The sequence below is a fragment of the Pontibacter aquaedesilientis genome, from assembly GCF_014773225.1.
Lineage (GTDB): Bacteria > Bacteroidota > Bacteroidia > Cytophagales > Hymenobacteraceae > Pontibacter > Pontibacter aquaedesilientis.
On the sequence record NZ_JACXAJ010000011.1, the window covers coordinates 57,672 to 115,342 of the forward strand.

43 protein-coding genes and 2 tRNA genes (1 of these 45 only partly in view) are annotated in these 57,671 nt (G+C 46.8%); 20 read left to right on the forward strand and 25 right to left on the reverse strand.

Annotated elements, in window-relative coordinates; all coding sequences use genetic code 11:
* The 3 genes in view from H9Q13_RS16735 to H9Q13_RS16745 are tightly spaced (at most 2 nt apart) and all read left to right on the forward strand, a layout consistent with a single transcriptional unit that may run on beyond the window.
* Nucleotides 1-116: the final stretch of an Hsp70 family protein gene (locus H9Q13_RS16735; RefSeq protein WP_191184962.1), read on the forward strand. Its footprint begins 2,314 nt before the window's first position; only the last 116 of its 2,430 coding nucleotides appear in the window; its start codon lies off the left edge, out of view; it ends in the stop codon at nucleotides 114-116.
* Nucleotides 117-118: 2 nt separating this feature from the next.
* Nucleotides 119-1,321, forward strand: coding sequence for a 3'-5' exonuclease (locus H9Q13_RS16740; RefSeq protein WP_191184963.1), 1,203 nt, complete (start codon nucleotides 119-121; stop codon nucleotides 1,319-1,321).
* Nucleotides 1,322-1,323: 2 nt separating this feature from the next.
* On the forward strand, nucleotides 1,324-2,829 hold the full coding sequence (locus H9Q13_RS16745; protein WP_191184964.1) for a hypothetical protein: 1,506 nt from the start codon (nucleotides 1,324-1,326) through the stop codon (nucleotides 2,827-2,829).
* Nucleotides 2,830-3,115: 286 nt separating this feature from the next.
* Here the strand turns inward: H9Q13_RS16745 and H9Q13_RS16750 are convergent, their stop codons facing one another.
* The 7 genes from H9Q13_RS16750 to H9Q13_RS16780 all read right to left on the reverse strand — a co-directional run bounded on the left by H9Q13_RS16750 (nucleotide 3,116) and on the right by H9Q13_RS16780 (nucleotide 18,157).
* On the reverse strand, nucleotides 3,116-6,421 hold the full coding sequence (locus H9Q13_RS16750) for a type I restriction endonuclease subunit R (RefSeq protein ID WP_191184965.1): 3,306 nt from the start codon (nucleotides 6,419-6,421) through the stop codon (nucleotides 3,116-3,118).
* A 1-nt stretch (nucleotide 6,422) separates the two neighbouring features.
* Nucleotides 6,423-10,253, reverse strand: a complete 3,831-nt coding sequence (locus H9Q13_RS16755) for an AAA family ATPase (protein ID WP_191184966.1) — start codon at nucleotides 10,251-10,253, stop codon at nucleotides 6,423-6,425.
* A gap of 15 nt (nucleotides 10,254-10,268) precedes the next feature.
* Nucleotides 10,269-11,540, reverse strand: coding sequence for a restriction endonuclease subunit S (locus H9Q13_RS16760; protein WP_191184967.1), 1,272 nt, complete (start codon nucleotides 11,538-11,540; stop codon nucleotides 10,269-10,271).
* Complete coding sequence (locus H9Q13_RS16765) at nucleotides 11,540-13,654, reverse strand: type I restriction-modification system subunit M (protein ID WP_191184968.1); 2,115 nt, start codon at nucleotides 13,652-13,654, stop codon at nucleotides 11,540-11,542. The genes H9Q13_RS16760 and H9Q13_RS16765 overlap by 1 nt, the downstream gene beginning before the upstream one ends.
* Before the next feature lie 397 nt (nucleotides 13,655-14,051).
* On the reverse strand, nucleotides 14,052-14,630 hold the full coding sequence (locus tag H9Q13_RS16770; protein WP_191184969.1) for a hypothetical protein: 579 nt from the start codon (nucleotides 14,628-14,630) through the stop codon (nucleotides 14,052-14,054).
* Between the two features lie 87 nt (nucleotides 14,631-14,717).
* On the reverse strand, nucleotides 14,718-16,979 hold the full coding sequence (locus H9Q13_RS16775) for a ThiF family adenylyltransferase (RefSeq protein ID WP_191184970.1): 2,262 nt from the start codon (nucleotides 16,977-16,979) through the stop codon (nucleotides 14,718-14,720).
* Between the two features lie 8 nt (nucleotides 16,980-16,987).
* A complete protein-coding gene (locus H9Q13_RS16780; RefSeq protein WP_191184971.1) occupies nucleotides 16,988-18,157 on the reverse strand; it encodes a cobyric acid synthase CobQ in 1,170 nt (389 codons plus the stop codon).
* Between the two features lie 149 nt (nucleotides 18,158-18,306).
* On the opposite strand from H9Q13_RS16780, the gene H9Q13_RS16785 reads away from it, so the two are divergent.
* Together H9Q13_RS16785 and H9Q13_RS16790 are read left to right on the forward strand one after the other, a co-directional pair.
* The gene (locus H9Q13_RS16785) at nucleotides 18,307-18,645 is read left to right on the forward strand and encodes a helix-turn-helix domain-containing protein (RefSeq protein ID WP_191184972.1); all 339 of its coding nucleotides are present in this window, start codon (nucleotides 18,307-18,309) and stop codon (nucleotides 18,643-18,645) included.
* Nucleotides 18,645-19,508 (forward strand): ImmA/IrrE family metallo-endopeptidase, encoded by an 864-nt coding sequence (locus tag H9Q13_RS16790; RefSeq protein ID WP_191184973.1) that lies wholly within the window; start codon nucleotides 18,645-18,647, stop codon nucleotides 19,506-19,508. Before H9Q13_RS16785 ends, H9Q13_RS16790 begins: the two co-directional genes overlap by 1 nt.
* A gap of 240 nt (nucleotides 19,509-19,748) precedes the next feature.
* On the opposite strand, the gene H9Q13_RS16795 is transcribed toward H9Q13_RS16790, so the two are convergent.
* Nucleotides 19,749-19,822: transfer RNA gene (locus tag H9Q13_RS16795), tRNA-Ile, on the reverse strand.
* Nucleotides 19,823-19,912: 90 nt separating this feature from the next.
* Between H9Q13_RS16795 and H9Q13_RS16800 the strand changes: the two genes are divergently transcribed.
* A complete protein-coding gene (locus tag H9Q13_RS16800; protein ID WP_191184974.1) occupies nucleotides 19,913-20,545 on the forward strand; it encodes an HAD family hydrolase in 633 nt (210 codons plus the stop codon).
* Nucleotides 20,532-21,818 carry a site-2 protease family protein gene (locus H9Q13_RS16805; protein ID WP_191184975.1) on the forward strand — a complete coding sequence of 429 codons (1,287 nt, stop codon included), beginning with the start codon at nucleotides 20,532-20,534 and terminating at the stop codon, nucleotides 21,816-21,818. Before H9Q13_RS16800 ends, H9Q13_RS16805 begins: the two co-directional genes overlap by 14 nt.
* Before the next feature lie 303 nt (nucleotides 21,819-22,121).
* Here H9Q13_RS16805 and H9Q13_RS16810 read toward each other — a convergent pair whose 3' ends face one another.
* The 4 genes from H9Q13_RS16810 to H9Q13_RS16825 form a co-directional block, all read right to left on the reverse strand.
* A complete protein-coding gene (locus H9Q13_RS16810) occupies nucleotides 22,122-22,424 on the reverse strand; it encodes a rhodanese-like domain-containing protein (RefSeq protein ID WP_191184976.1) in 303 nt (100 codons plus the stop codon).
* Nucleotides 22,421-24,235: a T9SS type A sorting domain-containing protein gene (locus tag H9Q13_RS16815; protein WP_191184977.1), complete on the reverse strand. Its 1,815-nt coding sequence runs from the start codon at nucleotides 24,233-24,235 to the stop codon at nucleotides 22,421-22,423. Before H9Q13_RS16815 ends, H9Q13_RS16810 begins: the two co-directional genes overlap by 4 nt.
* A 54-nt stretch (nucleotides 24,236-24,289) precedes the next feature.
* Nucleotides 24,290-25,066, reverse strand: a complete 777-nt coding sequence (locus H9Q13_RS16820) for a PASTA domain-containing protein (RefSeq protein ID WP_191184978.1) — start codon at nucleotides 25,064-25,066, stop codon at nucleotides 24,290-24,292.
* A 255-nt stretch (nucleotides 25,067-25,321) separates the two neighbouring features.
* Nucleotides 25,322-28,024, reverse strand: a complete 2,703-nt coding sequence (locus tag H9Q13_RS16825; RefSeq protein WP_191184979.1) for a D-alanine--D-alanine ligase family protein — start codon at nucleotides 28,022-28,024, stop codon at nucleotides 25,322-25,324.
* Between the two features lie 709 nt (nucleotides 28,025-28,733).
* Here H9Q13_RS16825 and H9Q13_RS16830 point away from each other — a divergent pair.
* The 4 genes from H9Q13_RS16830 to H9Q13_RS16845 all read left to right on the forward strand — a co-directional run bounded on the left by H9Q13_RS16830 (nucleotide 28,734) and on the right by H9Q13_RS16845 (nucleotide 31,728).
* Entirely contained in the window at nucleotides 28,734-29,933 is a 1,200-nt protein-coding gene (locus H9Q13_RS16830; RefSeq protein ID WP_191184980.1) for a phosphoglycerate kinase, read from the forward strand.
* Between the two features lie 179 nt (nucleotides 29,934-30,112).
* Nucleotides 30,113-30,334, forward strand: coding sequence for a VF530 family protein (locus tag H9Q13_RS16835; protein ID WP_191184981.1), 222 nt, complete (start codon nucleotides 30,113-30,115; stop codon nucleotides 30,332-30,334).
* 21 nt (nucleotides 30,335-30,355) lie between these two features.
* Nucleotides 30,356-30,742: an SRPBCC domain-containing protein gene (locus H9Q13_RS16840; RefSeq protein WP_191184982.1), complete on the forward strand. Its 387-nt coding sequence runs from the start codon at nucleotides 30,356-30,358 to the stop codon at nucleotides 30,740-30,742.
* Nucleotides 30,743-30,744: 2 nt separating this feature from the next.
* Entirely contained in the window at nucleotides 30,745-31,728 is a 984-nt protein-coding gene (locus H9Q13_RS16845; protein WP_191184983.1) for an ABC transporter ATP-binding protein, read from the forward strand.
* 51 nt (nucleotides 31,729-31,779) lie between these two features.
* Here H9Q13_RS16845 and H9Q13_RS16850 read toward each other — a convergent pair whose 3' ends face one another.
* Entirely contained in the window at nucleotides 31,780-32,304 is a 525-nt protein-coding gene (locus tag H9Q13_RS16850) for a DinB family protein (RefSeq protein ID WP_191184984.1), read from the reverse strand.
* A 183-nt stretch (nucleotides 32,305-32,487) separates the two neighbouring features.
* Between H9Q13_RS16850 and H9Q13_RS16855 the strand changes: the two genes are divergently transcribed.
* Nucleotides 32,488-32,775: a DUF1330 domain-containing protein gene (locus H9Q13_RS16855; protein ID WP_191184985.1), complete on the forward strand. Its 288-nt coding sequence runs from the start codon at nucleotides 32,488-32,490 to the stop codon at nucleotides 32,773-32,775.
* A gap of 84 nt (nucleotides 32,776-32,859) precedes the next feature.
* On the opposite strand, the gene H9Q13_RS16860 is transcribed toward H9Q13_RS16855, so the two are convergent.
* Nucleotides 32,860-33,492 (reverse strand): YdcF family protein, encoded by a 633-nt coding sequence (locus H9Q13_RS16860; protein ID WP_191184986.1) that lies wholly within the window; start codon nucleotides 33,490-33,492, stop codon nucleotides 32,860-32,862.
* A 113-nt stretch (nucleotides 33,493-33,605) separates the two neighbouring features.
* Between H9Q13_RS16860 and H9Q13_RS16865 the strand changes: the two genes are divergently transcribed.
* The 3 genes from H9Q13_RS16865 (at nucleotide 33,606) to H9Q13_RS16875 (ending at nucleotide 35,189) form a co-directional block, all read left to right on the forward strand.
* Nucleotides 33,606-33,983, forward strand: a complete 378-nt coding sequence (locus H9Q13_RS16865) for a nuclear transport factor 2 family protein (protein ID WP_191184987.1) — start codon at nucleotides 33,606-33,608, stop codon at nucleotides 33,981-33,983.
* A 37-nt stretch (nucleotides 33,984-34,020) separates the two neighbouring features.
* On the forward strand, nucleotides 34,021-34,650 hold the full coding sequence (locus H9Q13_RS16870) for an HAD family hydrolase (RefSeq protein ID WP_191184988.1): 630 nt from the start codon (nucleotides 34,021-34,023) through the stop codon (nucleotides 34,648-34,650).
* Between the two features lie 74 nt (nucleotides 34,651-34,724).
* Entirely contained in the window at nucleotides 34,725-35,189 is a 465-nt protein-coding gene (locus H9Q13_RS16875) for a GNAT family N-acetyltransferase (protein ID WP_191184989.1), read from the forward strand.
* A gap of 109 nt (nucleotides 35,190-35,298) precedes the next feature.
* On the opposite strand, the gene H9Q13_RS16880 is transcribed toward H9Q13_RS16875, so the two are convergent.
* From H9Q13_RS16880 to H9Q13_RS16910, 7 genes are all read right to left on the reverse strand, one after another.
* Nucleotides 35,299-36,366 carry a class I SAM-dependent methyltransferase gene (locus H9Q13_RS16880; RefSeq protein ID WP_191184990.1) on the reverse strand — a complete coding sequence of 356 codons (1,068 nt, stop codon included), beginning with the start codon at nucleotides 36,364-36,366 and terminating at the stop codon, nucleotides 35,299-35,301.
* 88 nt (nucleotides 36,367-36,454) lie between these two features.
* Nucleotides 36,455-37,345 (reverse strand): AraC family transcriptional regulator, encoded by an 891-nt coding sequence (locus H9Q13_RS16885; RefSeq protein WP_224744360.1) that lies wholly within the window; start codon nucleotides 37,343-37,345, stop codon nucleotides 36,455-36,457.
* Nucleotides 37,346-37,833: 488 nt separating this feature from the next.
* Nucleotides 37,834-38,826 carry a 2-hydroxyacid dehydrogenase gene (locus H9Q13_RS16890; RefSeq protein ID WP_191184992.1) on the reverse strand — a complete coding sequence of 331 codons (993 nt, stop codon included), beginning with the start codon at nucleotides 38,824-38,826 and terminating at the stop codon, nucleotides 37,834-37,836.
* 63 nt (nucleotides 38,827-38,889) lie between these two features.
* Nucleotides 38,890-40,803 (reverse strand): RecQ family ATP-dependent DNA helicase, encoded by a 1,914-nt coding sequence (locus H9Q13_RS16895; RefSeq protein WP_191184993.1) that lies wholly within the window; start codon nucleotides 40,801-40,803, stop codon nucleotides 38,890-38,892.
* A 183-nt stretch (nucleotides 40,804-40,986) separates the two neighbouring features.
* Nucleotides 40,987-41,772, reverse strand: a complete 786-nt coding sequence (locus H9Q13_RS16900) for a hypothetical protein (RefSeq protein WP_191184994.1) — start codon at nucleotides 41,770-41,772, stop codon at nucleotides 40,987-40,989.
* 323 nt (nucleotides 41,773-42,095) lie between these two features.
* Entirely contained in the window at nucleotides 42,096-42,761 is a 666-nt protein-coding gene (locus H9Q13_RS16905; RefSeq protein ID WP_191184995.1) for an ABC transporter ATP-binding protein, read from the reverse strand.
* A 108-nt stretch (nucleotides 42,762-42,869) separates the two neighbouring features.
* On the reverse strand, nucleotides 42,870-43,910 hold the full coding sequence (locus H9Q13_RS16910) for an AI-2E family transporter (RefSeq protein WP_191184996.1): 1,041 nt from the start codon (nucleotides 43,908-43,910) through the stop codon (nucleotides 42,870-42,872).
* A gap of 278 nt (nucleotides 43,911-44,188) precedes the next feature.
* Between H9Q13_RS16910 and sucC the strand changes: the two genes are divergently transcribed.
* Nucleotides 44,189-45,391 (forward strand): ADP-forming succinate--CoA ligase subunit beta, encoded by a 1,203-nt coding sequence (gene sucC, locus H9Q13_RS16915; protein WP_191184997.1) that lies wholly within the window; start codon nucleotides 44,189-44,191, stop codon nucleotides 45,389-45,391.
* A gap of 127 nt (nucleotides 45,392-45,518) precedes the next feature.
* On the opposite strand, the gene H9Q13_RS16920 is transcribed toward sucC, so the two are convergent.
* A complete protein-coding gene (locus H9Q13_RS16920) occupies nucleotides 45,519-45,935 on the reverse strand; it encodes an organic hydroperoxide resistance protein (protein ID WP_191184998.1) in 417 nt (138 codons plus the stop codon).
* Between the two features lie 193 nt (nucleotides 45,936-46,128).
* Between H9Q13_RS16920 and H9Q13_RS16925 the strand changes: the two genes are divergently transcribed.
* The 4 genes from H9Q13_RS16925 (at nucleotide 46,129) to merA (ending at nucleotide 48,904) form a co-directional block, all read left to right on the forward strand.
* Nucleotides 46,129-46,202, forward strand: a tRNA-Arg gene (locus H9Q13_RS16925).
* 323 nt (nucleotides 46,203-46,525) lie between these two features.
* Nucleotides 46,526-46,897 carry an ArsR/SmtB family transcription factor gene (locus H9Q13_RS16930; protein ID WP_191184999.1) on the forward strand — a complete coding sequence of 124 codons (372 nt, stop codon included), beginning with the start codon at nucleotides 46,526-46,528 and terminating at the stop codon, nucleotides 46,895-46,897.
* Nucleotides 46,894-47,496 (forward strand): mercuric transport protein MerTP, encoded by a 603-nt coding sequence (gene merTP, locus H9Q13_RS18090; protein ID WP_224744361.1) that lies wholly within the window; start codon nucleotides 46,894-46,896, stop codon nucleotides 47,494-47,496. The genes H9Q13_RS16930 and merTP overlap by 4 nt, the downstream gene beginning before the upstream one ends.
* Nucleotide 47,497: 1 nt before the next feature.
* Nucleotides 47,498-48,904: a mercury(II) reductase gene (gene merA / locus H9Q13_RS16935; RefSeq protein ID WP_224744362.1), complete on the forward strand. Its 1,407-nt coding sequence runs from the start codon at nucleotides 47,498-47,500 to the stop codon at nucleotides 48,902-48,904.
* A gap of 278 nt (nucleotides 48,905-49,182) precedes the next feature.
* Here merA and H9Q13_RS16940 read toward each other — a convergent pair whose 3' ends face one another.
* Genes H9Q13_RS16940 through H9Q13_RS16950 form a run of 3 tightly spaced genes read right to left on the reverse strand, consistent with a single transcriptional unit; the run spans nucleotide 49,183 to nucleotide 57,006 of the window.
* On the reverse strand, nucleotides 49,183-50,361 hold the full coding sequence (locus H9Q13_RS16940) for an OmpA family protein (RefSeq protein WP_191185000.1): 1,179 nt from the start codon (nucleotides 50,359-50,361) through the stop codon (nucleotides 49,183-49,185).
* Between the two features lie 10 nt (nucleotides 50,362-50,371).
* Nucleotides 50,372-51,367 carry a PorP/SprF family type IX secretion system membrane protein gene (locus H9Q13_RS16945; protein WP_191185001.1) on the reverse strand — a complete coding sequence of 332 codons (996 nt, stop codon included), beginning with the start codon at nucleotides 51,365-51,367 and terminating at the stop codon, nucleotides 50,372-50,374.
* A 5-nt stretch (nucleotides 51,368-51,372) separates the two neighbouring features.
* Nucleotides 51,373-57,006: an HYR domain-containing protein gene (locus H9Q13_RS16950; RefSeq protein ID WP_191185002.1), complete on the reverse strand. Its 5,634-nt coding sequence runs from the start codon at nucleotides 57,004-57,006 to the stop codon at nucleotides 51,373-51,375.
* Nucleotides 57,007-57,671: the final 665 nt, after the last annotated feature.

Below are 57,671 nucleotides of genomic sequence, written 5' to 3' on the forward strand. Positions count from 1 at the left end.
ATGACATGGCGATGATAATAAGAGAAAGTCAGCCGAAACATAAAGCTGCTGGCTTATGGAATGAAAAGAATCTAACAAAGATTAAGAGCAACGAGGGCTTAATTAAAATTCAATAGCTATGGCATGGATGATCAGTGAGGAAAGGCTGGACCCGAATCAGAAGGAAATTTTTAACAGCAGAATAGACAAAAACCTCTGGATAAAAGGCTTTGCAGGCAGCGGAAAATCTGTTCTGCTAATTCACAAGCTCAGAAGAATTATTAAAAGTAATCCAAACGTTGAGACCTGTGTAGTTGTATTCACATGGTCAATGATTGATATGTTTAAAACAGGGATGAAGGAGCTTGAAATGCCATCGAGCATACCTGTGATAACATACTTTAAATTTAAAAGCGAGGGTTCTTTTAGAACTTATGACTATATATTTTGCGACGAAGTACAGGATTTGCCGGAAAGCATCCTTAACCTAATGAAAAGCAAATTAAAACCTAACGGAAAGATTGTAGTTGCAGGTGACTCAAACCAATCCATTTATGAGATGGCTCCAGGCATACAGGAACCTACTGTAAATCCTAAACAGATTGGGGTGATAATAAATGCTGAAGAGGTCAGCTTGAATTACGTCCACAGGGTAACACGCACAATTATCAATGCAATCCAAAAGCTGCTCCCCTCAACAAACATCTGGAGTGCTAACAGAGAGTTTACTCCCCCTGACAGATCCATTGCATTATGCATGGCTGATTTTGAGGAGCATGAAACAGAATATATCTATAAGGAAGCACTGAAAGGTCCTGACTCTTCCGGCAGGGACAGAAAAGAAACAAGTGTAATTCTTCTACCAACCCACAGGGATATCATCAAATTTATACAGCTACTATTAAGGCAGCTGAATGCCCCTGAATGGGTTGAGAAAAAAGACGGCTATGGGAAGAACCCTGATTACATTGACATGAATAAACATCTAAGATCAAACAGGATCAGGATTCAGTATATTGGAAACGGGAATGGTAGCTTGGAGGACGCAGAAGATAACAAGGACATTATCCTGATGACATATCACAGCTCAAAAGGTCTTGACTTCGATAATGTATTTTTGCCCTTCCTGTCTTGGGATCTTTTCATCTCAAATTACAGAGCTGATGTGTTGTTGATGGTTGCTATGACAAGAAGCAAAAAGAACTTGTATATATCCTACACTGGAAACCCCCACCATCTGATAGAGAAGTTTATTTCAGATAAAAATATTGTTACTGATATACCAATAACTAAACCAACTACTTCCACATTTCACACAGAAGAAATTGATCTTGGCTTTTAATCATGAAAGACATTTACGCCCCCTTTACCAGTGAGCAGTTTGACCAGGTTTTCAGATTTGGTTATATTTATATACCTGCCTTTTTGACCGTAGAAGCAACAGAAAACAATGAAGAACTTCAACGCAGTCTGGCCAGAGTTTTTACGTCGTACCTTCCTTTTGTGTATGATGAAAATTATTTGATTATTAAGTCTAATTCACTTTTTAAAAGTGATGAAAAGTCTTACCTGATCAGGGTAACTGATATTGAAGCCGTATTTCCTATTTCAGAAGAATGTGAAAAAGCGGTTACACTGAAGAAGTCTGCCAAGATTAAATTCTCTCCACCAATATTTTCCAAAAGTACATATACCCAAATAAATAACTCATTCTTTAGTTCTGAGGCAAAGCGAGGAACAGAATGCTTGGCTGCAGTTTTTTCAAGTGAATTTGATCGGGGGACGTCATACGCTTTTGGTTTAGATGAGGTATTAGATGCTTCCTTGAAGCTCAGAAACAATGTAAGAATAAATACCTTACCTGAAGGTACCCCTCTGGTTGACTATGTATTTCTGTATATGTACCAGGCATATTATCCGTTAACTACCTTAGGCTATTTTTACAGGACAGCTGAAATCCTTACTAGGAAAGCACTGACAGACATGGGAGTTTCCTATAATGAAGCCTTACTGGAAAAGACGGACATATATCAGTTGCTTAATGAAACGAACTACACCAGATCCGCTATTAACCTGAAAGATATAGTTGAGCTGATTGAGAATGATACCAGGTCGGTTAAGTTTGTTAACAATTTAACAAAGGATGGCCTGCGTTTTTACATTACAATTCCAATGTTTCTCAAAGTAATTGATGAGTTCAATGAACGAAATCAACAGTTAGCTAACACCTCCATGCAGGATATGATCAGATCCTACAAAGACAGATATCCTAAGGAATGCGAATTACTTATAACTTGGCTTGGTGCTTACTTGGGATATGGAAACTGCTATGACTTCTGCTATGAGAAATCTAACCTTAAATTTTTTAAAGGGTATGTGGCAACTGATACAGAGAAAGACAAAGGCCTTATCAGCTCGGATAATTATTCTGTTGAGGATTTTCCCGAGAATATAGATGAAACTCCAACAGTAACCAGTCACGATGTGGAAGAAGTTACAGAGGTAAGGAGTACAGATACTGTAGTTTCTCAGATGGTAAAACAAGATGGGGAAGAAGCCATGGATTTGGAAGCAGCTACAAAACCTATACCTTTAATTGGTAGCGAAAAGCCCAGTGAGGAACCAGGTCAGTTTATAGAACAGTCATTCCTAAAGAATAATAATAGATTAAAAACAACTGAGATTATCTCTATGCTTCAGTCACAAGGATATAACAACCTCAATGGACAGAAAGTCAATAAAAATAACTTGAGAGCTTTCCTAAAGCAAATGAAAATGTTCAATAAAAAAGGGACTGGAGAAAATGAATACTACGAAATGAAAACCGGAGCTCCCTTATTCACAAATTAACTACTCTAAAATCCAGACATGAGCAGACTTTGTCAACATTTTTGTTTCTTGTAACAGAGTACATCGATTATAATTAATACTGACGCGAATTTAAGTAATAAATAAAAATCTAAACAGGCCCTGATTAATAGTTATCAGGGCCTGTTTTGTTTGATGCCAGAAAAACTGTTACGTCTGATAATCAATCACAAAACATAAGTGTCAATCGTGCCCTGATAGGAGCCTAAATAGTAGGTCAACACTACAACTCATTCGTAAAATTAAATAGTATTAAGTGCACAAATTATTAAGCTGCAAAACCATACCCCTGCTCCGCTTGCTCATACAAGTGCTGAAACACAACATCAGTCTTCTGCATAAACACTGTTCTGTCATAAGAAGTAGGCAAGTGCTCGTTTAGAATCTCTTGAATCTTATGCCTTACCGCTTCCTGCGTCTTCTTCTCTTTGTGCCACTCTTGGATTAGAATCTTGTTTTTAGCATCAAACAGTACCTGTAAGAGATCTTGTGCTGCCAGCTTTACCTGCTTTTCCTCCTCTTTTGTGAGCTTTCTGTCCTTGCTCAAAAGGTCAAAAACCTGAAGCTGCTCCTCCGTCATCCCTTCTTTGGCGGCACGGCTTTGTTCTTCACTCAAGTCCTCCGCCTGCTTGACCAGTTCTTCGTAAGCTTCTTCTATGGAAAGGCTGCCTGAGTTATAGTCATCTATCACTCTCTGGAACCGTTCTAGGAAGTGACCTCTCATCTTGTTTTGCCCCATCATCTGCTTCAGCTTGATTTCCAGTAGTTCACGCAGGTCAGCGAACTGAATATGCTTGTATTGTTTCTCCGGGAACTGCTCCCGCAGTTTTGCGAAGTTCAGTTTACTAAGGTCAATCAGGCTGGCCGTCTTCATGATCACCCGCTCATGCGCAACCTGCAGATCACCCTGCCCTACAATACTGGTATCCAGCAGTTCCTCTATCCTTCTCTTGGCGCGCTCAATTTCTTCATCCTGATCTACCTGACGGTCTACCACCTTCCGCAGATACTCAAACACATCACGTGCTTTCTTGGCCTCTGGGATTTCATATATCTCAGGCTTGGCCGAATCATAAAGCGTGGATATGGTGTTATCGTACAAGTTAAGCTGCTTTCTGTACTCATCCTTTTCAAGAATGATGTTAGCATACTCGTTGAATAGCTCCACTTCACGGAAGCCCTTCTCTCCAATGGCTAAAATGGCGTCAATGTCCGCTCCTAAACTTTTGCAATACTCTTTAGCCTCAGCGATAGCCTGATTCAATATCTCCAGGAGCTCTTCAAATTCTTGCACTGGAAACTCCTCTTGGATTTCTTCTTTGTTCCTGCCCTTTGAGCCTTCCGCGTAGTCTGCTAATGCTTTCTTAAGGTTCCTGAACACGCCGAAGTAATCAATCACCAATCCGTTCTTCTTCCCCTCAATCACACGGTTGGCTCTGGCAATGGTCTGCATCAGGGTATGGTTTTGAAGCGGCTTATCCAGATACAGCGTGGATACTGATGGAGCGTCGAAACCCGTCATCCACATAGCGGTTACAAACACAATGCGATAGGTGTTATTCGGATCTTTGAAGAAATCTTCAATGTTCTGCCCATCTTCATTGGGGTAATCCATCAGTCTGCGATGCGGACGGATATCTAAGTTCTCTTTTTTAAACGCCTCCTCTTCTTCCCGCTCACTTCCCTCCTGGCTTACCACAGCCGCCATCCGCGTCTCTTTCATGAAAGCAATGGCCCGCTCATACCTCGCTTTTTTAGCAATGTCCGTTTCCAGCTTCGCTTTCTTATGGAGTTCCTTTAATTCCTCCTTTAGATAGAACTGCACCTTTTCATACATTCTGACAGCTGTGAACTTGTCAATAGAAATCACCATGGCCTTCATGGGCTTTCTGGCTCCGTTTTCATCTACTGCATCCAGGCGGTATGGGAAATGCTGCACGATATGCTTGGCAATCTCATTCAGGCGGTCGTCACGGCGAACTACGTGCAACAGGGTAGAATACTCTTTATCCAGTTTTTTTCTTTGCTCTTCGCTCAGGTTCTCATCCTCCAAGATCTGAGCGGCCTCACCTACCAGATTCTCATTCACCTGCTCTACACGCGGTACGCTCTTCTTGTAGAACATGGGTACGGTTGCACCATCTTCTATACTTTGCGCAAAATTGTACTCTGATACGTAAGGTCCAAACCAATCCCTCGTCAGCTCATTTTGCAGCAGTGGGGTACCCGTAAAAGCTATGTACTGGGCTCTAGGCAAGCCAATACGCATATTCTCAGCCAAGCCTTTGTATTGCGTACGGTGGGCTTCGTCTACAATCACAATCCAGTTGTCACGGTCTGCCAGCTTAGGAAAGGTCTTGCCCTTTTCTATACCAAACTTATGGATGAGGGTGAATAAATAAGTCCTGTTTGACTGCAGGTATTCCTGTAGCTTCTCTCGGGTAGCGGGACGGTAATAGTTCTGTTTCTGGTCTTTGGTCAGTACGATTGTCTCAGTTTCTACAAAGTTCCTGTAGATTTGCCCATCCAAATCCTTACGGTCTGTGATAATGAGAAATGACCAGTTTCCGTCTAGCTTGTAGTTGATTTTCCTTGAAAAGAAAATCATGGAGTATGATTTACCAGAGCCTTGCGTATGCCAGAACACCCCTAGCTTTCCATCCCTCTTTCCTCCTGTATTAGCAAGTGTGAGGGCATTTACTGCATTGTTCACCCCCAAAAACTGGTGGTTCTTCGCCAATATCTTGACCTTGTTCTTATGATACAGAACAAAATTCTCAAAGTAGTCAAGCAGATTTACTTTGTTGCACAGACCTTCCCCGAATAATTTCAGGCTAAGTCTTTTGTTCTCTTCTTCACTGATTGCCTCTACCTCGTCAAGGGTTAGCTGCTCCTGATCAATTGCTGTATCTTTCAGCTTTACCCAGGTGAAAAAGTGCTCCCAAGGTGCATTAAAGCTTCCTACCCTAGTTTCTATTCCGTTGGATACACATACAAGGAGATTATACCAGAAGAGCTGTGGTATATCCCGCTTGTAATCCTTAAGATTTTTGTCATAGCCTACTTTTGCCTTTTCGGTGGCATTCTTTAGCTCAATCATTACCAGCGGAAGCCCATTCACATACAACAACAGGTCTGGCCTGCGCGTGATGGTGTCTGTCTGGAGGTATTCTATGCTCAGTTGTGATACAACTAAAAATTCGTTGTCTGGACTCTTAGGGTTACTGAAGTCTATCACTTTCGCGTATCCGTTCTGCTCTTTACCTTCCTGATTGGTGTAGGTAACAGGAACACCCTTCCTGATGAGTTCATATACTTCCTTGTTCGCCATAAGAGGCGTAAGGCTTGCCCGGCTCCTGGTAAGTTCATCAGCAGCGTAGTTTAAACAGCTTCCAGGAAGATCAGGGTTAAGATGCGTTAAAGCACTTATCAGCCTATCGCGCAGCACAACATCTTTCAGACTATCTCTGCCAATTTTTTCATGTTTCCAGGCATTAATGTGCTGGTACCCTAGAGCCATTTCGAAGAACTGGATATCCGCTTCTTCTATATGGGATTCGTTAAGGAAAGCCATGTTATCTTAAATAATAATGATGAGATGAATAGGTTTGATATTTATCTTCTGTTCTTAAGGCATTACTCAGCATGTTTTCGACTATCACTCTTACTTTAGCTTCATTTATACCTCTTGTCTCATCTGTAGTAAGCAGATTATCAATTCCAGCCTCTTTATACTTTTCCCTTTTATATCTCCATTTACGTTCATAATACTTGCTGCCCAGTAAGCCTAAATGCTCCCAATAGAAAGTATGTCCGGAAGGTGTGTTTATGGTAAAGTCAGTCTTCATCTTCAACTGTTGCCCATTTATGAGTGGTGCTTTTTCATAGAAAAATTCAAACCCTTCTACATCCTCCCTAAACTGTTTTAGGACGTTATAGATAATATACTCTACCCTGGACTTGACAAACACGCCCTTCTCAGGCTCCAGCGAAAAGTCCCAGAATGGAAGACTAAACAAACTTGTCTTTCTAACAGCAGAGTAAGATCTCGTTCTTATGCGCTCAAATAATGTATCTTCAAAATTTTCAGTCGGTTTACCCTGAACAAATATTGTTAGGGTTTCTTTAGAGCGAGTAAGCGCAGTATATAGGAGCTCTTTGGATAATAAAGACAAGCGTTCGGGTATAACTACAAAAACGTGATCAAAGCCACTACCTTGTGACTTGTGTACTGTAATACAATAAGCTAGCTCCAACTCTTCCTGTTTTAGAAGCCCATCATAGAAACTTACAGCCTCACTACCTCTTTCTGGAAAGTAAATCCCTTTTTCTTCTACAAGGCCTAATGAACCGTTAGACAATGCCAGCTCTTTGCCCGCGTATCTATTACAGATTTGTATAACCTTATCAGTTCTTTTAAAGGCAAGTTTGTTATTTTGAACAAATGATTCTCCACTCCTCAGGTCCTGCTGAAAGAAAGTATTGATCTTACCTGACCCAGCCACTCCCGTACGATAGGGACTAAGAATCTGAAAACCATCAACTTTCCTCTCACCATTTATGCCTAAGAGGCGGTTAAGGACTGAGTTAGCTGGCTCAGAGTCTCCTTCCTTTTTCCTTAACTGCTCTAAACGATTGAGCATTTGTTTTTTTAGCTTCTCCTCACTTGTCCAGTAACATACTTGAAAGCTTCCTTCTTTTGAAACCTCTCCCCCAAGTGCTACTTTTTGCTCGATCTCTATAGGCAGTTGGTTATAGTCTGAGAAAATCTTACTAAACTCAATTATTTCTGTTTCTAAAGTTTGCCTACAGTTTACTTCAAGTTCAATCAGGTGATCAGCAAACTCCTTTTCCTGATTGAGATAGTCTCTTAAATCTGCGAATACTTTACCAAAACCTATTGGAGGAAGCTGATTTGGGTCTCCTACCAAAATTAGCCTCTTGAAGGAAGGTTTGTTGAAATTAAGAGTCTTTAGTAAATCCCTAAATTTGAGGAGATCTACCATTGACATCTCATCTATAATTATGTTGTTATAGTCTTCTCTACTGCTTGGAGATTTTCGGTGTCTGTGTATGTACTTGTCTATCGTTAGAGCTTGTACTCCCTTGAATTTGTCATCCGTACTCAGACGTAGTGCTGCTTTTCCTGTTGGTGCCAGAACTAAGCACTTCTCATTCTTGCTTTGCAGGTAGCTGATGATCTTTAGGAGCTCATGTGATTTACCAGATCCTGGCGATCCTGTTAACACGTACAGGCGCTTGGAAAGTATATTCTTATAAAGCCTTTGACGTTCATCCCTGAAAAGTTCTTCTTCGAATTCCTGTATATCACCTTTTAGTATACTGCAAGAACCCTCGATATAATCAGCTAGATTTGGGAAATCCTCTTCTATAGGTTCAAGCTTTAAAAGGTGCTTAACATCGTTGGATATCTTCTGTTCAGCTTGGTAAAGCTCCTTCAAATAAAAGTATTTGGTATCATTTTGCTCTACTACCTCCAGCTTCTCTGAGAGAACAGATTCATAGTTGTCAGATATGCGTAACAGGAAATCAAGAGGCAAATGGTAATCTTCTTCTATTCTGTAGAACAGCGGGTAACTTTTTAGCGCCTGTTCAATAGTTTTAGCGTCATCAAAACAATGCCCTTTTGACTCAAGGGCCTTAAGGTGGTGTATAACTAATGCTCTTACCCTTCTGGCATCTGTATTCTCGAATCTTTGCTGTATGGCTACCCTATCGAGGAATTGTGTATTGGGAAAGTATGCTATATCAATTTTGAAGAGCTCAATCGGAAAATCTAACTGTTCTCCTGTATTTGGGTCTAGAGCTTCTACACTTTCATCAGGTTCATACTCTTCAAATAACAAGTACGGATTCTGACAAATCTCTCTGATATCACGCAGAGGCTGGTCATTTCCTAATCGTCCAAGCTTTATCTTCTCAAACTGCCTTGGAGTTAGGTTGAGCATTGCCAACTGCAGGAATTGATCAATGTCAATCCCAAGGCTCTGTTTGATTGCTCTATGTAGCTCATCTAATAAGCCAGCGTACCTTCTGTACTCCGTATTTGCATATGGTGCATTTAGTAGCTCACCTATAGCAGCGACATAATCATCTCCTTCTGCCTTAAGATCCTCTATAAGCGGATCAAAATTAATCTTGTTACTAAGGTGCGGGAGCAGCACTTTGGTTAGGGAATTAAGACCAGGCAAGTAACCCCGCTTGTCCCAAACCATGCTCAGGAAGAAGTCTATCTTCTTTAAATCTTTATCAACATCACCTGGAGGCACTACTCCTTCATTTCTGATATCAAGAAGTTTCTGCCTGATCTTAGATAGTAGGTAAATGCAAGCATCATGGTCTACGTCCATAGCCACATACTTGAAGTTATGGATCAGTTCAGGTTCAGATATAGATACTTTCAAGCGATCTAAGCGCGAGTAGTCCTTTGTTTTTTCAGCTTCTTCTAGGTATTCGTGATAAGGCAGCCTTACGCATTGCTTAGGCCAGTCAAGCGTATAACGTAATGCCCAGTTGATGCGTGGAAAGTTTTTATTTCTGGGAAACTTATGTTTTTGTTTTTTCTCGAAAATATATTCTTGACCATTAAAGCGTGTATTAGCTGCTTTTTCTTTTAACAGCCCAACCCCCACTACAAGGTACTCTTGGTCTTCTCCTGAGACTGGATTATCATAGTTCGCATATAAGAAAACAAGTGATTCTTCTGCTTTTAACTTATTCTGGAAATGAGGTATGCGAACATCTTCTAAATTTCTTGGGTATGCCCCTTCTCTATTCTCTTCTTTTAGGTCTCTGGTAAAAGAAACTGCAAAAGGCCATGAAAAAACTGAATTTGGAGGCAATTCCTCTCTGATTGGCGTTAGAGCTGGCTCAGCAGGGTTGTCATGTGATATAACTAGCTCCTGATCTCCAAATGCATTTATAGACCAAAAACAAGGAGGTGTGTAGCTTTCCTCCTGTTGTATTACTTGAATCGTCTGTCCAGCATAGCCACTTTCCAGCTCAGCATTTTTGCGCTTCCGGATACGCTCCGAGAGCAATGAATGATAACCGTTACAGTATATGTTGTTAATAGGATCATTACATATCTTGCCATTCCACTTGTTGTCGTGCCAGGCAACCCGGACTGTTAAATGCTTTGTTGGTTGAGAATCTTTGATCTCATCATATCCTCCATCAAACTCCTGCTTGTCCTGATCTGCATCAATCTTATCTACTACAGCTTTGGCAGCCTTCACTTGTTTCCAAGAAGGGCGCCTATCAAACATGGCGTTTATCCATTTTATATCACTATAAGGAAAACTATTATTTTTTGCGTACTCCTTATATTCATCCCAATCAATGGTTTCCTTCCATTGAAGGTATTCATCAGGTGACATTTCCATGCTTGATACTTTTGTTTAAATAGCTAATTGAAGTTGTTGTTCCTTTTGCTTCAGTAGATGCTCTACAGAGAGCTTTCCGCTGATGAGCCTTGGAAGAAGAAGGTCGCGGGTTTGTTTTAGATTATTGTTCTTCTTTACCAATACCTGAATCTCTGTGATGATAGGATTTACTAATTCAGAAAAAGAAGTAAGTGTGGCACGATCAGGATACAGCACCTGAAGCCGTGCTAAATCAGTTCTGTTTAATTCGGTTTGTCCTGTTGAACCTAAAGCCATATTTTCTATTAATTTTTGGCCTAAATTCATATTTATTCCAAGGAATTCAGCATCAGTTGCAGAAACAGGACGTACAATAGTTACATGAGAATCAACTGAAAAATTTGTTAACTGCTCCCAAACTTGTGCCACCCGACCCAGTGTCCCTTCTCCTGTTGAGTTAACTACAATGTCTCCTAATCTCAGAAGGCGATCTTTCGGAATCCTTTTAGACTGACACCTAGATAGACTGTAGTCAATTTTATTATCCCTGATACACCTCTGGTTTAGTACATAAGAATTTCCTTCATCATCATATGCTGGGGAAATGCCTCTATTAACCATTGAAGTTACATTGCCCAAGTTTGTCTTCTGCCACCCTTCAGGCACACCATCAACTACAGGTGTATTTTCATAGCCAGGGAAGCGAAGGCGCACAAACCACTCCTTATAAATTTCCTCCGTCATCTGCTCAAGTAATGAAATTCGCTGGTTGTTGTTTTCTAATAGCTCATCGTAGGCAGAAAGTATAGAGGCTATCTTATCTTGAATAAATCTTGGTACATCAGGAATTTCAATTTTGGAGATGATTTCTTGATTAAGAGAGCCCATTGTTGCCCCAAAGGAGCCAAGATTAATCATCCATTGCTGGTGCTCAAGTGTTCTGAAGAAGAATGATATAAAAGTTGGATTATATTCATCTGTTAAGAATCTGAGACGAATACAATCAGAGCCTTGTATCCATCCAGTTTCATTTTCTCCAATTAATGAGTGCCTTTCTACAGCTCCTTTTCTACCGAAGACTATGTCATCCTTTTTTAAAAGATGAGACTTTAGCTGAGCAGCCTTTTCATCATCGAGGTACTCCAACTGTTCTTTGCGAACATCACCAAAGCCTATATTTCTTACATTGATAACAGGTATACCTTCCTCAACATATTCTGAAGCTTTCAACTGTGTTCCGAATGGACCTGTTTGAGAATGGGCTTTACCTCCTCTAATCAGTTCTCCGACCTTTATTCTCTTCAGCATTATAATAGGGCAGCTAAATTTTGCTCAATAGAAAGCTCTAATTGATGAGCCTGATTTGTCAGCTTTTTAAAAGCCAGGAGTTTATAACTAAGTAACTCTTTAAATTCTTTGGCAGAAAGACTATCATCACCAGCCTCTACACCCACATACCTTCCAGCATTCAAGGAGTAATCCTGCTCCACCACATATTCTTCTCGTGATGCTATCTTACAAAGTCCTGTCACATCTACATACTTTGCATCTGGAAAGCGCTCTTGTAGCCATGCCATACTATCAAGCCAATAGCTTGCTTGTTCTAAGGCAACTTTGAGCTTCAGCTGTTTCTTGTCCAGATACTTATCAATTTTATTTAGCTCCAGATCATTCCACCCTTTGTCACTTTTAAGCTTTAGTAGAGAATCAGCCTGCTTCCACAGCTCAAACACACTCTCCTTCTCCTTATTTAGCCCAGATTGCAATTCCTGATAAGCACTAAGTACAGTTTTAAATTCAGTAGCAAACTGTAACTGTGAAGCATTTTCTTTGGCAGATGCAGCAAGTGTTTGTAATGGTTGGAGATTCGGCATTTCCAGCCCATCTTTCAGCTGAAGGGTTTGTAATTGCTCTGGTAATATAGCCGCTTGAAGCTTTTTAAGTTGTTCAGGCTTATACTTGTCTTTGCTCTGCTGATAGTAACTCTTTAGATTAGCTAAGGCTTTATTTAGAGCTGCATTGTATTTCTCTACTCTTTCGGTAATAGCAGATAATGCTGTTTGTGCCTCCTTGATGTAGTGAGAGATCAGCTCCAGATAGCGGTCGGTTTCGCCCCTGTACAAGCGTACAATAGCAGAAAGATTCTGTACCTGTTCTTCTGTCCAATCGCGGTGTGCGCGGTCTATCTGGCGGTACAGGTTACGGCCATCTAGGAACAGTATCTTGTCTTTACGGTCGGTGTTTACTTTGCCCTTATCAAAGAACCAGATGGTAGCAGGAAGGGTAACTGTATAAAACATATTAGACGGCATCGTCACCATACAATCTACTATGCCGCTATCTACTATATTCTTCCTGATCTCATACTCTGAATTGCGTGCATCAGACGCAGAATTGGCCATCACAAACCCAGCACGTCCTTTATCATTCAGCGAACTTGCAAACAGCGATACCCAGAGGTAGTTCGCATCGGTTATTTTATCGTCTTTTTTTCCCTTGTTTGTCGGCAGGCCATAGGCCGTAAAGCGAGGGTCATTTTTAACAGTAGCTTCCTTTACTGTCTTCACGTTGAATGGCGGGTTAGCCATTACATAATCAAACTTACCCTTACTGTTGTAGGGATCACTTTCGTAGGAGTTCGTTTCTGTAATCTCCCCCCGAAGGTTGTTCACCAGCAAGTTCATCTTAGCAAGTCGTACAGTTTCACCCATGTACTCTTGCCCACATACATAAATATCGTTCAGGTCGTGGTTAGCTTTCTTCACAAACTTTGCTGATTGTACAAACATACCCCCCGAACCACAGGCAGGATCGTAAATCTTACCACTATAAGGCTCAATCACCTCTACAATGAAGCGTACAACCGAAGTAGGCGTAAAGAATTCTCCCCCCTTCTGGCCATCGCTCAAGGCGAAATTACCCAGGAAGTATTCGTAAATCTTCCCAAATACATCACCACTAGCGTCTTTAGGTATGTCAGAGAAAGCTTTTAACAGTTGAGGAAGAATATCATCCTTCTTCTTTTCAATATCGAAAAAAGCATCTTTTGGCAGCACTCCCTGGAACTTCGCATCCTGATAACTCTCAATCGCCACCATTGCTTCTTTGATGGCTTCAGCTGCTTTCTTGTCTCCAGGTAGGTTGAGCAGGTACTCATATCTGGCATGCTCCGGCAAATAGAACCCACACTTCTCTAAGGCTATTTTATCCAAGTCACGCTCCATGCGTGTACCTCTGTGTTTTTCATACTCCTGCAGAATTTCAGCCTCTACATGGCTATATTTGTTATCAGCAAAGCGTAAGAAGATGAGACCTAACACTGGCACTGCATAATCTGACGCCTTAATCCCTCCATAAGCACGCAGCGAATTGGCTGCATCCCACAAATCATCTTCTAGTTTCTTTAGTTGTTCGTTAGTCATCGTAAACTTTGCTAAGCACACTTAGCACTGTATTATGTAAGGTTTTTATTTGAGTCTCTAAAATACTAATGTTATCACTAACATTGAAATATTTCAAATTTTATATATCAATTCAATGATATTACACTAGAAACACAGTACATCTTTGCTTGTGGGAAATAATGTTCTAAATGCATATAATTTAAAACAAATATTGGCTAGTCGTTATAATGATATTCATAATACTATAACCTGTAAAATAAAATCCATTAAAAAAGCCCAGGTTATTATTTCCTGAGCTTTCCATTAAGAAAATACAATATGCTAGATTAGTCATTGCCAAAAGCCTCTGACAATTCTATAATCACGGATTTTATAAATAAATGGCGCTTTTGAGAAGTTATACAGTCCTAATTAATCAAGAATTCTTAATTTTCAAATAAACGCTTAACACTTCTCTTGTGTAATAATAGTTTCTTTGCTTACAGCGTAACCAAACTATAAATAAAATCGGGATTAGTACCGCATAGTATCTCCAATCCAAATAATTCCTACTAATCAAAACAATAGCACCGAACAAAACTGTAGTTAAAATTACTCGGGCAAAGGCATAAGCAGTATTGAAATCTTCTACACGAGGATCTTTCTGAGCGTTCGCGTACTGCATTGCTATTGAGAAAAGTTCATCATGGCAAGCGTTTGGTTTGGCTTCAGCGAGAAGCAACTCTTTAGTCTTTTCGCAGTGATAGAACTTAACTTTCCAAATCCCCTTGCCCTCTAATAACCTAAAGGAAGGTTTTCCTCCCCACGTGAAAAAATAGAAGTCTTCCAGCCAGCTTGACAATGTATTCATCACGTTTCCCAGTAAGAACGCAATAGCAGTATATGGTATAACCATATCTTTGTCAAATGGCGTTCCTCCAAGTTTTAATGCCAATAGTAAAATTAGAAAGCCAGGGATAAGCGATGATAGAATATCGTATGCTTTGAAGTTCATTAACTTGAAGGTTTAAGGTTGATTATATTTTATAAAGCTTTATCATATTAATGCCTAAATTCCTCTGTTGAAAAGCCTTGAAAAGGATCATAAGAAAACAAACGGTAGAATCTTATCATTAGTAACAATTATAGCACAGGTCGGTATGGGCTCTTTCCTGTTTAAAATAACCAGTTCACGTATCGTAGCCTTATCTCTACAACTTAATCCTTCCAAATCCATTGGATGAGTGTGCCACTCACCGATATAGCCAACAACGCCTCCTGTGGATTCTTTGATCTCGTTAATGTACTCTGGTAGCCCCTTCACTCCTCTTATAAAACCAGTGCGGGTTCCTGTACTACCTTGCGGCTCCTCAATTATATCAAAAACATGGATTGTTTTTGTTTTATAGTTTGCCATCCCCACTAAAACACCCCCTGTCTCTATCTTACCATTTTGATTACATAAGTTCAGAAGCCGTTCAGAGCTCCCCGCTGCCATTCTTATTTCCCAACCACTTCCCTCTGCGCAAAAGTAGCTTTCGAAGGGAGGAACGAGGATGCTTTTGCTTTGTAACTTCGGTATTCCCCCCATTTCCACTTGGCTTAAATAGATAAGCCCCTTGTTACCTATCGAAGGATTGCTTTGTTCTTGGTGAAGTAACCTGGAGAACACAGACGAATGCAAGGATATTATATCGTCTGGCATTACTGTAGTCGTAGAGCTGCAACCTAACCCAATGTCAATTGTGCTGTACACTCTTTGTGAATCGCGCCTTCTCCATGACTTAAGCGCATCATTGGCTATAGCAGAATAATACGCCATGTTTATTAAGTCATCGATACGCGGATTTCTTTCCTCACCTTCGATGTATAGCAGCCCAAGCCTTCCGTCATCTGCAACCTCGCAACGACTAACTTTAAGCGTAGCTGGTAATACCTTCCTTGAAAGCCAATTCTGTACAAGCAGACTTGCTGAACTATCTACCAGCCACTCATAGTCTTCGAATACATTATCCGAAACATCTTCAACTGACATAGCATAAGCACGGAAGCCTTTAGTACTATCAGTTTCAAACATATCTGATATCTGTTTGATGGTAGCATCTGCCTTATTCAAACCTACCTTATCATGGTATAATGCTTGACGGGCAAGGTTGTGTTGCAAGAACTTGTCTTCATCCACTACACCTATATGCATCTTTCCGCCTCTTGCATCATGTATAATAATCTTTGACCCCAAGGAGCCTGCGCCAACGTAAAGCGTTTTTGCAGATCTTGTTTCACCTGAGAGTTTGGCAGCCAAATTAGAACTGAAAGGCTCTATGTGAGATAGGTTCAGTACTGCAGCATCTTCTGGCATGGCTTGGCCTTTTCCTTCTGGAGCTAAAACAGAGAAGTTGATGAACTCATACTGCCCACCGTATCCAACCATTTTCTTCGGTCTTTTAACGGCATGTATAATAGGAATCCCTCTCCTCTTTTGTAATCCATAATTTTTATAAATTGCCAACACTCCATCAATATCTATTCCTCGGACGTTAAAGTATATCTTAAGCTCACCGTAATTTTTAGGAAGGCTAGTGCAATACTCTTCTTCAACCTCATCATCCTGTCTCCATACCAAGATAGATAGAAGCAGTGACACCTCTCTCCCATTTATGCTTTTATGCAGCTCATCAATAACTTTCATGAAATTGGCTAGTTGGATAAAAGGAACGGATGACAAAGTCTTATAAGTTAATGACCCATATTTTTCTTCATCATCACTTAGTATATTTGAGAAAAGCAGAGCCATCCCATGCCCAGGGTGGAACCTCTGATCATTGCTTACTACTTCATGTAGTAAATCATATTTGTAAACATGGTACCCGTGATAGCCTTCCAAACGTATAGGGTCAAATTCCTCACCGTCACCTGAGAGACGACCGGTTGCAGCTTTAAATAGCCACTGTTCACCGACGGCCAATAAATCCCACATTCTAGCCCCTGCAAACCATTCATTTGGGTTGTTCCTTACAATACAAAATTTGCCTGCCTCCTCTGATGTCCTGGACACATACAAATGCGCAAGGTGCTTCTTTGGGAAATCCTTGCGGTCGCTTAGGATCAAAGGTATCTGATCAGGGTATCTCCTGAGAGATATCTTTATAAGTACAGGTTCCTCACTGCGTATGTCAATTCCGCCTACTGTTCCCAAAGGGGGAAGAGATACCTTATAAGTAACAGGTATAGCAATATGATATTCATCATATGCTAAAACCACTACATTCTCCAAATCAAAGAAGTCACGGATCTCACCTAAGCCAATTTTAATAGCTTCGGAGAGTTCGTCACTATATCGTTGCAATGAATCACTATGCAGCATACCCATTTTTAACCCTGTTTCACAACTGATGACGCCGCACCAGCTCCGCCAGCAGATCCAATCGCACTACCCACCTTATTCGTTGGGGAAAGAGTTGGGCCTCCACTGGTTATGGTAAACTCAATCGGTTTAGGCTCAGACTCCTTTGGGTAAACGGCCGTATTCAGCAGATCCGAAGCTTTGTCTAATTTTTTTAAATACTCCTCCTTCGCCTCATAGTGTGGAGGGTTTGGCTTCTCATCTATTATCTTTTTACAGGAGGCAATAACCTTCCCACCAGTTCGCTTGTAATCCAAAATTTCCAAAGAGGTCTCTTTAGGAATAGGGTTTTCAGCTTGTGGTCGGTCATTGAAAAAGGACCATGAGCAATGGTGTGGAGCAAGGAAAATATCCCAATCCAAGGCCTGTTCTTTCTCATCATTCTTATATCGCTTGGTTTTCTCTAAGATAATTTCCCATGAATAGTGGTCAGAATCCCCTCCGAACATCGCAAGACATGCATATTTGGTGTCGTATGAGGCAATCTTGAACCTTGCTTGAAAGACAATACTTGTCGAGTTCTTGTCTTTCTCAGCAGAGGCTAAGTGTTCTTTGAACGGGGCATGTATGAACACAGAGAAAGTTGACTGTTTCTTTCCATTGAAAACCTCCACCACCTTGCCAGGGGTGGCGCGCAGATGGTCTATGTCTTTATAATCTTTGTTACCATCATAACCGATTATCTTTATCCTGTTACCCGGCTTATCTCTATCTGCGTCCTTATTACGATGCAGAGCAATCCTTCTCTCAGCTTCTTTTTGGTACGCGTCCTCATCATCATTAGTGTGCTCTTCCGCGATCATTGGTGAAAACCACATCTCGTCGATTAGAATCCGATTCTCCCTCCTATCACCAATGCTATACTTAGCTGGGTCACCTTGGTAAAAATTATTCTTAAAACCTCGACAGTGGTCACAGTCGCCGTGTGTCAAGATGAATACATCCACATAGGGATTTGCGTCTCTTTTCTTGACGGAGGAAAGCAAGTCCTTTTTTACGTCATAAACCTTCGGGTCCGTGCTGTCGATTGAACTTTGTCTGATGTTACAGTCAACCAAAATAGAAGTGCCGTCTTGAAGGAGAATTAATGACATGTCACCGTTGTCTACTGGATAATACTTGATCTTAGAGTCCGCCATAGAAATATCTAAATATAAGTTTTAACAAAGGTATGGACAAAAATCTAAATATATCAAGCAAAATTAAAAATATTTATATCCTTTTAAGCAATTCTTGATATCTTTAGATAAGATATGTATCTTTGCAGTCGTAACACATAAGGTTTGTAATGAAAACATTGGGAAAAACCTTAAAAGAGGCAAGGGAGCAAAACTCTCTTAAGCTGCGTCAAGTGGAAGACGCTACTGGTATTTCGAATGCATATCTGAGTCAACTTGAAAATGACAAGATTAAAAACCCATCTGCCAATATCCTATACAAACTGTCCTCCCTATACAACCTGGAATTAAACAGCTTAATGGCTGCATCTGGTGCAATCAAGAAAAAGGAAGACGATACGGTTAGCCTACTGAATTCTGTAGCTTTCTCCGCTGAGAGCCTGTCCAAAGAGGAAGAAGAGGCATTAATAGAGTATCTTAAATTCCTCCGGTTCAGTAAGAAGAAATAATGCTGGAAGAGCATACCAGAAGGGATATCGAAAAGGTTGCTGAGGAGATACTATCCGGTAGCAAGTGCCTTGGTGTTTTCCCTACCCCAGTTGATAAAATCATTTCCTTCTCCGAGTTGTCGGTCAACAATGATTTAAGCCTTTCAAGAATACACTCTAATTATATTAAGCAAGCGGATGACAAGTTGTTTAGTGCATTAGCTAAGATAAGGGGCATACTTGACCGAGAGGAAAAAGTCATTTATCTGGATCTGGACTTATCTGATTCTAAACGCAACTTTGTAAAACTGCATGAAGTCGGGCATGAAGTACTACCATGGCAGAAAAATTTACATGAGTTCATGGATGACGACGTTAGCCTGAGCGAACAGACGAACGAGGAATTCGAAGCTGAGGCAAATTTCTTTGCATCTGCTACACTATTCCAGCTCGACCGCTTTGAGGCAGAAATGAGTAAGATCGGGTTTGGCATGAAGGCACCCATGGCATTGGCAAAGAAGTTTGGTGCCTCTGTACATGCTTCGCTTAGACGGTTTGTTGAATCAAACAAGAAACGTTGTGGGTTGATAGTCCTAGAGAATGTGTCACCCCAAGGCTCAATAGTAAGGTGCTCCCTTCGAGACATATTCCTTTCCTCAACATTCAGGTCTGAATTTGGAGAAATACACGTACCGCAGGAACTGGGATACAAATGGGCTTTTGTTAAAGATTACTATTTTCAGAAGAAATACCATGAGCGGGGCAGCATCGAAATTATTTCATTAGAGGGGGAATCTATTGACTGTGCTTATCATTTTTTTAATAACTCCTTCAATGCATTCGTCTTATTTTTTCCACGAGGAGAGAATAGATCGAAAATTTAAATTTCTGTATACCACCACCTAGCGGGTTCTTTCATATATTTAGTCTCGTTCCCATCTATAATTTGCAAGTCAACTTCTATTAAAATCCTTATATGGATCAAGGTGTCGGAAATTGAAATTTCCTGATCTATTGAGATTTTGTAATCTCAGCCTTTTAAACTTACAGGAATCTGTGTGCAAATTGTGTGCAAATAAAAAAGCACCTACTTCGAATAAACGATGTAAGTGCTTGATTTTCTGTGGGCCCACCTGGAATCGAACCAGGCACCTACTGATTATGAGTCAGTTGCTCTAACCGAATGAGCTATAGGCCCGTTCCCTTAAAAGAATGTGCTTCCTTTGATTTGGGAGTGCAATTCTACATATTTGTACTGACAATTTCAAATACAACACAAAAAAATTTCGTGGAGCTGACAAACGTAAAAAACATCATCTTCGACCTCGGCGGGGTCATCATCAACATCGATTATCAAAAAAGCATACATGAGCTGGAGCAGTACTGTCCCAAAGGTCGCTCCATCGAATACAGCCAAAAAGCACAGTCTCAGTTATTTGACCTCTTCGAAACCGGCAACGCCAGCCCAGAGGACTTTAGGAGAGAACTGCGTGCCACCTACCATCTGGACGCTACCGACGATCAAATAGACAATGCCTGGAACGCCATGCTGCTTGATATTCCGGCCGAAAGAATTGAGCTGCTACGCGAGCTAGGCAAGAAATATCGTATTTTCCTGCTGAGCAACACCAATGCTATCCACCTCAAGCGCTTCAACGAGATGGTGGAGCATAGCTTTACTATCCCGAGCCTCGACTCGCTTTTTGAACGCACTTACTACTCGCACCTAATCGGGCAGCGCAAACCTGATGCCATTGTGTTTGAGCAGATACTTGAGCAAAACGGACTGAAGCGTGAAGAGACGCTCTTTATCGACGACAGCATACAGCACATCGAGAGCGCCGACAAATTAGGCTTGCGAACGCTGTTCCTGAAGCCCCCGCTTACCATTAACCAAGTGTTTGGGGATGAGGTTGCCTAAGCAGCAGCACAGGTATAGCCTGCACCTGCTGCTTTTCCTGCTCACGCTTGTTACCACAACCATCGCGGGGGCAGAATGGCGCTTTGGAAAACTGTTTTTTTGGGGTGCAGAAGGGTTCTCCTGGATGGGTACATTTACATGGGCCGAACTGGCTGCCGGGCTGTACTTCTCGCTGCCCTTCCTGGGTGTGCTCACGGTGCATGAATTCGGGCATTATTTCACGGCGAAGCATTACCGGACCGATGTCACGCTGCCCTACTATATCCCGCTGTGGTTCGGCATCACGTCCACCATCGGTACCATGGGGGCTTTCATCCGGATTAAAAGCCGCATTTTCTCCAGGCAGCAGTTCTTCGATATAGGTATAGCGGGGCCGCTGGCTGGTTTTGTAGTGGCTATACCTTTGCTGTTCTATGGCTTCACGCACCTGCCGGAGCCGGAGTATGTTTTTTCGATTCACCCGGAGTACGAGCAATTCGGGTTGGATTACGCGCAGCATGTCTACCAGGGTGAGGGGAACTTCTCCTTGGGCAAGAATTTGCTGTTTGTGCTGTTTGAAAGGTATGTGGCGGACCCGGCACTGGTGCCCAATGCTTATGAAGTGATCCATTACCCGCTGTTGTTTGCCGGTTACCTGGCGCTGTTCTTCACAGCCCTCAACCTGCTGCCCATTGGTCAACTAGACGGTGGGCACGTGCTGTACGGCCTGATTGGGTATAAACGTTTCAATCAACTGTCGCCCATCTTCTTTAGCCTGTTCATTGTCTATGCCGGTCTGGGAGTTATCTCGCCGCACAACGAACCACTCTGGACCGACGAATTGCTGGTGGTGCTGGCGCCTTTTGTGTTCTTCGCTTTCCGGGGGATTCTGCATGACAACCGCCGGGGCCTGATGGCGGCGCTGGGTATGCTGCTGTTGCAATACAGCCTGGCCGAGACTTTTCCGGAGTGGGCAGGCTATATCTGGGTATGGCCGCTGTATGTGCTATACCTGTTCTTTGTACTGGAGCCAGCCGCGCCCAAACTGCGCTATACCTTATACCTGGTGTTGGTGGTAATGACCACGCAAGTACTGATCTCCTTTGTTTTCCCTGATGCAGACGGCTATACCGGTTGGCTACTGTTCGGCTTATTGCTATCCAGGTTGATGGGCATTTTCCACCCCTCCTGCCCCAATGAGGCCCCGCTCACACCGGGCCGCAAGGTGCTGGGTATACTGGCATTTGTTATCTTCTTGCTTTGCTTCAGCCCTAGTCCTTTTGTGATTGAATAGCTGGTTTCAGGGAAGTTAAAATTGTTTGAATCTTAATTTAGGACCCCTATCCCAAGAATTTTCAGGATTTAAAAATTGACAGGATTCTCGCATTAGTCGGCTCCAACTTCGCTTAGCTTTTCTTCCGAACTTGATTCGGGAGAAAAAAGTGAGTGCCCGCCGCACAGGCAAAGTTATAAAACAATGCACGCGCTTGACCTAAGATTGGTACTATGAAAAAAGGGGCCTGAGGCCCCTCTAAAGTAGACGCGAGCGATGACATCCCGAACTAAGTACAGGATCTTCGTCTCGCAACAATATATTCTATCCGTTATACGCTGTAATTCCTCCCAACAAATTACGAACCTGGCTAAAACCCTGTTGCTGCAGGAAAGCCTTGGCGGAGGCGGAGCGCATACCTGACCGGCAATGCACGATCACTTCCTGATCCTTGTACTGCTCAATGTCATCCAGTCGCTCCGGAAGCACGCCCAGGGGAATGTTCTGGGCACCGGCGATACTGGTTTCCTGGTGTTCCCAATCTTCGCGCACGTCAATGATAACGGGTGTATCCCCTTTGGCTAGGCGCTCTTTTAGTTCTTCTGCGGTAATATCTGCTGTGATCATGGTTTTATTAGGAATAGTTTGGTGGTAAAAATATGCTTGTCTGTTGTTATACGAATTGTGTATAGTCCGGGAGCCAGCTGCGGCAGCTGTACTGGAACCTGGCCCATGGATGCCTTTTGACGGAAAATTTCCCTTCCGGTTATATCGAACATCGAAAAATGCAGGTACTCCCCTTTAAAGTAAAGTACGCCTCTGGATGGATTAGGGTATACCTGCACCCGCTCCGCTTCCGGTATCTCTTCAATGCCCAATGCCTGGCCACTCATGACAGGGCGCAGCATTACGGCTCCTTCCAGAGAGGTGTCTTCTTGCCAGCCCGTTACATTGCTGAACAGAAAACGGCGGCCACTGGCTGAGTGGTTACGGTCGAAACCCACGTTGAGGAAAGTGGTGCCCGGCTGACTCCAACCGATGTAAAAGCTGCCATCCACCGCCACCGGTTCCGACAGCTGCACTTCATAAAATGTATTGAGCCCTTCGGTATATTGAACCTGAAACGATTGCTCATGCAAGGTGCGACCTGGTATACCGTTTTCGTCTGCCCAGATTTTAAAGGTAACCGATGTGTTTCGGAGTGTGCTCCCTACTAACGGAAAATGTACCCTAAAAGCCCGTACCTGGTCTGGCAGGCTCAGGTCGAAGCGCTGCGCTACCTGCGTCGCGCTGCTGGACGACACATAGCTGAAACCTCCTTCTGCCGTACCATCGTCATAAGCAAAGTAGTCGGCAAACTGGGTGCTGCGGAGTGTGCTGTCGTTGGCCCGTTGCAAGGCATTTGGCTCTTTGGTGTCGAGGAGGAAGCCATGCTGCAGCACAAAGCCCTCGTTGCTAAGATTGAGGTTGCTGATGCGGGGCGAGCCTTTGATCTCGAACTGGCGCACCTGGCCGGGCAATAGACCCTGTTCTCTCAGAAAAGTGTCGGCGACGACCGCTCCTGCTCGCTTTACAAACCCACGCCAGGCAATCGCACCTGGCATAGTGCCCAGGTTGTTCACAGAGGCCGTCACTTCCTTGCTCAGGTATAGCGTAGGGTTGGCCAGAAACTGGCGGGCGGGCATAGCGGTATAACCGTTGAGTAAAGGCGAAACACTTCGGCTGATGCCAATGTCACGGGTCGTGTTTTGTCCTTTGCGGCGGTTGCGGTCCATTTCCACATAGTCCAGATTCCAGACATCTAACAAGCCATTGCGGGAACCCTCGCTCCTGAAACGGAACTGAAAATTGTCATGAAAGAAACGCTGTTCCCGCAGGGCCACAAACACCTGCGCAAAGTCCGTTGCATTGCCTAGCCCAGCCTGCTGCCATACCGGACGCCAAACACCTGTATTGTCCTTAAACTCAAGCTGCAGAAAACGGCTGTTGTTGCTGGTGCGGTCCGGCACATCGCCCAACCCACCTGACTGCCAGTAAAAACTCAGGTATACCGAGTCGGCAGGGCTCAGCCCCTGCAACTTTATTGGTTGCGAAGTCAGCGTATCGGCCGGACCGGCGCTGCTGGAGCCATAAGCTTGCCCATTTGCATTCAGTCCGTCGAAAGATGCTGCCTGCCGGGTAATGGGGCGTAAGGCAAAGCGGCTGCTCACGTATACCCCGCCATTGATCCAGCGGGCCGGGTCTGGGGTAATGGAAGTGGCAGAAAAATCGTCGAAGAAAGGGAGCGTGAGTGGCGTTTGCTGCAGTCGGAGTTGCTGCTTAACAGGGGCCTGAAACTGGCGCTGCAAATCTTGCTGCAGGGGCATGAGCATGACCTGGGCCATCGCTACCATACTGCAACAGAAACATACTACCGTAAGCGCCAGCTTTTTGCTCATACACATTGGTTATATATAAATCGCCTGCCACAAAGCGTGACAGGCGATTCAGGATCAGTCTATACCTTGCACAGGCTCCTCGCCTGCCACCCATAAGTCTACCAGTTCACCCATTCGGATCTTGGCTCCTACCTCAGCGATCGGGCGCTGTCTGATGATCGTGCCATCGGACTTGCCGCTTCCCTGCACGTAAATGATGTTGCCAATCTGAAGCCCCTGCCCTACCAGCAGTACCGAGGCTTCGTCCAGCGGCATGTTCACAACGCTCGGCACTTCAAATTCAGTGTTGCCCAATCCGTCGCCCACATGCAGGTCTACCACGGCGCCTTTCGGCACCAGGTCGCCTGGTTTCACTTCCTTGCCGTTCACAAACTGCTTGAGCACGGCGCCATGCTGCAGGTCCGGCACATTCGTGATTTTTCCCTTACGCAGGTTGTAGCTTTTCAGAATCAACTCCGCATTTTTCACCGAACCGTCAATCAGCTTGGGCATCTTGATCATCGGCGGGTTTTTCATGTTGATGCTGATGTAGATCTTTCTGTTTTCCTTCACCTTTGCACCCGCTGCCGGGTCTTGGGTGAGTATTTCGAAAGGCTTGCGCTCCGGGTTATAGCTGGAATCGTTCACAAAATAGCGCAGGTTCTGCTCTTCCAGGTACTCCTCCGCATCAGGCAACTGCATACCGGTAATTTTCGGCACCGAAATGGTTTCACCGTGGTTAGTGGTCTCGGGCAGGTATAGGTAAAAGAAGCCAAAGACCAGCAGGCCCACAATCACGCCCATTAGAGCCAGGTGTATCAGCACACCCACAAAAGAATTCGATTTTAACATTTAATTAATTGTTTGCCCCAGGGCTTTTGTTAATTGTTGATTACTGTCTGAATCTATACATAAGGCCCCTACCCCAAGGATGTACAGGATTTCATAATTTTCAGGATTGATTAAATATATAATCGTTCAATAATCTAGTAAATCCTTTAATCCTGAAAATCCTGATTCAGACAAATAGTTTGTGCATTATGTAGGATAAGCTCCAACGAAAAAAATGAACCTCTCTAACTCCTAAACTCTCAAACTTTCTAACTCCTAAACTCCCAAACTTTTCTCGTTTCGCTCCATGCCGAATGTCAGGATGCGGTCGATGAACTCGTAAGGCTTGTAACCGTTGATGGCGGTCTGGTGGAAGATACAGGTTGCCGGGGTCATGCCTGGCAGGGAATTCACCTCAATGATGATGGTCTCCACCTCGTCGTTCTCCAGCACACGCACAAAGGCATCGATACGGGCATAGCCTTCTATCTGCAGGATCTGGGCCACACGCTTCAAGTCCTCCTTCACTTTGTCAGAGATTTTCTGGCGGCGTTCCGGGTCAGTAGCATAACGTGCCGGCGTGATATTCTGACCTTCCCCAGCCAGGAATTTTTCTTCCAGCGACAATACCTCGCCTTCGGCCAGCGCCTCCGATGCCTCAAACACCTCGTACTCCACGGTACCGTCCGGGTTATACCTTGTCAGCAAACCACCTGTGATTTCCAGGAAGTGCTTCGCGCCGTTTTTGCTGATGAGCGTTTCTACCAGGAAGCCCTGCTTATTCGGAAACTCCTCTTTAAAGCCAAGCGACAAAGTAGCTGCACAGCCTGAGTCCAGCTCCTCCATCTCCCGGAAAATAAGGGTGGTGAAGGCGTCCAGTTCCGCGCGGTTCTTGATCTTCTTCACAGCCGAACTGCAGCCATCGTCAGCCGGTTTGGCAATGAATGGGTATTTGAACTCGTACTCTATACCTTGGTAAAAAGCCTCTTTGTCATTCAACCAGTCTTCTTTCCAAGCCATTCGGTGCTGCGCTACTGGCACGCCATGCTTAGCGAGAATTTCGTTGGTTTCGTATTTGTTGATCGTGATCTGCGAAGAACTGATGCCGGAGCCATTGTAAGGTATAGCCAGCTTCTCCAACTCCTGCTGTAGAGCGCCATCCTCACCCGGACGGCCATGCAGTGCGATAAATACGGCATCGACCATGTTCTGCAGTTGACTGTAGGTGATATGCTGCGGCTCGTCCAGGCTTTTGCCGGTATACTTGCGTGTAATGCTTTCGGCCTCGCTGATGATTTCCTGCAAAACCGGGTGCGGCTTACCTCCGTGCTCAAAATGCTGGATCTTTTCCTTGATGTCGTCGGCATTGTCCTTCAGCATGATGTTGATTGGAATACTGTACAGACGGTGCTCCTCATTGCTTCCTGTCAGGAAGATGGGCAGCGGTTCGTACTTGGTGGAGGAAGACAGCTTCTCGTAAATGTTTCGTCCGCTTTCCACCGAAATGTGTCTCTCAGAAGAATACCCCCCCATGATCACCCCTACCCGGATCTTGTCGTGGCGGTGAGCATTCTCTTCCTTGATGGCATTATCGAGCTTGCTTAACAGCCTGGTCAGTGTCACGGTGTCCTTACCGGACTTGAGGCGCTCGGCCACCGAGGTGCGAATAATGTAAGTCAGGAACTGCGAAGGGTTCAAGCCGATCTCAGCCGCCTGGTGGAAGAAGAACGAAGACGGCAGCATGCCCGAAGTCGTGTTCGGGTCGTTCAGGAAGATATTGCCTTCTGCTGTAATAAAGCCGTCCAGGCGGGCGTATACGTTAAAGCCTAAGTTTACAAACAGCTTGCTGCAGGCTTTGCGAATTTCCTGAATCTGCTCACTTGGCAGGTCGATCGGTGTGATTTTGCGGGCCAGACCCGGCAGGTATTTCGAACGATAGTCAAACACCTCGCTCCCTTTCACGATTTCCGTCGGCGGTAAGGCGATGGGCGCACCGGCTTCGTCCTGCACCACGATGCAGGAGAACTCGCGCCCTTTAATAAAGGCTTCTACCAGCACCTGCTGCTCATGCTCTACGCTTGTCAGTGTGATGGTGTCGGTGTCAGTGGTCTCAAAGGTATGGTTGATGTGGTTCAGCAGCTCTTCCGGGTGATACAGGATCTTTCCATCCTCAAGCACCACCGGCATGCCGATGCCCTCGCGTATGTCTACCAACTGCTTCATGCTGGCTACCTGCTTCTCTTCACCCAGTGCCTGCCATGCTGCTTTGTAAATATTCTTGGTAAAGAAACTTCGGTCCATGCCCTGCTCAAACAGGTCGTAGTTATGCTCCTTCACAATCGAGACACCAATAGAAGAACCCTGATGCGGTGCCTTGAGCACAAGCGGCAAACCCAGGTCCGCTACCAGCGACTCGAACAACTGCTGTCGGTTCTCCTGCTTTTTCCAGTCGCCGTACTGTACCTTGCGGTAATCTGGTGTTGGGAAGCCGTGCTGCTTCAACATTTCCTTTTGGGCAGCCTTGTCTATACCTATAGCCGACGGCAAAATGCCGGAACCGGAGTACGGAATGTGGTACCATTCTAGCAAACCCTGAATGCTGCCGTCCTCGCCGTAAGGTCCGTGCAGGGCCAAAAAAGCAAAGTCGAAGTGATTGCGGAACTCATGCGGCATTAGGCGCTTTCCGGCTTTGGCAATAATGCGGTCCTGCTCCTCGATGCTCAGCTCGCCCAGTGACTCCAGGTATATCTGCAGCCCATGCTCGCTCTCTGGCAAGGCCTCAACCGGCGGATAGAAGTCACGGATAGTGCCTTTGTAGATATATTGCCAATCCAGCAAAATGAAATTGCCGAGGCTATCGGCAAATACTGGAACGGCTTCAAAAAGTGCTTTGTCAAGATTATCGTACACGGTGCGGCCGCCTGCGAAGGATATTTCGCGCTCACGGGATGGCCCACCAAAAATTATTCCTACTCTCATGGTATGCAAAGGTAACAAATACGCGCTGTATTTTAAGGGGCAAAAGATACAGCATGCTTTTGGAAATACATAGTAAAATCGGGATTTATGATGTCCGGCACAGGTATAACGGCGGGGATGAGTCGGAAATTCAATGTTTAACCAAGGGAGGGATTGTTTTCGTGCGCTATCGGCGGTAGGATTTATGGTGCGATTCGAATATCCCGGACTTGATTTGGGGTCTACTATCTTTTCATACCGCAAGTTTGGCGGCAGCGCAACTTGTGGTTGTATATGATAGCCAGTTTGTAACTGGCGTAGCGGCGGCTTTGCAGGTATAGCAAGCTCACTTGTTTCATGGCTTCGCCTTTGCGGTGGGTACTCCCTTTGTGTCTTGACACAAAAATCGAGGGCCCCTACCCCCGGGAGGTTAAGTCTTCGCTAAACGCTACCAAGATCCTTCCAGGATGACAAAAAGAGTAAAACTTAATAGCCCTATCCCTTTGGAGAAGCAGTGGGAATGACAATCGTGCACCGCTCCTTCCCCTGTTTCGGGGGTAGGGGCCCTCTACAAAAGGGGAAGGCAGGGATATCCTGTTAATCCTTAAATCCTGAAAATCATGATTCAGACAAATACCCTTTTCACTATATTTGTACACCCATTTACGCATACCGGAAACAAAAAACCCGGAAAAACGAAAAACGAGTAAGACTAACGAAAAACAACTTCATGAGAACAGTAGACGCGTATAACTTTACCGGCAAAAAGGCCCTGGTTCGGGTTGACTTCAACGTGCCCCTGGATGCTGATTACCGAATTACCGACGACACCCGCATCAGAGCGGCCGTTCCGACTATCCGAAAAATTCTGGATGACGGTGGCGCTGTGATTCTGATGTCGCACCTGGGCCGTCCGAAGGCTGGGCCGGAGGAGAAATACTCGCTGCGCCATCTGGTAGACCGTCTCTCCCATGAGTTTAACACTACCGTGAAATTTGCCAGCGACTGCGTAGGCCCGGAGGCCGCTCAGTTGGCGCACGACCTGCAGCCAGGCGAAATCCTGCTGCTGGAGAACCTGCGCTTCCATAAAGCCGAGGAGAAGGGGGACGCTGATTTTGCCAAAGAACTGGCTAGCCTGGGCGATGTGTATGTGAACGACGCTTTTGGTACGGCGCACCGCGAACATGCGTCTACGGCAGTTATCGCACGGTATTTCCCGAACGACAAGGTAATGGGCTACGTGATGCATGCGGAGCTCGACAACGCACGTCGCGTGCTCGACAGAGCCGAGCGTCCTTATACCGCCATTATGGGGGGTGCCAAAATCTCCGACAAAATCCTGATCATCGAAAAGCTGATGGACCGCGTGGACAACCTGCTGATCGGCGGGGGCATGAGCTATACCTTCGTCAAGGCGGACGGTGGACAGATCGGTTCGTCGCTGGTGGAAGAAGATAAAGTAGAACTGGCTGCCCGCCTGATTGCTATGGCCAAGGAAAAAGGCGTGAACCTGATGATCCCGGTAGACTCGATCATTGCCGATGAGTTCAGCAACGACGCCAACGTAGACACCGCCCTGAGCCACCACATCAAACCGATGTGGATGGGCCTTGACATTGGACCGAACGCCCGTGAGCAGTACGCTGATGTGATCCGCAATTCCAAAACCATACTCTGGAACGGCCCAATGGGTGTGTTTGAGATGTCAAACTTCTCGGTAGGCACCGAAGCCATTGCCGATGCTGTGGTAGATGCCACACGTCGGGGCGCCTACTCCCTGATTGGGGGCGGCGACTCTGCCGCTGCCGTGAATAAGTTCGGGTATGCTGACCGCGTATCTTACGTATCGACAGGTGGCGGTGCGCTGCTGGAGTACATGGAAGGCAAGACACTGCCTGGTGTGGCCGCCATTGAACGAGACGATTACTAAGAAAATAAATGGTCCGCTTTTTTGATTCGGGCTATTAAAATTAAAATCCCCTGCTGCTTTTTGTGGCGGGGGATTTTTTTTAAATGTGCAGCACAATCAATAATTCAGGTAAATTTGCAGCAGGCGGAAGGCTGGTGTTGTGAATCACACACCTTCAGTTGGCCAGAAAACAAATGCGTATGGAAGAACAGAAGAATAACCCCCTCCACGGAAAGACATTAGAACGGATATTAGTGCAGTTGGTAGACTACTATGGCTGGGAGGAACTGGGCTACAAGATCAACATCAACAGTTTCAACAGCAACCCAAGCATCAACTCCAGCCTTAAGTTCCTGCGTAAAACCCCTTGGGCCAGACAGAAGGTAGAAGAGTTGTACATCAGAACTTTTGCCGGAAAATAGTAGCCCCTCACCAAACCAGACATGAAAGACTACAAGAAATATTACATCGTACCGGCTGCCCCGGAGGAGGTATACACCGCCCTGACCAACCCAAACACCATCCAGCTCTGGTCAGGCGACCCGGCCGAGATGTCGACGGAACCCGGTTCAGAGTTTTCGCTTTTCGAGGGGAACATCGTCGGCAAGAACCTGGAATTTGAGGAAGGAAAAATGATCGTGCAGGAATGGTATTTCGGTGACCAAACTGAGAAATCTATTGTAACAATTAAGCTGCACCCACACAAACACGGCACCTCCGCCGAGCTGCGTCACCTCAACATTCCGGACGAAGCTTACGAGGATATTGTGGAAGGCTGGAATGAGGCTTACTTCGGTGCTCTGATTGAGTTTTACGAGGACGAATTTTAGTTTTGAGTTTTTTAGAAGTATCCGGAATCAGTGTGCACGAAGACGGGCATACCGTTTTGCATAATATCAGCTTCCGGCAAGGGGAGTATGAGAAAATTGCGATAGCCGGGGAAACCGGCTCTGGCAAAAGCACCTTGCTGCAAACCATTGCCGGCTTGGTGCAGCCCAGTGCCGGGCAAGTAACATTCGAAGATCAGCGCGTGATTGGCCCGCACGACAAGTTGGTGCCGGGCCATGCAGGTATAGCCTATCTGTCGCAGCAGTACGAGTTGCCTCCATTTCTGCGGGTAGAGCAGGTCTTGCGCTACGCCAACGCCCTGCAAGGCGACCAGGCCGAAACGCTGTACGAGGTATGTCGCATCAGTCACTTGCTTCAGCGCAAAACCAACCAACTCTCGGGAGGTGAGCGTCAGCGTATCGCTTTGGCCCGTCTGCTCAGCACCTGGCCTGACCTGCTGCTGCTCGACGAGCCCTACTCCAACCTAGACAAGGGGCACAAAGAAATGCTCAAAGAAGTGATCCATGATATCACGGAGCGGCTGGCCATCACCTGCATTCTCATCTCCCATGATCCGCACGACACCCTCTCCTGGGCCGATCGCATCATCGTGCTCAAAGGTGGCCAAATCGTACAGCAGGGAACGCCCGAGCAGGTATACCGCCAACCCGTCGACGAATATACGGCTGCGCTTTTCGGCAGCTATAACCTGATACCAGCAGCTGCGGCTGATAGCTTCACGGCTATACCTGGCATTTCACCCCAAAGCCGAGATCTGCTCATCCGGCCGGAAAGCTTCCGACTTACAACGGCTGAAGCCACTGCTGTGACAGCCACCGTGAGCAAAGTAACATTCTTTGGCGGTTTCTACGAGCTGGAGGCACAACTTCCCGGGAGAGCCGTTACCCTCAAGACGAGTCAGCAACCTCCTGCAGTAGGTAGCCAGGTATACCTGACGGTAGCACCTGAGGATGTTTGGTACCTGTAAGCGTTTTAATTTCCCTTGCTGGTCGGGTACAATTCAACAAGGAGAAGTTTATCAGGCGTGTGCCTTGTCCCTTAGTACCCGTGCTGTAACCAGCAACTGCCCAACGTGGCGCATACTGTGCTCCGCCGCATGGAAAAGCAAACCCATGACCGTAGAATCTACCTGCGCCCGACCCACCTGCCTTGGCTCAGTCAAGGTCTGCTCATCGGTTTGGGCCAACTGATCCAGCGCTTTATCCACCTGCTCATGAAACCGTTGCACCAGATCCTGTGCATGCTCCTTTGCATGGGCAGGCTTCCCTTCGGCATACAGGTACGTGAGTTGCTGCTCTGTCAGGGCCTCGCCTTTGGCGTAAGTGAACAGGCGGTCCAGTATACCTACCAGGTGCTGCAGGTGATACCCAACCGAAGCGACTCCCGCCGGACGTTCCCAGAGTAAGTCCTCCGAAAAATCCTGCATAAAGTTCTCCACCTCTTCGCGGGCCTGCAGCAGCGCATGGGCCACCGGTTGCAGCAAAGGCGGTATGCCAGGCAGCGGACCGCGCAGCCAGACTTCCAGGTTTTTGGTCTGTGTCATTGTATATTGTTTAGGTGAGACTTTAGGTAAATTATCCTGATCCAAGATTATTTTAAACTGCAGTCAGGACAAAAGGTTATACCTATAGGTATAGGCATACCTATTTCCCACTTATCACTTGCTCCTGCTGCGGATTATACCTAATATTCGGCCACTATACCTTCAATCAAAAAGTTTAAACCTATGCCTGCTTACATCATTGTAGAAGTGAACGTGACAGATCCTGCCACTTATGAGGATTACAAAAAACTGACTCCCGGATCGTTGGAGCCTTTTGACGGAAAGTTTATTGTGCGTGGAGGCGCTGCTGAGTTGCTGGAGGGCGAGCAAGAGCCGAACAGAATGGTGGTGCTGGAGTTCCCGACCATGGAAAAAGCGAAAGCCTGGTGGTCATCTGAAGAGTACGCTCCTGCCAAAGCCATACGCCAAAGCGCATCCACCACCCGCATGATCGCAGTGGAGGGAGTTTAGGAGTTTGAGAGTTAGAAAGTTTAGGAGTTTAGAAGTTAGAAAGTTGAGAAGGTATACTTACTAACTTCCAAACTTTCTAACTTTCTAACTTTCCAGTTTTCCTTTGTCGCGTCTGTTCAGGTAGTCCAGCACTTCGTCTACCGATGCCAGATCCCCTTGTTTGTGGTAGCAGTTTATGCGTTCGATCTCACCGGCGATCAGTCCGGCACGGGTGTCTTCGAGTTTGCCTTGCGAGTGCGTTACCTCATCCTGCCAGGGCATTGCCTTGCCGGGCACGCTGTAGAGGTATAGCTCCGGATACTCCTGCAGAGCCATCGTTACGGCCGTCATAAAAGCCCGTGGTTGCTGGAAGGGAGCAGCCGTTACGACGAGGTGTTTGTACTGCTTCTTTTTGGCATGCAGGATCATGGACTCTGCCTCAATGCGGGTATGCAGCAGCTGTGTATCGGCTGGCACAGGCGTTACCGGCTCCAGCATCTCCTCTCCTATGCCGAACAAACCCAATTGCCTCTGCCAGATGGCATAGCCCGGGTAGCCGCTGAGCGGAACAGTGTCCAGGCAGAAGACTTTGTCGATTCGCTTGCTTTGCATCAGTTGTTGAGCCGTTTCGAAGGATGCGGCCTGGTTGTCTGCTGTCTGTCCGAAAAGGAAAAGGCCGTCCAAGGGTTTGGCGGGCAGGGTGTCGCAGAGTGTTCGGATAATGAGTTCTTCTAACATAAGCAGGATTATACGCAGGCAGGTATAGCAGGATGTATCTATACAAAATTGACTATTTTTGTGCATGAAACCAATCTTTTTGCTTACTCTCACTTTTACTTTCTATCATCTCTATGAAAGCAATCGGTCAGCATAAAACAAACGAACCAACTGTAGTCAAGCCGGTGCAGCTGCAACTGGAGGGCTACAACAAGCGGGACATCGATCTATTTGCCAGCGCGTTCAGCGACACGGTAAAGGTATACCGACAGCCGGGCTTACTGACTTACCAGGGCCGGGACGAGTTGCACAGCAGGTATGGCGCTATGTTCGCCAGCACGCCAGACCTGCACTGCGAGGTCGTGAACCGGATAATTGCCGGCGACGTGGTGATCGACCATGAGAAGGTGCAACGCAAAAAAGGACAGCCGCGCACCGACGCCATTGCCGTATACCGGGTGCAGGATGGCTTGATCGTGGAAGTCACTTTTATACCACCGCACAACCAATAGGCTATACCTGCCACACTACTTTAGAATTATTCCAACGATGAATAACCAGATTGACAGTATAATTTTTGACCTCGACGGCACCCTCTGGGACGCAGCTGAGACGGTGGCCCGCGCCTGGAAGGCAGCTAGGGATCAGGTCGATTTTGAGATACAGGAGATTACCCCCGAAAAAATCCGCTCCATAGCGGGCACGCAGCACAACCTCATCTTCCCGATGCTTTTCCCGCACCTCAGCCCCGAGCAGCAGCATCAACTGATGGAGATAAGCGGCAAAGAGGAGATGGCCCACATCAAAAAGTATGGCGGCAAACTGTACGACGGGCTTGAGGCGACACTGCAATACCTGCAGCCCAGGTATAGACTCTTCATCGTGAGCAATTGCCAGGACGGGTACATCGAGGCTTTCCTGGAGCACCACCAGTTACGAGCCTATTTCCAGGACCACGAGTGCTCCGGCCGGACAGGCGACCCCAAGGATGTGAACCTAAAGGCCATCGTAGAACGAAACAAACTAGAGTCGCCGGTGTACGTGGGTGATACGCAAGGTGATTTTGATGCCAGCGCTAAGGCCGATGTTCCTTTCATCTACGCCAGCTACGGCTACCGCGAGGTGGAGCAATACGAACATAAACTGGAGCAAATCGCTGACCTGACCAGGCTGTTCTAACCCGAAAGACAAGGTGGCGCTATACCTCGATTGGCCATGCCAGGTATAAGCTGCGTATAGTCTCGAAAAAAGACATGATTCTGGAAGCGCAGCCCGAAGACATTGACGAGGTTTACAGCCTGTGGCGCATCCTGTTGGACCATCACCAGGGGCATCACCAAGTTTTCAGGTATAAGGCAGGTAGCGAACAGGCACTCAAGTCAGAACTCCTTACCCGGATAAAAGAAAAAAATACCCGTGTGTTCGTCTACCAGCACAACGACGAGTGGGTAGGAATGCTCATGGCCAGTCTCAGGGCCAGCTCGGCTGGTTTTAAACTGGCTCACAAAGGCTACATCGCCGAAACCGTCCTCAAAGAAGCGTTTCGAGGCAGCGGCATTGGTAAAGAGCTTTTTGAGGCAGCCCGCAAATGGCTAATCGACCAGGGAGCTGACCATATCGAACTGCAGGTATCGGTGCATAACCACGCGGGTATCCGTTTCTGGGAGTCCCTCGGTTTCTCTCCCTCCACCCACCATCTAGTATTAACCCTCAAGTAGGTCTTTTTTCAACGTTAACAAGGGACAAAACACAAAGCCCCGGCACACTGTTGTATGTCGGGACTTCGGGCTGGATTAGGTATACCAGGTGTTAGGATGGCGTGAAAGCTCATGGCCTCATTTCGTATACCTTGTCGTAAACGGTTTCAGCCACCTTCCGGAAAGAAACAAAACCAGCTTTGCGGGCGGCCTGTTGCAGCTCTTTTTCATAGGTATCAACCCCCAGTTCTACCCGGCTCACTTCCTCGGCCACGACATGGCGCCCTTCAGTTGAGCGCATGCGCTGGTACAGCTCTTCTCCTACCTTGTAGCGGTCTTTCGCTTCTACAGCCACCAGCACTCCGTCCCGTTTCAGTACCTCATTGCACTCGATTAGCAGGTCCTGCAGACTGCCGCCCATGTTGTGCAGACATTCAATCAGGGTAATCAGGTCGTATTGATGTGCCTGCACCTGGTCGGCCGTAGCCAATTCGAAGTGGGCATTGCTGATTTTCTTCTCTTTGGCCAACAGACTGGCCCTTTCCACAGAAGACTCATACCTGTCGAAACCAAGGAAATGCGATTCAGGAAACGCTTCGGCCATGATCAGGGTGGATGCTCCGTGGCGTCCGCAACCCAGGTCGGCAACAGTTATACCTTGCTCAAGCCTGTCCATGAGCCCTTCCACGCCAGGCAGCCAGTTGTCAAACAGACTCGATAGATACTCAGAGCTAAAAAAGCGGGCTGAGGGTTCAGTTAGTTTATCTTTTCCTGCCATACCCGGAATATCGCTTTTTTTCTCAACCGACGGTTCTCTAACAAACTTTGCAGTTTTTTCCACGCGTTTGGATTGAAAGCGCTCCCCAATGTAGAAGGGGCTCTTCCGGTCTGTCAGTGCTATGGCATGCTCGATGGGCAAGGAATAGGTATCCGAATCGGGCTCGTGCGACACGATGCCTTCTGTTGCCTGGTGATGCAGCCACTTTTTAACCAGCCGCACTTTTGCTCTGGTACGGCGGGCCAGCTCTCCTACTGTAACAGCGCCTGCAAAGGCCATTGCTTTATAAAGGCCTAGTTGCACGCCCAGGTAAGTCATCTTTATTCGTTCTGAAGCACGGAGATCATCCAATATGCGATGCACAAAGTCTGACATCTTTTTGGTGCTTATTTCTTTCGGCAAAATAGCATGAGTGTCCATAGTTGTAGATTTTGGTTGGATTAACAATCTAAAAATAAGCACCTTGCCTATTAAAGTATTGTATGTAACTCGGAATGTTTTGTATAAATCAGAAATTCCGACGGAGCTCGAGCGGAGTATACCCGGTCCTGCGTTTAATGAAGTGGCTGAAGTGCGACTGATCGTCGAAGCCAAGTGTGTAGGCGATTTCGGCCAGTGCCAGATCGGTGCTGGTGAGTAAGGCTTTGGCCTCTAGCAGCAGCCTGTTTTTAATGATATCGTGTGGGGGCTTTCCGGTAGTGCTTTTGACTACATCGGCCAAGTGTTTGGGCGTGATGTTGAGCATGCTGGCATACTGCTGCACTTCCCGCACTTCCTTGAATTTTTCCTCTACCAGCCGTTTGTACTCGCTGGTTAATTTGACTGCCCGCGTTGCCTTGTCTTTGATGTAGACGTTGTACCTGGCCTTGTAGCAATCTCGTATGAGCAGCAGCAAAATGTGCACATAATCACGCAGCAGCTGGTTTTTCTCGCGGGACTTGCCCTCGTTCACTTCTATGATGTTGGTAAATGCCTTTTGAATCAGCTCGCTTTCCCTTTTGGTGAGGCTGACCACGTGCTCGGCTTGCAGATCGAAGAAAGGAAATTGTTCTGTGAGTGTGCCCTTCACGACGGGCTGCATAAACTCCGATTTGAATTCCAGGCAATACCCATTGCAACCCCGAATGTTATAGGAAGAATAAAGCATGTTCTCCGGCACGATCACCAAATCGTGGGGCATGAGCCAGCGGTGCTTGTCATCCAGCCGGACATCGTGCAAACCTCCCAAAAGCAGGTATATTAGGTTAAAGTTTCTCCGCAAAGTCGGGATTCCCCGCTTTGGGTCTACTTTTTGGTGCCTTTCCTGCAAGGTCCCCGGCAAGAGCATTAAGTCTGGATCATAGGGACTGTTATCGTGGTTAATTTTTCTTTCAAAGGCAGCAATTGTATCAAAGGTCAATATTTTATAATCGGGCACGGATCTTAATTTACTTTTCCATTATACTGCACAATTAATAACCCGTAAATTAAATGAAGCTCCATTTTGCTTCAGACTCTTGACAGGCATTAAAAGCTCAGCTATACCTGTGTACACCCTGCACACAACACCCCCTTATATAGAACAAATCAAAACCTTAAAACAGTGCCTTATATTTAGTTATTTTAGCCTGAAAATCAATTACTTGGTCAACACCCCGCTAAGTGGGTTATAAAGTATTATTAAATTAGTGTAGCCCTTGCATTCGTAATTAAACTTGAATTCGGAACTGCCTGTTTTCCTCCTATCCGATCAAAACGGGCCCGCAACGTTCACTTCAAAGGGTCTGCCTAACACTAGCCGCTGCCTGCTTATAAGCTAGCACAACAACAGTTCAACCCAAAGCCGAAAGATTAAAGATTCTACTTTCGGATGGCAAGTATTCGGGTAGCAGGAATGGAGGCTATACCCTAATTGGCTATTTGATTGGCAAGCATTTTTCCTGACTCAAAATCAGAGATGTTCTGTAGCGTCACGCTGGCTATACCTTCCATGGCGTTGCGGGTAAAAAAAGCCTGATGGCCCGTGATGAGCACGTTGTTGAAAGAGAGCAGCCGCATAAACACGTCATCCTGGATCACTTTGTCCGACAGATCCTCGAAGAACAGGTCCGCTTCCTCTTCGTACACATCCAGCCCCAGGTAGCTGATGTGTGCGGTTTTGAGGGCTGCGATAACAGCCTTGGTATCGATAAGCGCACCCCGGCTGGTGTTGATCAGCATGACGCCTTGCTTCATGGAGGCAATGGATTCTTTGTTGATGAGGTGGTGGGTCTGCGGCGTGAGCGGACAGTGCAGCGAAATAATGTCGGACTCAGAATAGAGTGCGGGCAGTTCGGTGAACTCTATCCCTATTTCATCAAATTCATCCCGCTTTATAACATCGTACCCCAACACCCGGCAACCAAAACCCTTTAGAATTCTGGCTGTTACCAAGCCGATCTTTCCCAGTCCGATCAACCCTACCGTTTTACCATGCAGGTCGAAACCCATCAGTCCGTTCAGCGCAAAATTGCCTTCCTTTACACGGTTGTAGGCCCGGTGCGTTTTGCGATTGAGGGTAAGTATGAGCGCCAGGGTATGCTCTGCCACCGAGTAGGGCGAATAAGCCGGCACCCGCACCACCTTGATGCCGAGCTTTTGGGCCGCTTCCAGGTCCACGTTGTTGAAACCTGCGCAGCGCAGTGCGACGAGCCTGACGCCTTGCTCAGCCAGAAGTTGCAACACTTCGGCATTGGCTTTGTCGTTCACGAAAATGCAGACCGCCTCATGCCCCTTTGCCAGCACGGCCGTGTTGCGGTTTAGTGGTACTTCCAGAAAATTAAGCGTGTGTTTGTGCCGGGTATTGCTTTGGTTAAAGAACTCAGTGTCGTATACCTTGGAGCTGAAAAACAGGACATTCATGAGCAGGAAATTAAAGTGACAGCATTAGCTTTTTTATACGGGAGAAACGATCCCGGTATAGATCTACTGCATTGCCAGGTATAGCTTGCCGCTTTCGGCATACCGGAGCATACCTGTGTCTACCAGTTCGCGAAGCAGCTCAGTCACGGCTTCGGAATGTTTCGGCTCAAATTGTTGCACCAATTCTTTAGGGAGAATAGGCTGATCCTGCACCAGCTTGCATACCTTCTCGCGCAGACCTAACTGCTCCTTCCCTTCCCGCTCTTTTTTGCGCTGCGCCAGGCAGTAGTCGCAAATACGGCAGCTTTTGTCGTTCAATTCACCGAAATACTCCAGCAGCAGTTGGGTGCGGCATCGGTCGCTGGTCTCGACATAGTGCGCCATCTCTCTAGCCTGCTCCATGGCACGGTCACGCAATTGGTCCAGCTTTTTGTGATTGAGGGGCAAGTTGGCAGCATCCAGACGCGGAGTTGTGAAAACCAGTTGAGGTGCGTCGTGTTGGGGTTCGTATACCAGCACCTGCAGTTTGTGCAGATACTCTAACTTGCGCCGTATCTCCTGCTCCGGCTTGTGGAGTTGCTGGGCCAGTTTTTGTTCTGATATTTTCACAAATCCCGTAAAAGCCTCTCCCCCATACATCCGCAGAATCATACGCAGCAAGGCATCGTGCTCGGCATTCGCCACCTGAAACTCATATAGTGCCATGTTGTCGAGCAGCAAGTATAGCCTGGAGGGACTGTAATAAGCCTCGTTGAGTTGCAGATAGCCTTCGCCCTCCAGCCGCTTAATGGCATGGTGCGCTTCCAGGGTTTTGAGTTTGTAGTTTTTGGAGAAAGCCGCCAGGTCGAAATCGAAATTACTCATAAAACCGCTGCCCACCGCGATCTGGTAATAGTTGGCCAGGCACTGGTATACTCTGCGAATCAGCTCTAAGGGCGGGTGGGCTTCCGTTACTTTTTGCAGCAAATCCTTTGTATCGCTCGGGCCATAAAGCAGGGTGGCATAGGCGTATTTCTCATCCCGACCGGCACGGCCCGCCTCTTGGTAGTAGGCTTCCAGGCTTTCGGGCAGGTCCAGGTGCACCACCAGGCGCACATCGGGTTTGTCTATCCCCATTCCGAAAGCATTGGTAGCCACTATGACCCGCACCTTATCGTCAATCCAGGCCTGCTGTGCGTTGCTGCGCTCTTCAAACTTCAGTCCGGCATGGTAGGCGCCAGCCGCAATGCGCCGGCTTTGCAGAAACCTGGCCAGCTCCACCGTCTGACGGCGACTACGCACATACACGATCGCCTGCCCCGGCATGCGTTGCAGAATCTCGAGCAGGCGGCCCACTTTATCCTCGGTATACAGACAGGAATAAGAAAGATTAAACCGGGCAAAACTCTTTACAAATACATGCTGCTTTCTAAAGGCCAGCTTCTCCTGAATGTCCAGTCGCACCTGTTCCGTGGCCGTGGCCGTAAGCGCCAGCACGGGCACACCGGGCAGTGCTTCCCGCAACTGGGCCAACTCCAGGTAGGGTGGTCGGAAGTCGTAACCCCATTGCGAGATACAGTGTGCCTCATCCACGGCCAGCAAGCCGACTTTCATCCGCTTTACACGCTCCTGAAAAAGATCAGTCTGCAATCGCTCCGGCGACAGGTATAGGAACTTCATGTTACCATACACGCAGTTGTCCAGGGCAATATCAATCTCGCGGCGGTTCATACCGGAGTAAATGGCAATGGCAGGTATACCCCGCTTTTTCAGCTGCTCCACCTGATCCTTCATGAGCGCAATGAGCGGCGTGATCACCAGGCAAATCCCCTCCTGGGCCATGGCCGGCACCTGAAAGCAAATGGACTTTCCACCACCCGTCGGCAACAGCGCCAGCGTGTCCTCCCCGGCCAGCACCGACCGGATGATATCCTCCTGCAGCGGCCTGAACTGATCATAGCCCCAATAGGTTTTGAGTATGTAATGGATGTCGTGCAAGCGGGTTGTGGTTTGGAGAAGCGAAGATAAGGCATATCAGCCTAAATCGCTCTCACCAATTAGAAGGTATCAGAAAAAAGGATAGGCATAAAGCCCCCTTCTGTTCTTAGGAGGGGGTAGGGGGAGGTGAACAAAAAAGCCCGCCTCGAATGAGGCAGGCTTTCACTGGTAAATATGTTGAGATTAAGCGGCAGCAGACTGACCGTCTTCACGGTCTTCGATCACCTTTTTGAGTTTATCGATGGCCTGTGCGGCACGCTCTTCGTCAAAACGGTTGATGTTGAGTAACATCTTGGTCTTTTCCTGGCGCGTGATCACCTGGTGGTTCAGCAAGCGGATGATCTCCTCCTTCTGCTTGGCAGACGCATAGCGTACACCTGCCGTCTGCTCCGCCTCGGCAGGAGCCTTGTCAGCACTAGGGGTAGCAGACGCAGCCTTCATAGTTGCCTTCTTCTCGGTTGGCACCGCAGGCTTGGCTGATGATTCATTGCCGGCATAATCCATCTCCTCGACCGGTGTCGGCTCATACCCAGCCGCCCGGATAATCCAAGCCAGGATGTTGCGGTAAGCCTTGCCAATAGCCCGGGTCTGTGCCATACTGGCGATCGCAAATTCCTGGTAGTACTTTTTGCCCTGCTCCTTGTTAGAGCAGATCGCAAAGCCGGCACCCACCACCTGCTGACTGCGCAGGTCCAGCAAGTTCACTTTTGCCTGGTACTTGATCTCATCGTCGGTGCTGATGTTGACGACATGCTCCACCACCGGCAAGATACCCAAACGGGAACCGGCATACTGCCAGCCTTCAACATTCACATATTCCTTACCTTGTATATTTTGAAATAACCTGTTCTCTTTAATAAACTTAGCCAGGTCAATAGCTAAGTGAAGCGTTTCGTCAGATTTGGCTATATCATAGCTTTCGACCTTCTGCTTCTTCTCTACTTTAGTCTCTTTATTAGCTTGGCTCATTTTCGTTAGATTTCATGTTTTAGTACATATATCAAACATACCCGCACATCAAATAGTGCAAAAAATTTAAAAAAATACACCATACAACTACCTGTAAATCAATTAGTTATAAATTAATTTTTTAAATTTTGTATGCCCCTTGAATTCCCTGACCAATCAGGCCGAAAAACGACGTGAGGGGATATAGAATACGTAAAAAAGTACAATCAGGGTGTAAAGAGAGAATAAGCCGGCGCTCAGCTTCACCTTGGCAAGGTATAGCCGGGCCAAAAAGAGAGTATCGGGACTACAAGAATAGACCTAAAAGATGAGTGTAGCTGCTTTTACGCTTTTACTTCCTGCACAATCAGACCATCCTTCATAACTAATGTGCGGTCTGCCATGGTAGCCAGCTGTTCGTTGTGCGTCACGATCACGAAGGTCTGGTTGAACTCATTGCGCAACCGGAAAAAGATTTCGTGCAATTCCTGAGCGTTCTTGGAATCCAGGTTACCACTGGGTTCATCAGCGAAGATAATACGAGGTGAGTTGATGAGGGCACGGGCCACAGCTGTACGCTGCTGCTCGCCCCCCGACATTTCGGAGGGTTTGTGGTGCATGCGGTGGCTCAGGTTGAGCATGCTCAGCAGTTCGGCGGCCCGCTCAGTTACCTCCACCTCAGGGCGACCGGCCAGGAAACCCGGCAGCGATGCATTCTCGAGGGCGGTAAACTCAGGCAGCAGGTTATGAAACTGAAAAATGAAGCCGATATGCGTGTTTCGGAATCGGGCCAGATCAGTGGCGTTCAGGCGCGATATATTTTTATCATCAAAAAGAACGTCACCCGAATCGGCATTGTCAAGTGTGCCCAGTATGTGCAGCAGCGTGCTCTTGCCAGCGCCCGAAGCCCCTACAATAGAAACTACTTCCCCAGCCTGAATAGTCAGGTCGATCCCCTTGAGTACCTCTAATGATCCGTATTTCTTGTGAACGTTGACTACTTGCAGCACAGTTTGGCAATAATAAGTTTAAGGACTATATAGCTTCCAAAGCTACAAAACAAAAGGTATAAACCGCCAAATTGGTCTTAAAATTTCAGGTATGCGCGGCCTGTCTCTTCAGGGTTTCTCTGGTATGGCGCCCGATTGATCTTCTATCAGAGGTTCCAAACCGACTCCTTCCGGCTTTTTCTCAAGCACATCTTTCACATAGAGTTCGTTTATCAGCACCATGAGCACAGCCAGAATCGGGGCTGCCAGCAATAGCCCCAGACCACCTTGCAGTATACCCAGCAGCACCTGAAAAAAGAGCAGCAAAGCAGGCGGAAGAGCAACTGTTTTCTGAAAGATGATCGGTGTGATGACATACGACTCCACCAGTTGGATGCCTCCGTAGATGAGCACCACGAGCAAGGCCATGTCCGGCCCAACCGTAAGTCCGACCAGCACAGCCGGCACCCCCGCTAGCCAGGGACCGATATTAGGTATAAAGGCCAGAAAAAAGGCAATAAGACCCAGCGCAAAAGCCAGCGGTAACCCAATAATGGAGTACCCTATGGTCGTACTCACGCCTATAATCGCCATAGCCGACAGCATGCCCAGCAACCACATCTTAAGCGTCTGGTAGCACTCGTCTAACACCTCCAGCATTCTGGTACGTTTATGATCCGGGAATAGCCTGGTGAAACCATAGGTATAGAGCTTTGGGTCGGCCGCCAGGAACAAGGCCGTGATCAGCACGATGAAGAAATCGGCCAGGAAACTGAGCGTTGAGGAGAACAAGCTGGTGAGCCTGGACAGAACTTCCTTTTGCTCAGGCATCATGCGTTCATAATCTTTCGGTATCTGCCCTGTTAGTTGGCGTCCCCAGTTATACTGGCTTAGCCATTCCTTCAGTCTTGTGAGGGCCTGCGGAATGGTTTTGCGCATCTCGTCAGCCTGATCTGAAACAGTTGGTGCCACCAGCCAGAAAGCACCCACCACTGTGCCCAGCACCAAGATAGTGACTAAGGTCAACGCTATCCCTCTCTTCATGTGCAGACGACGCACAACCCAATCAGTCATGCCGCAGAGCAGCACAGCAAACAAAATCCCGGCAAACACCAACAGGAAAAAGTAGACAGCATTTGCCAGCAGGTAAAAACCTGAAGCAATGAGCATTACAATAAATGCAGAGACAGCTATTCGTCGGTATAAGGTATGTTGCTGCGGCATATGCCTCCTTTGGTTAGGTATAGATGTATGGGTGAGCCCGTTGCCCCTACATACTGTATTCGAAGGCTTACTGTTGTATACAGAACCCCAGGCACCCATCTGAGTAGATTATAGGTTCCAATGGAAGGTATAGACTAGCTGTGCAGCAGTAATATTTTAAAAACCGATTACTTGAATTTAAGCCGAATAAGGCTTACTTTCGTGCGTCCATTAAAACTGAAAGCATGAACATACACGAATATCAGGCTAAAGAGATTCTGAAAAGTTACGGCGTTCGCATACAGGAAGGCATCGTGGCGGAAACGCCAGACCAGGCTGTAAAAGCGGCTATGAAACTGACCGAGGAAACCGGTACAGGCTGGCATGTAATCAAAGCACAGATTCATGCGGGTGGCCGTGGTAAAGGCGGTGGCGTGAAACTGGCGAAGAACCTGGATCAGGTGAAGCAAATCGCCAACGACATCCTGGGCATGACACTGGTAACGCATCAAACAGGTCCTGAGGGCAAACTGGTACAGAAAGTACTGGTAGCGCAGGACGTATATTACCCTGGCGAATCTGATCCGAAGGAGTACTACCTGAGTATCCTGCTGGACCGCGCAAAAGGCCGCAACGTGATCATGGCATCTACTGAAGGTGGTATGGATATCGAGGAAGTGGCTGAGAAAACTCCTGAGAAGATCATCAAAGAGTGGATCGACCCGGCTGTAGGCCTGCAAGGTTTCCAGGCACGCAAAATCGCATTTGCGTTCGGTCTGGAAGGCGAGGCTTTCAAAGAAATGGTAAAGTTTGTGGCTAACCTGTATAAGGCATTCATCGAGACAGACTCTTCCATGTTCGAGATCAACCCTGTTCTCAAAACATCTGACAACAAAATACTGGCCGTTGACGCTAAGGTAGACCTGGACGACAACGCCCTGTTCCGTCACAAGAACCTGGCTGCCCTGCGCGACCTTTCAGAAGAAGATCCGTTGGAGGTTGAAGCCAGCCAGTCTAACCTGAACTATGTGAAGCTGGACGGTAACGTTGGCTGTATGGTAAACGGTGCCGGCCTTGCCATGGCGACCATGGATATCATCAAGCTTTCTGGTGGTGAGCCCGCTAACTTCCTGGACGTAGGGGGTGGGGCAAACGCACAGACAGTTGAGGCTGGTTTCCGCATCATCCTGAAGGATCCGAACGTGAAGGCTATCCTGATCAACATATTTGGCGGTATCGTTCGTTGCGACCGTGTTGCCAATGGTGTGGTGGAGGCCTACAAGAACATCGGTGACATCCGCGTTCCGATCATCGTTCGTCTGCAGGGAACAAACGCCGAGGAAGGCGCCCGCATCATCGACGAGTCTGGCCTGAAGGTATACTCTGCTGTAGCGCTGAAAGAAGCTGCTGATAAGGTAAAGCAGGTGCTTGCCGAAGTAGGAGCTTAATTCCAGCAATATAAAACAGAAAGGGCTGCCAGTGATGGCAGCCCTTTCTGTTTTTATGGGCATTGGGGAGTTTAAGAGTGATGAGATATACCGCCTTAACTCCCAAACTCTTTAACTCCTAAACTTGTCAAACCACTTCCAGCTCCACGTTGATATTGCCACGCGTACCGATGGAGTATGGACATACTTCGTGCGCCTCGTTCACAAGCTCATCCGCTTTTTCTTTGTCCAGTCCCTGCAGGTGCACTTCCAATTTCACGCCCAAGGCGTATTTGCCATCTTCTGATTTAAGCAAATCCACGTGGGCTTTTACCGTAGACTCAGGGTTTAACCGGATATGCTGCCTTCCGGCCACCAACAACAAAGCACTTTGAAAGCAGGCTGCATAGCCCGCCGCAAATAGCTGCTCCGGGTTGGACTTTCCCTTCTCTCCTCCCAGCCCTTCTGGCAAAGAGAGCGGCATATCAATTACCCCATCCGATGACATAACATGACCCCGACGGCCTCCAGTAGCAGTTACCTCTGCTGTATACACTTTTTCCATAGTTTTCAGAAAATCAAATGAGTGTTTCAAAATATTATTTATAAACTCATAATAACTTCCTATTGTTTTAGGTATAAGCCAATTACCCGAAATTCTGCGTATAATACACAGGTATAGCAGTTTCGATATTTATAAATTTTGCTTCTAAAATTTCCTTTTAAGCGCATTGTTTCTATTTTTGCACCACCTACCTGCACCCGTAGTTCAATTGGATAGAATATCGGATTTCGGCTCCGAGGGTTAGGGGTTCGAATCCTCTCGGGTGCACATTACAATATCAGGCGCCAGCTGCTGTAGAAGTGGCTGGCGCTTTTTTGTTTCACCAGACTTAACTGCATCATACAGAATTGAGCCGAGATTGATGGAATCAGAAGCTCGTTTATTTAGTCTGATCAAATATTATCCTATCCAATTAAGTCTAAATCGATTGAATCTGCTCACTAAACATGATCTGCAGTCATAAATCTGTTAAGATTATACCTCTAATTACTGTATAACACTTACTTTATGTTTTAACATATAGATGGTTAAAGCAACAGGCTATTCTGTTTTATATTATTTTAGCAGTTGCTTAAATGATATACTAAAAAATGGAAATAAACTGCATAAGGGACAAAGCGGACGAAAGTCAAATCAGAAGGTGCAGAGAGCGGTTGAAGGAGCTTAACGATTCATTCTTCGAGCTATCCCAAGGGTTGGAATTGGCTAGCAATAACGTGCGTTTAAAGATTCTGTTCCTGTTGTATGAGGAGAGCAGGCTTTGCGTATGCGACCTGAGCGACGTTCTTGGCATGAACATTTCTGCTGTGTCACAACACCTACGCAAGCTCAAAGACCGAGACCTGATTATCCTCTCCAAAGCCGGCAAGATCATCTTTTATTCGCTCACACCCAAGTATGAGCAGATGCTTAAACCATTCTTTAAATTACTGGAAGAAAACAAAATATTTAACCTGGTATGAAGACAGACCATAAGTTGATTGGATTAGGCATCTTTGGCGCAGTTGCAGCATCCACATGCTGCATCGTACCATTAATGGCTCTACTCGCAGGCACAAGCGGCCTTATCTCTTCATTTTCTTTCTTAGAGCCCTACCGCTATATTTTCATGAGCGTAACTGTGCTTGTTCTCGGGTTGGCCTGGTATCAGCAACTTAGCCCCGTAATACAAACGGATTGCGATTGCGAAACGGAAAAGCCGCGCTTTTACCAAGGAAAAACGTTCTTATTTATGGTGACACTATTTGCAGCGGTCATGCTTTCCTTCCCATCCTTCTCATATGTTTTCTATCGAACCCCTCAACACGCGACGCAAAATCAAGTCTCTGATTTAAACACAGCTAAAACAGTGGAATTCAGCATCAGCGGTATGACCTGTAGTGGATGCGAAGCACATGTTGAACAGGAAGTATTTGCACTTGATGGAATTCTAAAGGCGAAGGCTTCTTATGACGACAGCAATACCGTGGTAGAGTATGACAGCACAAAGGCCACTGTATTCTCTATCAAAAGAGCTATTCTGAAAACAGGTTATGAAGTAACAGAATTCAAAGAAAGATAACATGCAACAGCCATTCGACTTGATCATAATTGGCGGTGGTTCTGCAGCTTTTGCAGCGGCTATCAGAGCAAATGACCTCCAGCTCCATACGCTGATGGTGAACGGGGGGCTGCCACTAGGCGGAACGTGCGTGAATGTAGGCTGCGTTCCTTCCAAGTTTCTAATCAGGGCTGCAGAAAGCGTGCGGCATACCATGCACTCCTCTTTTGAAGGGGTACAGGCCAAAGGCGCGGAAGTTGACTTTAAGCAGATCATTCAGCAGAAGAAGGCCTTGGTAGCTGATATGCAAGGGCGCAAGTATCTGGATCTGCTAGCTGATTTGCAATATGTAACTGTGCTGGAAGGAAATGCAGCGTTTGTGGACAAAGATACCATTTCAGTGAACGGCGAAACTTACAAAGCATTAAAAATAGCCATCGCAACAGGTGCAACTACGGCGATCCCACCCATCAAAGGGCTATCGGATATACCTTATTTGACCAACGACACGCTCTTTAACCTTGAAAAACACCCTGATGCACTCCTCATTGTGGGAGGTGGTTACATTGGCTTGGAGATCGCTCAGCTCTATAACCGTTTAGGCACAAAAATAACCGTAATTGAGGCGATGGATTGTGTGTTGCCAAGCGAAAGCAGAGATGTAACAGATGAATTGACTAAGCACCTAATAGCCGAAGGTGTGGAAATTAGAACGGCAACTACCTTAAGCAGAGTGTGGCAGGAAGGCAGAGCAATTAAAGCAGAACTGGCTTCAAATGGACAAAGACTAACCATTCAGGTAACTCATGTAGTGATAGCCACTGGAAGAAAAGCCAATACAGAGCGCTTGAATTTGGAGCAAGTAGGCGTAAAGACTGGAAGAGGTGGGCATGTATTAGTAAATGAATACCTTGAAACGAATGTGCCTAGCATTTATGCTATTGGTGATGTGAATAATCTTCCGCAGTTTGTCTACACTGCTGCCTATGAAGGAACAACTGCCGTGAGCAACGCTTTTCAAGGTATAAACCATAAAGTTGATTATAACGTCTTGCCTTGGGTTATTTTTACCGACCCGCAGGTAGCTGGTGTGGGCTTAGACGAACATCAGGCACAAGAAAAGGGTATTCCGCATGAAGCAACCACTTTGCCCCTGACAGAAGTACCGTACAGTATTGCCGCGCTGGATACACGCGGTTTCATCAAACTGATCCGCAACCCAGAAACAGACCATTTACTGGGGGCAAGAATAGTTGCTCCTGGGGGAAGCGAACTAACGATGGAATTGAGTCTAGCGATCAAATATGGCATCAAAGTCAAAGAGCTCGCTTCTACGCTTCACCCCTACCTGACGTTGGCAGAAGGTGTGAAACTGGCAGCAATGTCCTTTACCAAAGACATAAAAAAAATGAGTTGCTGCGCTGGTTGATAACAATAAAATTAGCGACGAGTCTTATGCTGAATAGATTTTGTAAAATAATTAATAGTGCCATTGTTGAATAGCTTGCAGCAGACCGATACAGCGCTTTAGTCGTAGCTTCAAATGTGGAATCGCTCCGTAAATGATTTAGAAACTTCTGACTGTAGCAGTTAAAGGATGGATGTGCCACCAATCAGGTTCATCTGAAGTTATATTACAATAAAGTGTTAAAAAAGGGAGGCCACACTTTGCAGCGCGGCCTCCCTTTTTTAACACTTTTTATTACTCTACTGCATCAGGTATAGCTCGGTCTTCCGGTGGGCCTTTCCTTTTTCGGGCAGTACCTCACTCTCGATCTCTACTTTGAACCCTTTGTCCGAAAAGTAGCGTCCGATGTAATGCTTCACGCTATGGGCACGCTGCTCGCTCACCCGGCTTTTGGCATCCGGTTCCCCGTATCCGTCAGAGTAGCCTTTTACCACTAGGGTTGTACCAGCGGGCTGCTTCTGCAAGAATCTTGACAGGCCGGCCAATTCCTCCAGGCTCAGGTGCACCCTGTTGAAGCCGTTGTAAAGCACCAAGGAAGGGGACGCAGCTCTTACTGGCTTGGTTTCAGCTACTGCCTCAGGGGCACTTACTGCAATCTGATCTTGTGTTTCAGGAGCCGCCTCGGGTTCCGGCGCATTTCCCAACAAGTAAGCTGTGTAGGTCGGCTGTTCGTCCGAACTGGCTGACACCCAGATCGTCTGCCCTTCTGTTTTCCTGAAATAAGCATTGTAGCTTTCCATGGAGTTTGTAACAGAGGCAAGCCGCACAGCCGCTTCATTCTGTCCACCGTTCAGGGGTGCAGTATAGATATAAGCCGACATGCCTTCCTTACGGGCGAAAAACAAAGAGTCACCGGCTACAAAGGGGGCAAACTCAGCATCTCTGGAGTTTACATTTTTCCCAAGGCTTCGGGGCTTGGACCAAGCCTTGCCATCCCACTCGCTCAGGTACAGGTCGTCATAGCCTTGCGTGCTCCCGAGCTCTGCCGAAATGTATAGCTTGCTCAAATCCTCTGTCAGATACATACCCATGTTTTGGGAATGGTTGCGCATGCGCGGTACCGGGCGCTCTCCCGTCTTTTGGAAGACGCCCTCCTGCAACGTATATACCCCAATGCTTTCGGTACGACGTCCTGTTTTGTGGTAGACGTATACCTCGTTGTTAGCCGGGTTGTCCCCTATCAAGGCATTTACCTGGCCTAAGTTTAAAACCAACGGTTTCTGTGCCGCTGTTGCGCTGCCCTGTTGTGTGGTGTACAGAAACTGGCCATCCTTCTCCTTCTTGGTAAACACGACCAATTCCTTCCCTACCAGTGTCACCTCGGCGATCTCCTCATTAGAGGTAAGCAGCACGGTTTGAGCATTGCTCAGGCTGGCCGTACCAAGCAGCATTCCGATTGTGTATAAAATTCTCTTCATGATTTTTCGTTTACCAAATGGTTACTTGCTTTCCGTACTTAGGGTATTTGACCGGGATCAGGTTATAGGTCAACGAGATTTCGTTGGTGCCCCTGCTGATATACTTGGCATCGGCCGTCGGCATCTCGTAAGCATACCCAATTCGGAACTGCTCAAACCGTATACCCGCTGTCGCGTTGTAGGCCAGGTCTTTGCGGTAGCCACCACCCAACCAGAACATGTTTTGGTAGACAGCCTTGAGCTGTACCTCCGCCCCTTCTTTCAGCTGGTCATCGTACTGCAGCATGGCATTGGCCACTATACCTATTTGGTCAGACACGGCTGTGCGGTAACCCGCCTGCACGAAATGCTTGCGAGTATACAGGTCTTGCAGAAACTCGTCCCCGCTGGCCACTATACCTGTTTTGGTAATATCCTGCATGGCATAGCCCAGGTAAAAGTTCTCCTCTGTCAGCATCCACCCAAGGTTCAGGTCCAGTTTTCCCTGGCGCACACGCTGTCCCATCACGTCCTGGTACTCCGGGTCGTTCTCGTTGTCGATCGTCAGCTTGTTGCCATCGAGGCGCTGCGCACTGTAAGTGGCCGCCCCGCCCCAGCGCAGGCTCAAACGCTCAGACAGCCTGATTCTGGAGGCGTAGCTCAAATGCACCTGACTCTCCGAGAAAGGGCCGAACTGATCCTGCAATACAGCCAGACCAAAGGCATGCTTGGCACCGGCTTGGCGGTCATAGAAGTCATGTCGCTTTGTCTTGGACAGGTCGCTGCGCTTCCAGGCCGAAAGGTCTGCCAGATCCAGCTCGGCAGAGGCGAAGAAGGTCTTGGGCGCGCCTTCGAAACCCGACCACTGGTTGCGGTGGAAGGTCTTGAGCATGGTGCCCTCGTAGCCGGTCAGGGCTGGGTTGTAGTACTGTTGGAACAGCGAAAAGTTGGCGATGTGTTTTCTGTTCTGGGCATTTGCGCCCAGAACAGAACCAACCAATAATATGGATAGAATTAATTTTTTCATTTCGATTACTTCTTAAGGATTGTCACCACGCCTCTCTTCACCCAATTGATATCCTTCACCTCCACAATGTAGAGGAAGGCACCGTTCAGTATCTGACCGTTTGGTCCACGTCCGTCCCAGCCCGTTTCAGGGTTGCTGGTTTCAAACACACGCACGCCTGAGCGATCAAACACCTGAATGTTCACCTGATTGTAGAATCTCAGTTCAGGAATGGTCCAGTTATCATTTATACCGTCTCCATTCGGAGAGAAAGCATTCACGATTTTCAGCTGATCCTCCGTTTTGGCATAAGCCTCTTTGGTCAGGGTGAAAGAACGTTCAATGGTGTTATTGTAAGGATCGGTGCTTCGCACACGGATAGAGAAGGAAGTCATACCAGATAGCCCTTTGTTGCTCTTCAGGTATACCTTGTCGCCTCTGATCTCGAACAGGCTGTTTTGGGAATCACCTGCACCAGAAACCAGCGTGTAAACAAACTCCGTGTCATCCGGGTCCGTGGTGGTCAGCGTGCCAATCACCTCGTTGGCCTGAGCATCAGGCTTGAAGGTGGTGGCGCTGAAAGCAAGAGCGGTTGGCACCTTGTTTGGCTCCACTACTACCGTGATCGAAGCCGTTCGGTTATCCACGTTGGTAGTGCCTGATGGCAGTACTAATTGGCCTGTCAGGATGTAAGTACCAGCAACCATACCATTGTAGTTGCCCTGTGCCCAGTTCACACTGATCGATTCAGAGTTACCGTCTGAATAGGTTACCGTTACCTTAGCCGGAAGGGCAAGAGAAGCGTAGCTAGTTCTGATCGGCACTGTAAGCCCAGTTGGTGTTGCAACGGAAGTGATGTTGCGAAGCACTGTCACTGTCTGAGTAGCCGTAGCCTTATTGCCTGAGGCATCAATCACGGTCCAAGTAACTGTCGTCACACCGGTCGGATAAACCGCTGGGGCGTCGTTCGTGGCTTTGGCTCCAGAGCAGTTGTCTGCTATTGTCGGGTTGCCCAGGTTCACGTTAGAAGCCGTGTTCTTACCCGGATCCACATTCACTGTCACCGCAGCCGGCGCCGTGATTGTTGGCGCAGTCTTGTCTTCTACTGTTACAATGGCAGTCGCCGTTGAGCTGTTGCCGCTCTCGTCCGTCACCGTCAGGGTTACCGTGTTCTCCTTGTCCACGTTCGAGCAGTCGAACGAGGTCTTGTCAAGGTTTAGTGAAGCGATTGCGCAGTTGTCTGTTGAGCCATTGTTGATCTGGTCAGCTGTGATGGTAGCCGTGCCGTTGGCACCTAGCTTAACGGTGATGTTCTGGGCTTTAGCGATTGGTGCGGTCTTGTCCTCCACTGTTACAACAGCTGTCGCGGTAGACACGTTGTTGTTCACATCCGTTACCGTCAGGGTTACCGTGTTCGGTCCTACATTCGAGCAGTCGAACGAAGTCTTGTCCAAGGTCAGTGACTTGATGCCGCAGGCATCTGTTGAGCCGTTGTCGATCTGGTCGGCCGTGATGGTAGCCGTGCCGTTGGCGTCCAGCTGAACTGTGATGTTCTGGGCTTTAGCGATTGGCGCAGTGTTGTCAACTATCGTCACCGTCGCCGTTGCGGTAGATACGTTATCGTTTGCATCCGTCACCGTTAAGATGACAGTGTTAGCACCGATATGAGAACAGTCAAAGCTAGTCTTGTCTAAGCTCAGAGACTTGATGCCACAAGCATCGTTGCTTCCGTTGTTTATATCAGAAGCTGCAATAGTGGCAGTACCGTTTGCCTCTAAAATCACCCTGATATCTTTTGCGACAGCAATCGGGGCAGTGTTGTCAACAATTGTAACCACTGCTGTTGCAGTTGACACATTATTCCCTTTATCAGTTACTGTTAAGGTTACTGTATTCTCGCCCACATTGCTGCAATCGAAAGTAGCTTTGGATAGGGCCAGCGTTACATCACCACAAATATCAGACGAACCATCGTTTATCATTTCTGGCGTAATCGTACCCTTGCCCGAAGCGTCCAGCTGCGCCGTAATGTTCTTAGTGCGGGCGATTGGAGCAATCTTGTCTTCTACGGTAACTTTGATAGTTGCTGTAGAGGTATTGCCGCTCATGTCAGTTACCGTCAAGGTGACATCGTTGGCGCCAAGGTTAGAGCAGTCAAAAGAAGTCTTGTCAAGAGCAAGCCTCTCTATGGCGCAATTGTCCAAAGAACCATCGTTCACTTGGTCAGCCGTGATGGTGGCTTTGCCAGTTGCGTCCAGCTGAACTGTGATGCTCTTGGCTTTGGTAACCGGAGCCGTCATGTCCTCCACTGCTACCACTGCCGTTGCCGTTGAGCTGTTGCCGCTCTCGTCCGTCACTGTCAGGGTCACCGTGTTCTCCTTGCCCACGTTCGAGCAGTCGAACGAGGTCTTGTCAAGGCTTAGTGACTTGATCGCGCAGTTGTCAGAAGAACCGTTGTCGATCTGGTCGGCCGTGATGGTGGCCTTGCCTGTTGCGTCCAGCTGAACTGTGATGTTCTTAGCTTTGGCAATCGGTACGATTTTGTCCTCTACTGTTACAACAGCTGTAGCCGTTGAGCTATTGCCGTTCGCATCCGTTACGGTCAGGGTCACATTGTTATTACCCACATTCGAGCAGTCAAACGAAGTCTTATCAAGGCTTAGTGAAGCGATCGTGCAGTTGTCTGTTGAACTATTGTTGATTTGCTCAGTTGTGATTGTTGCTTTACCAGCAGCATCCAGCTGAACAGTCAGGTTCTTGGTTTTGGCAACCGGAGCCGTCTTGTCCTCTATGGTTACATCGAAGCTGATGGTAGAAGTATTTCCTTCGGAATCTTTTGCTTCAAATGTGTTTTTGGTAACACCTATCGGGAATAAAGATCCTGAGGGAAGACCAGCTATTTGTGTAACAGCTATATTATCACTGTTGCTGTATTTAACTGCATTCAAATACAGTTTCTGGACATTTTCATCAGATAAGATTGGAAAACTACTGTAGTTACCGGCATGCTGGAATCCTATAGCTTTACCACCATTCGAAAACTCCCTTACAGCTACCGCAGCGCCTTGTGCTGAAGTCATCAATACAAGTGGTTGATTGGAGCTGTATACTCTAGCATCTCCTCCATTGCCTCCGCCTCTAGGTAAAGTAAATGATGCAGTTATACCTGACATCAAAGGATGACCAGACTGCTCTGCAACCATGGTATAAGTCGAAATATCAGTAAATCCACCCGTCCTATTAAGAACAACGATGTCATTCATCGCTGTCATGGACTGGCTAGCATCAACTTCATAAGCAGACCATTCGTTTGTGATATAGGTCTTACCCTTATTGATAACAAAATCAACCAATGCATTTTGACCTGCTATTGGCATAGCTATGCTGTATGTTTCTCCATTTAAATGGATAACAGCGTCAAACTCAGTCAATGATGGGTTAGTGCCGTCATATTCCGACTCCTTTGTGGTACTTAATGTCACTTCCATACCTGCAGCTGTCAATGCATTTTTAAGGCTTGTAGTATGGGTATTTATTACATCCCATATCAATAACACCTTTCTGCCTGCTGTCGTCGAACAATTATCAGTCGCTACCGGAGTAGAATAAGTAATGGTAGCGCCACACTTGTCAAAGTCACTATTTTTTGAAATTGAAGTAACTGCTGCAAAAACAGGTGCTGTCACATCTTTTACTTCAACGTCCTGTGTTTGAGAGGTTATGTTCCCCTGCCCGTCATTGTAAGTCCAGGTGATCGTATAAGTTCCCTGTTGTCTGTACTCAAGTGGCGCGGAAGTTGTGCCAGTGATAGTTCCTGCTGTGTTATCAGTGGCCGTTGGAGCCGTTAAAGTAACTACACACTCGCCTGTTGCTTTTGGCAGATTTGCCACATTTGGTACAGGTGCCTCTGTATCTTTCACAGTCACCAATTGTGTGGCTGTGGTTTTGTTACCAGAGCCATCGGTCACTGTCCAAGTCACGGTGGTGCTACCAAACGGGAAAGTTGCAGGAGCATTATTGGTTACACTAGCAACAGAACAATTGTCTGATGTAGTAGGTGTGCCCAAGGTCACATTTGAAGCGAAGCTTTTGCCGGCATCCGTACTCACGCTAACTGCTGAGGGAGCTGTAATGCTTGGCGCTGTTTTTTCTTCAACTGTCACCACCGCTGTCGCGGTAGACACATTGCCGTTCGCATCTGTTACTGTCAAGGTCACGGTGTTCTCTATACCCACGTTAGAGCAGTCAAAAGAAGTCTTGTCAAGAGCAAGCCTCTCTATGGCGCAGTTGTCCGAGGAGCCATCGTTCACTTGGTCAGCTGTGATGGTAGCAGTATTGCTAGCACTCAGCTGAACGGTGATGTTCTTGGCTTTGGCGATTGGAGCCGTCTGGTCCTTGGCCGTCACCGTGAAATTCTGGGTTACTTTGTTGCCAGAAGCATCTTCAGCCGTCAGTGTCACTGTCGTGGCCACGTCTTTTGCAAGCGCGGTGCCAACTGCCGGAGACTGCGTGATCGTTACAGAACCGGAATTATCGGTAGCCGTAGCAAGCGCTGCATAATCCGTTAAAGTAGCCTGGCAGTTATCGCCAAGGGCAACAGTCGCATTTTCCTGGGTAGAGGTAAACACCGGCGCTGTGTTGTCCACCACCGTTACCTTCACCGTACAAGTGCTGCTGTTTCCTGCGGCGTCGCTAATGGTTAGTACGACACTCTTCACTCCTAAGTCTTCACCCGTGAAAACAGACTGGCTCAGGGTTCTGCTGGCAATGCCGCAGTTGTCCTCGTAGCCGCCGTCCACATCTGCTGCGCTTAGCGTGGCTTTGCCCGCGTTGTCCAACACCAATGTAACATCTTTGCAAGAGGGAGCATCAGTTTTGAACACAACCTCTGTAGCACCTGGGGCTGTGTAGGAAAGTTGCGCTAGAGCTCCTCCCCCATTTTCGAAATACTCCATCACCACCGGAACAGTTTGGCCGGCAGACAATTCAATTGTGCCTACAAGGCTTGTTGGAGACATTTCAATCCACTGGCTTATCACCTGCGTATTGTTTACCCATAATCTTACCCCATCATCTGTAAGGGTCCTGAAAGTGTAAGTGCCTGTAACAGGCGCCCTAAACTGCGCCGTGTAGCGAATGGAGAAATAGTCATTGCCCAGCACAGAGGCATTCGGGGAACCTACGCCCCAGTCTTTGTTGATTTCTGAAACAACCTCAGAGTATTTGAATGTATTGAAATTAGTGCCTGAATAATAGTCAGCCTTAATCTCCCCTACTACTCCAGAAAGGTATGGTGCCGTTTCATCCTCCACTGTAATAGTAGTAGCTACAGAGCTGCTGGCTCCTTGACAGTCGGTTACGGTAAAGGTAACATTGGTTACGCCACTCGCATAAGGGCCTACTGGAGAAACGCTGAAAGTAAGTGCATCGCCATCAGCATCGCTTGAACCATTGTCGAAAGCCTGTGCTATAGCTGTGCCCTGGCAACTGCCGTCAGCTGTAACAACTAAAGCTTTTGCTACAGCTACAGGTGCATTGTTGTCACCAGAAACAGCGCCGCATTGTGTTGTTCGCTCATAAGAGAATCCTCCACCTTGGTTGTTTTCTGTCCATGATAAAAACTTAATTCCTATATAAATATTTTCTGCAATCAGGTGCAAAACTGCTTCCCGGCCGACCATATTTGGAGGAGTACCACCGTGCCAATTAACCCAGGATTTATAGTTTAGGTTAGCATATTCGTCTAAAGTTCCATAGGCCCATTCTGTATTCTTTGGACTTGAATAAGTACCCCAACCGTCACTTTCAAATTCTGAGAAAGCATTGTAAATGCCTTTGCTATTTTGTCGCGTTATCCAGGTAGTTGGAGTTATTCTATCCTGATTTGCCTCCTGCGTAAAGTCTGCAAAATTAGCCTTCGTAAAAACAATTCTCGGCCCATTCCAAACGGTAGGTACTTTGGTAGTATAATTAACAAAAGGTAAATCGTTAGAGTAACCTATATTAGACTTGTCTCCAAATTTAAAGTAGTACTTACCTTCTACCGCAGCTGCTGTAGGTTTAATAACCCACTCAAATTCCCTGTTACTATCCTCATTAGTAAATGAAAATGTACCACTTGGAGTTGAGCTATCGACTATCTGTCCTGCTTTATAAACACCATTACTATTTATATTTAGTTGTTTTGTGGTAGGTGTTCCGCTTAGTACACTGTTGCTGGAAGCCATTACAAAATGTTCACCATTCGTATTTGAAGTTGAAACATATGTAAATGGTCCGTTAACACTTGTCGAATAGCTAATGCGATTATCTACATCAGCCGTTT

Excerpts from the sequence above, each read along its gene's own strand:
- sucC (WP_191184997.1), top strand. The coding sequence starts at position 44,189 with ATGAACATACACGAATATCAGGCTAAAGAGATTCTGAAAAGTTACGGC.
- H9Q13_RS16810 (WP_191184976.1), bottom strand. The coding sequence starts at position 22,424 with ATGATCACAGCAGATATTACCGCAGAAGAACTAAAAGAGCGCCTAGCC.
- H9Q13_RS16825 (WP_191184979.1), bottom strand. The coding sequence starts at position 28,024 with ATGAGAGTAGGAATAATTTTTGGTGGGCCATCCCGTGAGCGCGAAATA.
- H9Q13_RS16860 (WP_191184986.1), bottom strand. The coding sequence starts at position 33,492 with ATGTTAGAAGAACTCATTATCCGAACACTCTGCGACACCCTGCCCGCC.
- H9Q13_RS16870 (WP_191184988.1), top strand. The coding sequence starts at position 34,021 with ATGAATAACCAGATTGACAGTATAATTTTTGACCTCGACGGCACCCTC.
- H9Q13_RS16900 (WP_191184994.1), bottom strand. The coding sequence starts at position 41,772 with ATGAGCCAAGCTAATAAAGAGACTAAAGTAGAGAAGAAGCAGAAGGTC.
- H9Q13_RS16945 (WP_191185001.1), bottom strand. The coding sequence starts at position 51,367 with ATGAAAAAATTAATTCTATCCATATTATTGGTTGGTTCTGTTCTGGGC.
- merA (WP_224744362.1), top strand. The coding sequence starts at position 47,498 with ATGCAACAGCCATTCGACTTGATCATAATTGGCGGTGGTTCTGCAGCT.
- H9Q13_RS16920 (WP_191184998.1), bottom strand. The coding sequence starts at position 45,935 with ATGGAAAAAGTGTATACAGCAGAGGTAACTGCTACTGGAGGCCGTCGG.
- merTP (WP_224744361.1), top strand. The coding sequence starts at position 46,894 with ATGAAGACAGACCATAAGTTGATTGGATTAGGCATCTTTGGCGCAGTT.
- H9Q13_RS16805 (WP_191184975.1), top strand. The coding sequence starts at position 20,532 with ATGAGGTTGCCTAAGCAGCAGCACAGGTATAGCCTGCACCTGCTGCTT.
- H9Q13_RS16865 (WP_191184987.1), top strand. The coding sequence starts at position 33,606 with ATGAAAGCAATCGGTCAGCATAAAACAAACGAACCAACTGTAGTCAAG.
- H9Q13_RS16840 (WP_191184982.1), top strand. The coding sequence starts at position 30,356 with ATGAAAGACTACAAGAAATATTACATCGTACCGGCTGCCCCGGAGGAG.
- H9Q13_RS16745 (WP_191184964.1), top strand. The coding sequence starts at position 1,324 with ATGAAAGACATTTACGCCCCCTTTACCAGTGAGCAGTTTGACCAGGTT.
- H9Q13_RS16910 (WP_191184996.1), bottom strand. The coding sequence starts at position 43,910 with ATGCTCATTGCTTCAGGTTTTTACCTGCTGGCAAATGCTGTCTACTTT.
- H9Q13_RS16770 (WP_191184969.1), bottom strand. The coding sequence starts at position 14,630 with ATGAACTTCAAAGCATACGATATTCTATCATCGCTTATCCCTGGCTTT.
- H9Q13_RS16850 (WP_191184984.1), bottom strand. The coding sequence starts at position 32,304 with ATGACACAGACCAAAAACCTGGAAGTCTGGCTGCGCGGTCCGCTGCCT.
- H9Q13_RS16830 (WP_191184980.1), top strand. The coding sequence starts at position 28,734 with ATGAGAACAGTAGACGCGTATAACTTTACCGGCAAAAAGGCCCTGGTT.
- H9Q13_RS16755 (WP_191184966.1), bottom strand. The coding sequence starts at position 10,253 with ATGGAAATGTCACCTGATGAATACCTTCAATGGAAGGAAACCATTGAT.
- H9Q13_RS16880 (WP_191184990.1), bottom strand. The coding sequence starts at position 36,366 with ATGGACACTCATGCTATTTTGCCGAAAGAAATAAGCACCAAAAAGATG.
- H9Q13_RS16835 (WP_191184981.1), top strand. The coding sequence starts at position 30,113 with ATGGAAGAACAGAAGAATAACCCCCTCCACGGAAAGACATTAGAACGG.
- H9Q13_RS16750 (WP_191184965.1), bottom strand. The coding sequence starts at position 6,421 with ATGGCTTTCCTTAACGAATCCCATATAGAAGAAGCGGATATCCAGTTC.
- H9Q13_RS16855 (WP_191184985.1), top strand. The coding sequence starts at position 32,488 with ATGCCTGCTTACATCATTGTAGAAGTGAACGTGACAGATCCTGCCACT.
- H9Q13_RS16940 (WP_191185000.1), bottom strand. The coding sequence starts at position 50,361 with ATGAAGAGAATTTTATACACAATCGGAATGCTGCTTGGTACGGCCAGC.
- H9Q13_RS16740 (WP_191184963.1), top strand. The coding sequence starts at position 119 with ATGGCATGGATGATCAGTGAGGAAAGGCTGGACCCGAATCAGAAGGAA.
- H9Q13_RS16760 (WP_191184967.1), bottom strand. The coding sequence starts at position 11,540 with ATGCTGAAGAGAATAAAGGTCGGAGAACTGATTAGAGGAGGTAAAGCC.
- H9Q13_RS16765 (WP_191184968.1), bottom strand. The coding sequence starts at position 13,654 with ATGACTAACGAACAACTAAAGAAACTAGAAGATGATTTGTGGGATGCA.
- H9Q13_RS16775 (WP_191184970.1), bottom strand. The coding sequence starts at position 16,979 with ATGCTGCATAGTGATTCATTGCAACGATATAGTGACGAACTCTCCGAA.
- H9Q13_RS16785 (WP_191184972.1), top strand. The coding sequence starts at position 18,307 with ATGAAAACATTGGGAAAAACCTTAAAAGAGGCAAGGGAGCAAAACTCT.
- H9Q13_RS16875 (WP_191184989.1), top strand. The coding sequence starts at position 34,725 with ATGATTCTGGAAGCGCAGCCCGAAGACATTGACGAGGTTTACAGCCTG.
- H9Q13_RS16890 (WP_191184992.1), bottom strand. The coding sequence starts at position 38,826 with ATGAATGTCCTGTTTTTCAGCTCCAAGGTATACGACACTGAGTTCTTT.
- H9Q13_RS16780 (WP_191184971.1), bottom strand. The coding sequence starts at position 18,157 with ATGGCGGACTCTAAGATCAAGTATTATCCAGTAGACAACGGTGACATG.
- H9Q13_RS16820 (WP_191184978.1), bottom strand. The coding sequence starts at position 25,066 with ATGTTAAAATCGAATTCTTTTGTGGGTGTGCTGATACACCTGGCTCTA.
- H9Q13_RS16815 (WP_191184977.1), bottom strand. The coding sequence starts at position 24,235 with ATGAGCAAAAAGCTGGCGCTTACGGTAGTATGTTTCTGTTGCAGTATG.
- H9Q13_RS16930 (WP_191184999.1), top strand. The coding sequence starts at position 46,526 with ATGGAAATAAACTGCATAAGGGACAAAGCGGACGAAAGTCAAATCAGA.
- H9Q13_RS16790 (WP_191184973.1), top strand. The coding sequence starts at position 18,645 with ATGCTGGAAGAGCATACCAGAAGGGATATCGAAAAGGTTGCTGAGGAG.